General features: G+C 71.6%; 45 protein-coding genes and 2 pseudogenes. 22 read left to right on the top strand and 25 right to left on the bottom strand.

The genetic code is table 11. The features are described from left to right. The first annotated feature begins 34 nt into the window (after positions 1-34). The 11 genes from AB0D04_RS18820 (at position 35) to AB0D04_RS18770 (ending at position 11439) form a co-directional block, all read left to right on the top strand. Positions 35-772 carry a FadR/GntR family transcriptional regulator gene (locus AB0D04_RS18820; protein ID WP_362704288.1) on the top strand — a complete coding sequence of 246 codons (738 nt, stop codon included), beginning with the start codon at positions 35-37 and terminating at the stop codon, positions 770-772. After that, positions 769-2328, top strand: coding sequence for an amino acid permease (locus AB0D04_RS18815; protein ID WP_362704286.1), 1560 nt, complete (start codon positions 769-771; stop codon positions 2326-2328). Before AB0D04_RS18820 ends, AB0D04_RS18815 begins: the two co-directional genes overlap by 4 nt. A gap of 68 nt (positions 2329-2396) precedes the next feature. Continuing rightward, the gene (locus tag AB0D04_RS18810; RefSeq protein WP_362704284.1) at positions 2397-3476 is read left to right on the top strand and encodes an asparaginase; all 1080 of its coding nucleotides are present in this window, start codon (positions 2397-2399) and stop codon (positions 3474-3476) included. 46 nt (positions 3477-3522) lie between these two features. Next, positions 3523-4926: an aspartate ammonia-lyase gene (aspA, locus tag AB0D04_RS18805; protein WP_362704281.1), complete on the top strand. Its 1404-nt coding sequence runs from the start codon at positions 3523-3525 to the stop codon at positions 4924-4926. A gap of 320 nt (positions 4927-5246) precedes the next feature. Further along, the gene (locus AB0D04_RS18800) at positions 5247-6131 is read left to right on the top strand and encodes a serine hydrolase (RefSeq protein ID WP_362704279.1); all 885 of its coding nucleotides are present in this window, start codon (positions 5247-5249) and stop codon (positions 6129-6131) included. A 292-nt stretch (positions 6132-6423) separates the two neighbouring features. Continuing rightward, positions 6424-6993, top strand: a complete 570-nt coding sequence (locus AB0D04_RS18795) for a PadR family transcriptional regulator (protein ID WP_362704278.1) — start codon at positions 6424-6426, stop codon at positions 6991-6993. Beyond that, positions 6980-7801: an SGNH/GDSL hydrolase family protein gene (locus AB0D04_RS18790; RefSeq protein WP_362704276.1), complete on the top strand. Its 822-nt coding sequence runs from the start codon at positions 6980-6982 to the stop codon at positions 7799-7801. The genes AB0D04_RS18795 and AB0D04_RS18790 overlap by 14 nt, the downstream gene beginning before the upstream one ends. 167 nt (positions 7802-7968) lie before the next feature. Next, entirely contained in the window at positions 7969-8544 is a 576-nt protein-coding gene (locus AB0D04_RS18785) for a hypothetical protein (protein WP_362704274.1), read from the top strand. A 65-nt stretch (positions 8545-8609) separates the two neighbouring features. Beyond that, positions 8610-9455, top strand: coding sequence for a DUF692 domain-containing protein (locus tag AB0D04_RS18780; RefSeq protein ID WP_362704272.1), 846 nt, complete (start codon positions 8610-8612; stop codon positions 9453-9455). Further along, positions 9448-10146: a DNA-binding domain-containing protein gene (locus AB0D04_RS18775; RefSeq protein ID WP_362704269.1), complete on the top strand. Its 699-nt coding sequence runs from the start codon at positions 9448-9450 to the stop codon at positions 10144-10146. Before AB0D04_RS18780 ends, AB0D04_RS18775 begins: the two co-directional genes overlap by 8 nt. Positions 10147-10194: 48 nt before the next feature. Then, positions 10195-11439 (top strand): ferritin-like protein, encoded by a 1245-nt coding sequence (locus tag AB0D04_RS18770; protein ID WP_362704266.1) that lies wholly within the window; start codon positions 10195-10197, stop codon positions 11437-11439. A gap of 88 nt (positions 11440-11527) precedes the next feature. On the opposite strand, the gene AB0D04_RS18765 is transcribed toward AB0D04_RS18770, so the two are convergent. Next, entirely contained in the window at positions 11528-12274 is a 747-nt protein-coding gene (locus AB0D04_RS18765; protein ID WP_362704263.1) for a Clp protease N-terminal domain-containing protein, read from the bottom strand. A 186-nt stretch (positions 12275-12460) separates the two neighbouring features. Here AB0D04_RS18765 and AB0D04_RS18760 point away from each other — a divergent pair, with 186 nt between their 5' ends. Continuing rightward, entirely contained in the window at positions 12461-13741 is a 1281-nt protein-coding gene (locus AB0D04_RS18760; RefSeq protein ID WP_362704260.1) for an extracellular solute-binding protein, read from the top strand. 81 nt (positions 13742-13822) lie between these two features. Next, positions 13823-14584 carry a PE-PGRS family protein gene (locus AB0D04_RS18755; protein ID WP_362704259.1) on the top strand — a complete coding sequence of 254 codons (762 nt, stop codon included), beginning with the start codon at positions 13823-13825 and terminating at the stop codon, positions 14582-14584. Positions 14585-14741: 157 nt separating this feature from the next. Here AB0D04_RS18755 and AB0D04_RS18750 read toward each other — a convergent pair whose 3' ends face one another. Beyond that, positions 14742-14984 (bottom strand): zf-HC2 domain-containing protein, encoded by a 243-nt coding sequence (locus tag AB0D04_RS18750; protein WP_362704257.1) that lies wholly within the window; start codon positions 14982-14984, stop codon positions 14742-14744. A 49-nt stretch (positions 14985-15033) separates the two neighbouring features. On the opposite strand from AB0D04_RS18750, the gene AB0D04_RS18745 reads away from it, so the two are divergent. Beyond that, a complete protein-coding gene (locus AB0D04_RS18745; protein WP_362704254.1) occupies positions 15034-15633 on the top strand; it encodes a sigma-70 family RNA polymerase sigma factor in 600 nt (199 codons plus the stop codon). Positions 15634-15723: 90 nt separating this feature from the next. On the opposite strand, the gene AB0D04_RS18740 is transcribed toward AB0D04_RS18745, so the two are convergent. The 4 genes from AB0D04_RS18740 to AB0D04_RS18725 all read right to left on the bottom strand — a co-directional run bounded on the left by AB0D04_RS18740 (position 15724) and on the right by AB0D04_RS18725 (position 21264). Next, positions 15724-17991: an MMPL family transporter gene (locus tag AB0D04_RS18740; protein ID WP_362704253.1), complete on the bottom strand. Its 2268-nt coding sequence runs from the start codon at positions 17989-17991 to the stop codon at positions 15724-15726. A 116-nt stretch (positions 17992-18107) separates the two neighbouring features. Beyond that, positions 18108-18587, bottom strand: coding sequence for a copper chaperone PCu(A)C (locus tag AB0D04_RS18735; protein ID WP_362704251.1), 480 nt, complete (start codon positions 18585-18587; stop codon positions 18108-18110). After that, positions 18584-21016: a heavy metal translocating P-type ATPase gene (locus AB0D04_RS18730; RefSeq protein WP_362704248.1), complete on the bottom strand. Its 2433-nt coding sequence runs from the start codon at positions 21014-21016 to the stop codon at positions 18584-18586. The genes AB0D04_RS18735 and AB0D04_RS18730 overlap by 4 nt, the downstream gene beginning before the upstream one ends. Continuing rightward, on the bottom strand, positions 21013-21264 hold the full coding sequence (locus AB0D04_RS18725) for a hypothetical protein (protein WP_362704245.1): 252 nt from the start codon (positions 21262-21264) through the stop codon (positions 21013-21015). Before AB0D04_RS18725 ends, AB0D04_RS18730 begins: the two co-directional genes overlap by 4 nt. Positions 21265-21553: 289 nt before the next feature. Between AB0D04_RS18725 and AB0D04_RS18720 the strand changes: the two genes are divergently transcribed. Both AB0D04_RS18720 and AB0D04_RS18715 read left to right on the top strand, forming a co-directional pair. Continuing rightward, on the top strand, positions 21554-22945 hold the full coding sequence (locus tag AB0D04_RS18720) for a cytochrome P450 (RefSeq protein WP_362704243.1): 1392 nt from the start codon (positions 21554-21556) through the stop codon (positions 22943-22945). Beyond that, positions 22939-23889 carry an isocyanide synthase family protein gene (locus AB0D04_RS18715; RefSeq protein WP_362704241.1) on the top strand — a complete coding sequence of 317 codons (951 nt, stop codon included), beginning with the start codon at positions 22939-22941 and terminating at the stop codon, positions 23887-23889. Before AB0D04_RS18720 ends, AB0D04_RS18715 begins: the two co-directional genes overlap by 7 nt. An 18-nt stretch (positions 23890-23907) precedes the next feature. On the opposite strand, the gene AB0D04_RS18710 is transcribed toward AB0D04_RS18715, so the two are convergent. From AB0D04_RS18710 to AB0D04_RS18665, 10 genes are all read right to left on the bottom strand, one after another. Next, the gene (locus tag AB0D04_RS18710; RefSeq protein ID WP_362704238.1) at positions 23908-24678 is read right to left on the bottom strand and encodes an SDR family oxidoreductase; all 771 of its coding nucleotides are present in this window, start codon (positions 24676-24678) and stop codon (positions 23908-23910) included. A 34-nt stretch (positions 24679-24712) separates the two neighbouring features. Further along, on the bottom strand, positions 24713-25543 hold the full coding sequence (locus AB0D04_RS18705) for an ABC transporter ATP-binding protein (protein ID WP_362704235.1): 831 nt from the start codon (positions 25541-25543) through the stop codon (positions 24713-24715). Positions 25544-25622: 79 nt separating this feature from the next. Continuing rightward, complete coding sequence (locus AB0D04_RS18700) at positions 25623-26687, bottom strand: iron ABC transporter permease (protein ID WP_362704232.1); 1065 nt, start codon at positions 26685-26687, stop codon at positions 25623-25625. Continuing rightward, complete coding sequence (locus AB0D04_RS18695; protein WP_362704311.1) at positions 26687-27739, bottom strand: ABC transporter substrate-binding protein; 1053 nt, start codon at positions 27737-27739, stop codon at positions 26687-26689. The genes AB0D04_RS18700 and AB0D04_RS18695 overlap by 1 nt, the downstream gene beginning before the upstream one ends. A 120-nt stretch (positions 27740-27859) precedes the next feature. After that, entirely contained in the window at positions 27860-28318 is a 459-nt protein-coding gene (locus AB0D04_RS18690) for a cyclic nucleotide-binding domain-containing protein (protein ID WP_362704229.1), read from the bottom strand. An 86-nt stretch (positions 28319-28404) separates the two neighbouring features. Continuing rightward, complete coding sequence (locus AB0D04_RS18685) at positions 28405-31278, bottom strand: NHLP bacteriocin export ABC transporter permease/ATPase subunit (RefSeq protein WP_362704309.1); 2874 nt, start codon at positions 31276-31278, stop codon at positions 28405-28407. A gap of 10 nt (positions 31279-31288) precedes the next feature. Beyond that, the gene (locus tag AB0D04_RS18680) at positions 31289-33619 is read right to left on the bottom strand and encodes an NHLP family bacteriocin export ABC transporter peptidase/permease/ATPase subunit (protein WP_362704227.1); all 2331 of its coding nucleotides are present in this window, start codon (positions 33617-33619) and stop codon (positions 31289-31291) included. After that, positions 33616-34425: an HlyD family efflux transporter periplasmic adaptor subunit gene (locus tag AB0D04_RS18675; RefSeq protein WP_362704224.1), complete on the bottom strand. Its 810-nt coding sequence runs from the start codon at positions 34423-34425 to the stop codon at positions 33616-33618. The genes AB0D04_RS18680 and AB0D04_RS18675 overlap by 4 nt, the downstream gene beginning before the upstream one ends. Positions 34426-34624: 199 nt before the next feature. After that, positions 34625-34837 (bottom strand): type A2 lantipeptide, encoded by a 213-nt coding sequence (locus AB0D04_RS18670; protein ID WP_362704222.1) that lies wholly within the window; start codon positions 34835-34837, stop codon positions 34625-34627. A gap of 683 nt (positions 34838-35520) precedes the next feature. After that, the gene (locus AB0D04_RS18665; protein WP_362704220.1) at positions 35521-36045 is read right to left on the bottom strand and encodes a hypothetical protein; all 525 of its coding nucleotides are present in this window, start codon (positions 36043-36045) and stop codon (positions 35521-35523) included. Between the two features lie 246 nt (positions 36046-36291). On the opposite strand from AB0D04_RS18665, the gene AB0D04_RS18660 reads away from it, so the two are divergent. Then, complete coding sequence (locus AB0D04_RS18660) at positions 36292-37317, top strand: PHP domain-containing protein (RefSeq protein ID WP_362704218.1); 1026 nt, start codon at positions 36292-36294, stop codon at positions 37315-37317. 147 nt (positions 37318-37464) lie between these two features. On the opposite strand, the gene AB0D04_RS18655 is transcribed toward AB0D04_RS18660, so the two are convergent. The 7 genes from AB0D04_RS18655 to AB0D04_RS18625 form a co-directional block, all read right to left on the bottom strand. After that, positions 37465-37833 carry a hypothetical protein gene (locus tag AB0D04_RS18655; RefSeq protein ID WP_362704216.1) on the bottom strand — a complete coding sequence of 123 codons (369 nt, stop codon included), beginning with the start codon at positions 37831-37833 and terminating at the stop codon, positions 37465-37467. 236 nt (positions 37834-38069) lie between these two features. Next, the gene (locus AB0D04_RS18650; protein WP_362704215.1) at positions 38070-38231 is read right to left on the bottom strand and encodes a hypothetical protein; all 162 of its coding nucleotides are present in this window, start codon (positions 38229-38231) and stop codon (positions 38070-38072) included. Positions 38232-38358: 127 nt separating this feature from the next. Beyond that, entirely contained in the window at positions 38359-39711 is a 1353-nt protein-coding gene (locus AB0D04_RS18645; RefSeq protein ID WP_362704213.1) for a chloride channel protein, read from the bottom strand. A gap of 216 nt (positions 39712-39927) precedes the next feature. Continuing rightward, positions 39928-40836: a LysR substrate-binding domain-containing protein gene (locus tag AB0D04_RS18640; RefSeq protein WP_362704212.1), complete on the bottom strand. Its 909-nt coding sequence runs from the start codon at positions 40834-40836 to the stop codon at positions 39928-39930. Between the two features lie 27 nt (positions 40837-40863). Further along, a complete protein-coding gene (locus AB0D04_RS18635; RefSeq protein WP_362704209.1) occupies positions 40864-42102 on the bottom strand; it encodes a glycine C-acetyltransferase in 1239 nt (412 codons plus the stop codon). Between the two features lie 61 nt (positions 42103-42163). Next, complete coding sequence (gene tdh / locus AB0D04_RS18630; RefSeq protein WP_362704207.1) at positions 42164-43192, bottom strand: L-threonine 3-dehydrogenase; 1029 nt, start codon at positions 43190-43192, stop codon at positions 42164-42166. Between the two features lie 260 nt (positions 43193-43452). Continuing rightward, positions 43453-48141, bottom strand: coding sequence for a hypothetical protein (locus tag AB0D04_RS18625; RefSeq protein ID WP_362704204.1), 4689 nt, complete (start codon positions 48139-48141; stop codon positions 43453-43455). A 178-nt stretch (positions 48142-48319) separates the two neighbouring features. Here AB0D04_RS18625 and AB0D04_RS18620 point away from each other — a divergent pair. Together AB0D04_RS18620 and AB0D04_RS18615 are read left to right on the top strand one after the other, a co-directional pair. Beyond that, positions 48320-48799, top strand: a pseudogene (locus AB0D04_RS18620) (S1 family peptidase); the annotation flags it as partial. A gap of 420 nt (positions 48800-49219) precedes the next feature. Further along, a pseudogene (locus AB0D04_RS18615) lies at positions 49220-49801 on the top strand (S1 family peptidase); the annotation flags it as partial. A 63-nt stretch (positions 49802-49864) separates the two neighbouring features. On the opposite strand, the gene hemC reads toward AB0D04_RS18615, so the two are convergent. Next, positions 49865-50800, bottom strand: coding sequence for a hydroxymethylbilane synthase (gene hemC / locus AB0D04_RS18610; protein ID WP_362704201.1), 936 nt, complete (start codon positions 50798-50800; stop codon positions 49865-49867). 127 nt (positions 50801-50927) lie between these two features. On the opposite strand from hemC, the gene AB0D04_RS18605 reads away from it, so the two are divergent. Beyond that, on the top strand, positions 50928-53732 hold the full coding sequence (locus AB0D04_RS18605; protein WP_362704199.1) for a hypothetical protein: 2805 nt from the start codon (positions 50928-50930) through the stop codon (positions 53730-53732). A gap of 59 nt (positions 53733-53791) precedes the next feature. Here the strand turns inward: AB0D04_RS18605 and AB0D04_RS18600 are convergent, their stop codons facing one another. Beyond that, positions 53792-54514: a VOC family protein gene (locus tag AB0D04_RS18600; RefSeq protein WP_362704307.1), complete on the bottom strand. Its 723-nt coding sequence runs from the start codon at positions 54512-54514 to the stop codon at positions 53792-53794. Between the two features lie 370 nt (positions 54515-54884). Between AB0D04_RS18600 and AB0D04_RS18595 the strand changes: the two genes are divergently transcribed. Together AB0D04_RS18595 and AB0D04_RS18590 are read left to right on the top strand one after the other, a co-directional pair. Further along, a complete protein-coding gene (locus AB0D04_RS18595; RefSeq protein ID WP_362704197.1) occupies positions 54885-57293 on the top strand; it encodes a SpoIIE family protein phosphatase in 2409 nt (802 codons plus the stop codon). A gap of 148 nt (positions 57294-57441) precedes the next feature. Beyond that, on the top strand, positions 57442-57636 hold the full coding sequence (locus AB0D04_RS18590) for a hypothetical protein (RefSeq protein WP_362704194.1): 195 nt from the start codon (positions 57442-57444) through the stop codon (positions 57634-57636). Positions 57637-57671 lie beyond the last annotated feature (35 nt).

Here is a 57671-nt window from a genome sequence, read left to right as displayed (position 1 = left end):
GACACCCCGCCCCCGCACGGCCGACGATCCCGGGGTGAACCTGTCAGACAGCCAGACAGCTGGCGATATGCCCAGGCGGATCACCGCGATGGAAGCGGTGCTGACGCATCTCCGCAGCGCCATCGAGCGCGGTGACTACGCGGTCGGCGACAAGCTGCCCTCGGAGGCGGAGCTGTGCCGACGCCTGGAAGTGAGCCGGCCCGTTCTCCGGGAGGCGCTGCGGGCGCTGCAGACGATGGGGCTGACGGTCTCGCGTACCGGCAAGGGCACCTTCGTCGTATCCGCCGGGGCGGTGGAGGATCCGACCTTCGGTGACTACACGGCCAGCGACCTCCTGGAAGTGCGTCGGCATGTGGAGATCCCGGTGGCCGGGTACGCGGCGGTGCGCCGTACGGCCGAGGATCTCGATCACCTCACCCATCTGCTGGAGCGGATGGAGCGGGAGACCGACACCACCGCCTGGGTGGCGATGGACACCCTCTTCCACCTGGCCGTCGCCCAGGCAGCGCGGAATCCGGTCTTCCGGCGGGTCATCGAGGAAATCCGCGATGCGCTGGCCCGCCAGTCGGCCTTCCTCAACGAGCTCGGCGGACGGCGCGAGCAGTCGAACCGCGAGCACCGGGCGATCGTCGAGGCGCTGGTCGACCAATCCGAGCACGACGCGGTGGAAGCCATGGCCCACCACCTCGCCCGCGTCGAGACGACGCTGACCACCATCGTGCGGCCGCCACACCGTACGGACCCCTCCCCCGACCCAGAGGACCCAACGTGAGCGAGCAATTCCTCCGGCAGGCAGAACGGGACCAAGAGCAAGAGCGGGAACACAAGAGGCAGAGCCAGGCGCAGGCGCCCGGGCACGGGCCCGGGCAGAATCCGAGTGGCGGGCATGTTGATGCCGGCGATGCGGGATATCAGAAGTCCCTTACCTCGCGGCACATCAATATGATCGCCATCGGCGGGGCCATCGGCACCGGACTGTTTCTCGGTGCGGGCGGCCGGCTCGCGGACGCCGGGCCGTCCCTGGCGGTGGCCTACGCGGTCTGCGGAATCTTCGCCTTTCTCGTGGTACGGGCCCTGGGCGAACTGGTGCTGCACCGGCCGTCGTCCGGCGCCTTCGTCTCGTACGCCCGTGAGTTCCTCGGCGAGAAAGGGGCGTACGTCGCGGGCTGGATGTACTTTCTGAACTGGGCGACCACCGGAATCGCTGATATCACGGCAGTGGCGACATATACCCACTACTGGGGCATGTTCTCCAACGTCCCCCAGTGGGTGATCGCGCTCATCGCACTCGCGGTCGTACTGACCGTGAACCTCATCTCCGTGAAGATATTCGGCGAATTGGAATTCTGGTTCGCGATCATCAAGGTCGGCGCGCTGGTCCTCTTCATGCTGATCGGCATCTTCCTGCTGGTCACCCAGCAGCCGGTCGGCGGCCACTCCCCCGGCCCGGCGCTGATCACGGACCACGGCGGCATCTTCCCGACCGGCACGCTCGCGATGCTGCTGGTGGTCCAGGGTGTGGTCTTCGCCTATGCGTCGGTCGAGCTGGTCGGCGTCACGGCGGGCGAGACCGCGGAGCCGCGCAAGGTCATGCCGCGGGCGATCAACTCCATCATGTGGCGGGTGGCACTGTTCTACGTCGGCTCGGTGGTGCTGCTGACGATGCTGATGCCGTGGAGCTCGTACTCGGCCGACGAGAGCCCGTTCGTCACCGTGCTGTCCAACGTCGGGGTGCCGGCGGCGGGCGGGGTCATGAACCTCGTCGTCATGACCGCCGCCCTGTCCAGCCTCAACTCCGGCCTCTACTCCACCGGCCGGATCCTGCGCTCCATGGCGGTGTCCGGGTCCGCGCCGCGGTTCACCGGCGTGATGAGCCGCAGTCAGGTCCCGTACGGCGGCATCCTCCTCACCTCCGGCATCTGCGTACTGGGCGTGGGCCTCAACTACGTCGTGCCGAGCGAGGCGTTCGAGATCGTGCTGAACTTCGCGGCGATCGGCATCCTCAGCACCTGGGCCATGATCATGGTCTGCCATCTGCTCTTCTGGCGAAAGACGCGGGCCGGACAGCTCGTCCGCCCCGACTACCGCCTCCCCGGCTCGCCATGGACCGAGTTCGTGACGCTCGGCTTCCTTGCGACGGTGCTGGTGCTGATGTGGGCCGACGGCGGGGCCGGCCGGACGACGATCGCCTCACTGCCCGTGATCGTGGCCGCGCTGGTCGGCGGCTGGTTCCTGGTACGGCGCCGGGTCGGGGCCGTACGGGATGCGGCGGCGCGGGAGAACGCCGACAGCATGGCATCCAGGAGCGCGGGAGCCGGCGAGGAGTAGCGAGCGAGGGGGGCTGGACAGAAGCGGCGAGAAACAGCGAAAAGCAGCGGAAGCAACGAGAAGTGATCATGAGTCAGAACAGCGGCCGTCGGCCCTTTGGCCGTCAGACCGTCGACCCACCGCCCCGCCGTACCCCAGGTGCCCCGCCCGATGTCCGGGAGCCGGGCCATGTGCCCCTCGCCCATGTGGTACGCGGGGGTCTGGTCGAGGGGGTCCACCACGGTTCGGTCGTCGTGCTGGCGGCGGACGGCAGCGTGGAGTTCCAGGCGGGCGATATCGAGGCAGCGTTCTTTCCGCGCTCGGCGCTCAAGCCCGTCCAGGCGGTGGGCCTGCTGCGCGCGGGGCTGCCGCCGCTGGACGCCCCGTCGCTGGCTCTCACCGCGGCCAGCCACTCCGGCGAGGAACGCCATCTGGCCACCGCCCGGCGCATGCTGCACTCGGCCGGGCTGACCGAGGACGACCTGCGCAATGTGCCGGATCTCCCCTACGGGGCCGCGGTACGCGATGCCTGGCTGCGGCGGGGCCTGGCGCCCTCCCGGCTCGCGCAGAACTGCTCGGGCAAGCACGCCGCCATGCTCATGACGGCCCATGCGCAGGGCTGGCGCCTCGAGAGCTACCTCGATCCCGGGCATCCGCTCCAGTGGGAGATCGCCGCGGCGGTGGAGGACCTGACCGGGCAGGGCATCGCCCGGGTCACGGTCGACGGCTGCGGGGCGCCGCTGTTCTCCGTATCGCTGCACGGTCTCACCAGAGCCGTTGCCCGGCTGGCGACGGCCGCGCCCGATACGGACGAAGGGCGGGTCGCGTACGCCCTGCGCGAGCACCCGGAGATGGTCGCGGGGGACGGGCGCGACGTCACCCAGCTGATGCGCGCGGTGCCCGGACTGATCGCCAAGGACGGGTTCGAGGGAGTGCAGATCGCGGCGCTGCCGGACGGCCGCGCGGTCGGCGTGAAGATCGCCGACGGCGCCGACCGCGCCCGGATGCCGGTGACGGCCGCCGCCCTCGAGCGCTGCGGCGTCGATCCCCGCGTCCTCTCCGCCTTCGCCGCCACACCGGTCATCGGAGGCGGCGAGACGGTCGGCTCCCTACGGGCGGCGGGGGCGATGGCCGCCTGCTCCCCCGAACCCTTCGCACCCGCCCCATAAGCCCTCTCCACAGCCCCTCCCCCTCCCACCCAAGGACTTCTCCACCATGACTGCCGCCGTCGGCCACCGCCGCGAACACGACCTCCTCGGCGACCGCGAGATACCCGCCGACGCCTACTGGGGCGTCCATACCCTGCGCGCCAGGGAGAACTTTCCGATCACCGGTACGGCCATCTCCGCCTACCCGCATCTGATCAACGCCCTCGCCGCCGTCAAAGAAGCCGCGGCGCGGGCCAACCAGGATCTGGGGCTGCTCGCCCCGAAGAAGGCCGATGCCATTGCGGCCGCCTGCCGGGAAATCCGTGAACAGGGGCTGCTGCACGACCAGTTCGTCGTCGATGTCATCCAGGGCGGTGCCGGAACGTCGACAAACATGAACGCCAACGAGGTGATCGCGAACCGGGCGCTGGAAATCCTGGGCCACACCAAGGGCGACTACGGCCAGCTGCACCCCAACGAGGACGTCAACCTCGGCCAGTCGACCAATGACGTCTACCCGACCGCCGTGAAGGTGGCCACCGTGATCGCCGTACACGAACTGCTCGCGGCAATGACGGTGCTGCGCGAGGCATTCGCCGCCAAGGCCGCGGAATTCCGCGACGTCCTCAAGATGGGGCGTACCCAGCTGCAGGATGCCGTGCCGATGACGCTGGGGCAGGAGTTCTCCGCGTATGCCGTGATGCTCGAGGAGGACGAGAGCCGGCTCGCCGAGGCCGCCCTTCTCATTCATGAGATCAACCTTGGCGCCACCGCGATCGGCACCGGGCTCAATGCCCCCGAGGGTTACGCGGAAGCGGCGCGCCGTCACCTCGCCGCGATCACCGGGCTGCCGCTGGTCACCGCGGCCAACCTGGTGGAGGCCACCCAGGACTGCGGTGCCTTTGTGCATCTGTCCGGCGTCCTCAAGCGCATCGCCGTCAAGCTCTCCAAGAGCTGCAACGATCTGCGACTGCTCTCCTCCGGCCCGCGCGCGGGGCTCGCGGAGATCAATCTGCCGCCGGTGCAGGCGGGTTCGAGCATCATGCCCGGCAAGGTCAACCCGGTGATCCCCGAGGTCGTCAACCAGGTCGCCTTCGAGGTGATCGGCAATGACGTCACCATCACCATGGCCGCCGAGGCGGGCCAACTCCAGCTCAATGCGTTCGAGCCGGTCATCCTGCACTCGCTCTCGGAGAGCATCACCCATCTTGGGGCCGCCTGCCGCACCCTCGCCGAACGCTGTGTCTCCGGCATCACCGCGAACACCGAGGCCCTGCGCGCGACCGTGGAGAACTCCATCGGCCTGGTCACGGCGCTCAACCCGCACATCGGCTACACCGCCGCAACCGCCATCGCCAAGGAGGCACTGGCCACCGGTCGCGGCGTGGCGGAACTGGTGCTGGAACAGGGACTGCTGCCGGCCGACCGCCTCGCGGCACTCCTACGGCCGGAGGTACTGGCGGGACGGTAGGGGGCGGTAGGCGCGGTAGGGGCGGGGACAGCGGCAGTGCCGTAGTCGGAGCGCGGGGGCCGACCGGAAGGCAGGTCCGGCAGTCGTCTCCCGCACCGCTTCCGACCTGCCCTTTCGCCGTAGCGCGTGGCGCGCGGCCGGACACCCTCGATTTGGTGAACGTCACATACCGATGACATGGGACAAATTCGGACAAATAGCCCTACTCGTTCGAGGTGATCACCACCGGGCCACGTATCGTCACCGTGGCCCATGAACCCTGGCCCCTGAACGGAACTGAGCCGCAACCCCGAATCCTGGCGGCCGGAACGGAATTCCTTATGCACGCATCGCGCATCTCTCGCTGCGCACGCCGCGGGCTGGTCGCGGTGGTGGCCGGCGGATCGCTGCTGACGGCCCTCGGCGCGGCGAGCCCGGCCGCGGCGAGCACCGCCAGCGCCCCGGCGGGCGGCTCGAAGGTCGTCTGCACCTCGAAGGAGCCCGGCCTGGCACCCAAGCTGTCGCACGACATCGCCGGTGCCCTCGACGGGCGCAAGGGCCGTTCGGCGCTGGCCGTCTATGACCGGCCCACCGGGACCACCTGCTGGTACCGGGCCGGTGCGCATTTCGATTCCGCGAGCGTGGTGAAGGTCACCGTGCTCGGGGCACTGCTCCGCCAGGCAGGCGAGGCACACCGCCACCTCACGCCGCAGGAGGCCCGCTGGGCCACCGCGATGATCACCAAGTCGGACAATGCCTCGACCGACGCCCTCTGGCACCGGATCGGGCCCGCCGGGATCAAGCGGTTCCTGGACCTGGCGGACATGCACCAGACGGTGCCGGGCAAGCGTGGGTCGTGGGGGCTCACCCAGATCACCGCGGGCGACCAGCTCAAGCTGATGCAGCTGCTCACGTCGCAGAATGCGGTGCTCAGCCCGTCCGACCGCGCCTACGCGCTCAACCTGATGAACCGGGTCGAGGCGGACCAGCAGTGGGGCGTGCCCGCCGGTGCCCCCGCCTCGGCGACGGTGCACGTCAAGAACGGCTGGCTGCCCCGGGCAACCAACGGCTGGCGGGTACACAGCGCCGGCGCCTTCACCGGAAGCGGTCACGACTACGGCATGGCCGTCCTCTCCCACGGAAACCGCACCATGGATTACGGCGTGGGCACCATCGAGGGAGCCGCGCGGGTCATCCAGCGCGACCTGACCGCGACCGGGACGTAGTCCGCGGACCGGTACACCGCCGCGTCCGCCCCCCGCGCGACAACAGCATCAGCAACGGCCCGTCGAATTTGCCGCCGATCCCGACGGGCCGTTGTCATGCCGTCCGGACGCGAGGGGCACCCTTCCACCCCGCTGGGTCAGGCGGTCGACGGCCGCACAGAGGCGGTCCGCGGTGTCATGGCCCCTCCTCGACAGCCGCCCAAATAGTCATGGGTGTGATTAGTCATTTTCTTGACTATGATCGGGAGGAGTCCGTGAGCGGAGACACAGAGGGTGGAGAGGAGGGCGTCCGATGGCTTTGCGTCATGCAGTGCTGGCGGCGCTGCTCGACGAGGAGTTGAGCGGCTACCAGCTGGCCAAGGTGTTCGACCTGGGTGTGGCGAACTTCTGGCACGCGCTGCCGCAGCAGTTGTACGCCGAGCTGACCAAGCTGGAGAAGGAGGGGCTGATCGCGGGCCGGGAGGTGGTCCAGGACACCCGGCCCAACAAGCGCCTGTTCCAGGTCACCGACGCCGGACTGGCCGAGCTGGAACGCTTCACGGCGACCGCCACCAAGCCCTCCGTCATCCGTGACGACCTGCTCGTGAAGGTCCAGGCCGCCGACCACGTCGACAGCGAGGCGCTGGTTGCCCAGCTCACCGAGCGGGCCGGCTTCGCCGAGGCCAAGATCGGGCTGCTGGACGCGCTGTTGCGGAAGATGCGAGGTGACCGCAGCGAGGAGGAATTCCTGCGCGACGGCGAACGGATCGGCCCGTATCTGACCTGCCTGCGCGGCCTCGCCTTCGAGCGGGGCAACCGGGACTGGTGCGAGCGCACCGTGGCGGTCCTTCGGGAGAGGCGGGCGGCTCATGCCCGGAGATGACCACCTGCGCTTCGTCGCCCTGGGCGACAGCCAGACCGAGGGGGTCGGCGACGGCGACGACACCGTGGGCCTGCGGGGGTGCGCCGACCGGCTCGCCGAAAGGCTCGCGCTGCACCACCCCGGCGTCCAGTACGCCAACCTGGCCGTACGCGGCCGCCTCGCCGGGCAGGTCCGCGAGGAACAGCTCGCGCCCGCCCTCGCCCTGCGCCCGGACCTGGCCACCGTCATCGCCGGGGTCAACGACCTGCTGCGGCCCCGGTTCGACGCCGATGAGGTGGCCGGCCACCTGGAGGCGATGTTCGCGGCACTCACCGGCCAAGGTGTCCGCGTCGCGACCGTCACCTTTCCCGACGTCGCACGGATCACCCCGCTCGCCCGCCCGCTCAGCTCCCGCGTCACCGCGCTGAACCACCGCATCCGGCAGGCGGCGCACCGACACCGCGTCGCCGTCGCCGAGACCTCCCACCACCCTGTGGTCACCGACGCGCGCCTGTGGAGCCCGGACCGGCTCCACGCCGGCCCACTCGGCCACGACCGGATCGCCGCGGCTCTCGCCCACGCCCTCGACCTGCCCGGCAGCGACGACTCCTGGACCCACCCGCTGCCCGCCCAAGCAGCCGTCCCCTCCGGATGGCGCACCCTCGGGGGCGAACTCCGGTGGGTCGCCTCCTTCGTCGGTCCCTGGCTGGGCAGACGGCTGCGCGGCCACTCCTCCGGCGACGGACGCACCGCCAAACGCCCGGACCTCCTTCCCGTACGGACCGCCCCCGCCGGCGGCGAGACGGCGGAGGACGGCACATCGGTGTAGGCCCCTCCCCCTCGCCCCTCCCTCCGGCTCAACCAAGCGCCTGAAATATGCCGGTTTCACCCTTGTAGCCGGTTTCCTGCTCGGTACTCGCTGGAAGTCAACCCCGGGTATCCAGCTCCGGCAGATCCCGCGCACGAGGCCGGAGACCGAGAAGGAGGAGAGCGGATATGGGCGCACCGCAGCACAACGGCCACAAGCGCTTGAGCGCCAAGGAAGTCTCCCTGCTCATCGAGGGCGGCGAGCTCGGCGCAAGCAAGCGGGCGGGGGCCAGAGGGGCCACTCCGGTGTTCATCGAGCCGGAGAAGTTGCAGAAGGAGATCGAGCTCCATGTGTGCATGGGGCTGAACTCCTGCAAGGGCCACGGTGTCAACGGGACCGGCGACATGGCCGGCATGGGGGAATGCGCGACCGTCTTCCACGTCTGTCACGGCGACAACGAGTGCCGGGGGCAAGGTGGTTGCGGCTACAGCGGCAGCGACGCGGAGCAGGCCAAACCCGGCAATCAGGAGTGCCGCTGGAACGGCAGCTGCGCCAGTCCCGTCAACGAGGGCAGGGTGCATGCCGCCGGGCCCTATCGCGGCACGAGCGTATGGAAGCGGGCCCGCAAGATCTTCGAGGAGCGGATGTATACGGCCGGGAGACCCTTCGGCCCGTCTCCCGGCGAGGGTTTCCCCGACAACCTGGTACCTCCGTACGAAGAGAAGCGGAAGATCCCCCACGTTCCCAAGGGTTCCGGCGTATGACCGTTGGCAATGCCCCGGCGGCCGGGTCCGCGACGCGACGGAGGCGTGCCCATGCCCCGTATCCCTTGCCGGAGAGCGACTTGGGGTTCGGCGTCGGGCTGCGCACCCCGCATCTGGGATATGTGCTGGCGCACTGGCCGCAGGTGGACTGGTTCGAGATCATCTCCGAGAACTTCATGGACTCGGGCGGATATCCACGCCATGCGCTCGACCGGATCGCGGAGCGCTATCCGGTGGTCATGCACGGGGTCTCGCTGTCGATCGGCAGCACCGACCCGCTCGACCTCGCCTACCTGGGCCGGCTGCGCCGCCTGGCCGACGCGACCGGGGCGCACTGGGTCTCCGACCACATCTGCTGGACGGGAGTGGCCGGCCTCAACACCCACGATCTGCTGCCGGTCCCGTTCACCGAGGAGTCCCTGGCCCATATGGCCCGCCGGGTACGGGCCGTACAGGACGTCCTGGAACGTCCGCTCGTACTGGAGAACCCCAGCAGCTACGCGGAGTTCACCGGATCGGCGATGAGCGAGTGGGAGTTCGTCTCCCGGCTGGCCGCCGAGTCCGGCTGCGGACTGCTGCTGGACGTCAACAACGTCTATGTCTCCTCCGTCAACCACGGTTTCGACCCCGAGGAGTACGTACGGGCACTGCCGCACGAGCGCGTGGTGCAGATCCATCTCGCCGGCCACACCGACCTCGGCACCCATATCGTCGACACCCACGACCGTCCGGTGGCCGACCCGGTGTGGCAGCTGTACCGGCTGGCGACCTCCCTGACCGGGCCGGTCGCCACCCTGCTCGAGTGGGACGACGACATCCCCGCCTTCCCCGAACTGCTCGACGAGCTGGCCAAGGCACGCCAGTACGCCGGCGCGGCCGGCGACGCGGGCGCGCGGGTGCTCTGTGGCTAGTCCGGCCGGCCCGCCCGTCACCCTGGCCGACACCCAGCGCTGGCTCCAGCACGCCATCCTCGACCCGGCCGGGCCGCCCGGCACCGTCGACGAAGTGCTCACCCGCTCCCGCGAGTTGAGCTCTCGGCAGCGGCTCGATGTCTACCGGCGCGGCTACCGTCTGCGCCTGCTGGAGGTGATGCGCGGGCTGCACCCCGGCCTGCGGGCCCTGCTGGGTCCCGAGCTCTTCGACGACTTCGCGCTCGACTACCTCGAGGCCTGCCCGTCCCGCTCGTACACCCTCTTCCAGCTGGACGCACGCTTCGTCGATCATCTCCGCGCCCATCGGCCCGACCGTAATCTGCCCAGCGGCCGGCGCGAGGGCTGGGTGGACCTGATCGTCGATCTCGCACGCTACGAGCGGGCCTTCGCCGAGGTCTATGACGGCCCCGGCACCGAGGGCGGGCCGTCGCCGCACTCCGGCCCCGCTCCGGCACCGGCCGCGTGCCTGCGAGTGCTGCGGGTCTGCGCGCCCGTACACACCTACCACGCGACGGTCCGCCGCGGGCTGCCCGCCGAACCGCCCGCGCCGGGGCCCGTACACCTGGCCCTGTCGCGGCGTGACTACGTGGTCAAGGTGACCGAACTGGAGCCGGACGGCTACCGGTTGCTGTCCGCGCGGCTCGCCGGGGACCGTGCGCCCCGGTCATGACCTTTCGTCAGATCCCCGTGAGTGAACGTGAGTGAAGGAGCATCCACGATGGCGACCGCAACCCTGACCAAGGCGCACGTACCACCCGTCATGGCCCTCTGGCCGGTGGACCCCACCAGCAAGAAGGAGGATCTGACGCAGCTGCAGAACCACCTGCTGCAGGCTGCCTATCTGGAGATGTCGACGGTCCCGATGTATCTGTACGCCATGCTCTCGATCGAGACGCGCGGCTCTTCGCAGTGGGATCCGGGAATGGGCGCCTTTCGGCTGATCCGCAGCATCGTGGTCGAGGAGATGCTGCATCTGTCCCTGGTCCGGAACATGCTGGTGGCGCTCGGCGGCCGGAAGAAGATCAAGTTCTACGACAAGAAATTCATGCCGAGCTATCCGTCGCTCATGCTGCACCGCTGGCCCGAGCTGACCCTGCATCTGGGTCCCTGCACCAAGGAGCTGGTCCGGGGCGTCTTCATGGAGTTCGAACTCCCGAAGCAGGATCAGACCACCGACGAGGCGATCCCCGATGGCTGGTACCGGACCATCGGGGAGTTCTACCAGTCCGTCGGGGAACGTCTCGCCGCCCTCGACAAGAAGACCAAGGGCAAGGTCTGGAAGGGCAACGAACCGGAGTTCCAGTACGTGGACGCGTACTGGAACAAGGACGGCGGTGGCGCGCCGCTCATCGTGAGCGACCTGAAGAGCGCGCAGGACGCCATGAAAATCATCGTGGAGCAGGGGGAAGGGATCGACCCCAAGAGCCCGTCGGTGCCGATCAACCCGCTCAAGCCGGTCCCCGGGCTCGACGAGTTGCCCCACTACACGAAGTTCAAGCGGATCGCCGACGGGGTCGAGCCGCTGGGGTTCGTCCACAACCTGCCCACCGACCCGAAGTCCGCGGACTACGGCAAGAAGGAAGAGCCCGCGGCGCACAGCATCAACACCCTGTTCAACGCGGCGTACTGCTACACGATGCACATGCTGGACGTCATCTACGACACGTCGTGGAAGGATCTCGCGCCGGGCAAGGAGAACCAGCGCTATCACCTGGAGCGTACGTTCATCTCGCTGATGCAGGGTGTGCTGGTGACCGTGGCCGAGACCATGGTCGCCAGCCGGCTCCACGGCCCGGTCTCGATGATCCAGAACCCGGGTCCGACGTTCGAGTTCTACCAGCTGCCCGAGCAGGGCAAGAAGGCCCACCTCATCAAGCTGTGCGAGCAGACCATGCACTACTTCCCCGAGCTCGGTGGGGACAACAGCGTGCTCTGGCTGCTGAACAAGATGCCGGACGTCTGATCCGCGGGCAGGCGGCGGGCCTGCCCCGCGCGCGCGAACAGGCGGCGCCGCTCGGGCAGCGCCGCCTGCGTCGGCCATGGGCCCCGGGTCAGGAGTCCTTCTGCTCCGTCCCCGCGATGATCGCGGCCACGGCGGCGGCGATGCTGGCCTCGGCGGCCTTCTTGTCGATGCCGAGGTCGGCGAGGACGCCCGTACCGGCCTCGAGTTCCAGCAGGGCGAGCAGGATGTGCTCGGTGCCGATGTAGTTGTGCCCCAGGCGCAGGGCCTCCCGGAAGGTGAGCTCCAGCGCCTTCTTCGCCCGGGCGTCGAAGGGGATGAGCGCCGGCAGCTCGTCGGCCGCGGGCGGCAGGACCGCGGTGACGGCCTCCCGTGCGGACTCCGCGGACACACCCTGCTCGAAGATCGCGCGCGCCCCGAGACCCTCCGGCTCGGACAGGAGCCCCAGCACCAGGTGCTCGGGGCGGATTTCGTTGCTGGACGCCGCGCGGGCTTCCTCCTGCGCCACCACCACGACCTTGCGCGCCCGCGGGGTGTACCGGCCGAACCCCTGTTGCGGGTCGAGATCCGACGGTTCGCCGGGCCCCTTCGCCACAAAGCGCTTCTGCGCCGCCTGCTTGGTGACCCCCATGCTCGTGCCGATGTCCGTCCAGGACGCGCCCGAGCGCCGCGCCTGGTCCACGAAGTGGCCGATCAGATGGTCGGCCACATCGCCGAGGTGCTCGGCGGCGATCACCGCGTCGGAGAGCTGGTCGAGCGTGTCGGAGTGGACCTTCTTGATGGCCTCGATCAAGTCGTCGAGGCGGACCGGATTCGTTGTGCGGTCTGAATTCCCCATGCGTCAACCGTAGATTGACGATGCCCTGACCGTCAACCCCGAGTTGACGATGGGATGGGCAACGGCATTGACAAGTCATGCCTGCTTGGCACGTCCTGCCACCCACCGCGTACCGTTGGACCTTCATCCATACGGTCGGTCGCCCACCCCATGGGCACGGGCAGCGCAGCAGAGGTGGCAACAGCAGTGCGTCGACGGCTCTTTCTTTCTCGTACGGCAGGTATGGCGGGTGCGGCGGCATGGGGACTCACCGGCTGCGGCTCGGGGGACGCGGCCGGCAAGAACGTGACCCTGAAGGTGATGGCGGCGAGTTACGGGAAGAGCGTCGGCTCGTCCCTCGTCGGCCGGTGGCGCCAGACCATCGCCGCCTTCGAGAAGCAGCACCCGAAGATCAAGGTCGACCTGGAACTCGTCCCCATCGGCCAGATCGACCAGACGCTCGCCCGCCGGGTCGAGAGCGGGAAGGCACCCGACATCGCGCAGTCGTACGTGTTCGCCGACTACGCCGAGGCCGAGCAGCTCTACAAGGTCGAGGAACTCTTCAACATCGCCACACAGGCCGACTTCATCACCTCCTTCGCCCGCGCCGGGGAGATCAGCTACATCCAGTACGGGATTCCGTTCCTGGCCAGTACGCCGCGGCTCTTCTACAACAAGAGCCTCTTCACACGGGCGGGGGTCGGCGGCCCGCCCACCTCCTGGGCCGAGTTGCGCAACGCGGCCCGCGCGCTCAAGTCGGCCGGGGTCAAGACGCCGTACGGACTCCAGCTCGGCCCGGAGGCGGCCGAGGACGAGGCGCTGGCGTGGATGCTGGCGGCCGGCGGCGGCTATTCGGGGACATCCGGGTACGACTTCGCGAGGCAGGAGAACGTCGAGGCGCTGACCTGGCTGAAGAACGAGCTGGTGGCGCCGGGGCTGGCCGGTGCCGATCCGGCGCAGTTCAGCCGGACGCCCGCATACGCCGCGTTCCTCAAGGGCGAGGTCGGCATGATGCTGGCCCACCCGGTGCTGATCAAGGCGGCCGAACAGGCCCGGATCCCGTTCGGGAACGCCGCCTTCCCCATGCAGAGCGGCAGCACGGCGGCGCCCCCGGTCGGGCTCAGCGACTGGCTGATGGCGTTCAAGCGGAACGGGCACCGCAACGAATGCGGCGCATTCCTCAGCTTCCTCTTCGGCAAGAAGGCGGCCACCGGGTTCGCGGCGGGCCAGGGGACCCTCCCGGTCACCGCTTCCGGCTCGGCTGCGCTGCGGGCCCAGCCGTCACAGCGGCCCCTGTGGAAATTCATCGACCAGATGCCGAAAGCCGAATTCCATCCGGTGAACCGGAGTTCCTGGCCCAAGGTCCGCGATGCCGTACGGGACCGGATCGGCGGTGCGGTCATCTCGGGCGGCACCGCGCGCTCGACGCTCGATTCGCTTCAGCTGACCGCCAATGCCGCCGAGGCGAGGGCCGCGCGTCAGACCTGACACCTGGCCCGATCTCGGGTGCACCCCCACGCGCCCCCTCGCGTTCCGCCTGGCGGGCGGGGTGCGACGATGGGGCCCGTCATGGATGCGGGGCACATTCTCAGGGGGCTGCGCGCCGCGGTGTTCGCGGCGGTCTGCGTGCTGCTCGCTGCGCTGGGGCACGTCGCGATGTCGGATACCGCGGTGCCCGGGTGGATGCTGCTCGCGGCCGGCACGGGAACCGCGGCCGGCGCCTGGTGCCTGGCCGGGCGCGAACGCGGTCCGCTGCTGGTGGGATTGCTGACGGTGGGCACCCAGGCCGCCCTGCACAGCGCCTTCTCCCTCGGGCAGGCCCTCGCCGACGGCGGTGGTGAACGGGTGTCCCTGGCGCGCCAATGGGCCGACACCTGGCTGTGCGGCGCCCAGGGGATGTCGCTTGCGGACATTGATGCCGCGCAGCGGATGCACCAGGTGCAGCAGGCGCAGCATCAGATGTCTGCGGCGCACGGACTCCATGACGGCATGCCGGGGATGGCCGGCATGAGCGGTGCGCAGGGCATGAGCGATATGGGCGGCATGCATGCCATGGGCGGCGGCGCGGGCGGGATGCTCGCCGTCCACCTGCTCGTCGCGCTGTTGAGCGCGTGGTGGCTGTGGGGCGGGGAGCGGGCGGCGTTCCGGCTCGTACGGGCCGTGTCGGCGCGGGTGTTCGCGCCGCTGGTGCTCATCCTGCGGATCCTGCTGCCCGAGGCGCCGCCCGCCGTGCGCGCCGCACGGCAGGAGCCGCGGCGTGCGGTGCGGAAGCTGCTGCTGGCCCATGCGATGTCGCTGCGGGGTCCGCCGCGTGAGCCGGCTGTCGGCTGACAGCACGGTCGAACACCCGGGCCGTACGGGGCAGGTGCCGACGGCGGTCCCGGGCTCTACTTCGCCGGTCCCGCTGCGCGCGGCGACCGGATCACGCCAAGGACTCCAAGGACTCCAGATGTTGATTCCTGTCCGGACGGGGCGCTCCGGCGTCCCCTCAACCGGGTACCGAACCCGAACGCAAGCGTCCCAGCAGCGCCTCGACGGACGCCGTTCCGCCGTCGGTGTGCGCCGCGGCGCGGCCGGTCTCCGCCTTCAGCGCCCGCGCCCGCGCCTGCCACTGGCGGCAGTCCGCGCAGCCCGAGAGGTGGCCGTCGAGCCGGCGGTCGGTCAGGTCCGGCGGCAGCTCCTCGCCGTCGAGGCGGGCGGAGAGTGCCGTACGGATGCGCATGCAGTGCATGGCTCCATCCTCCCCGAAGCGTGGGCGCACGGCGAGGGGCGGTCGCGGAATGCGGGATGACGAGGCGGTGACGGAGTGGGCGCTGGCCGCCCGTACCGGCGACGAGCGGGCCGTCGAGCAGTTCGTCAGGGCCACTCAGCGCGATGTACGGCGCTATGTGACGCATCTCAGCGGCGATCCGCAGGCCACCGACGACCTGGTGCAGGACACCTATGTCCGGGCGCTGCGCAGCCTGCCGGGGTTCGAGGGGCGGTCGTCGGCGCGGACCTGGCTGCTGACCATTGCCCGGCGGGTGGTGGCGGACCGGATCCGTTCGCTGTCCGTACGGCCCCGGCTGGCGGCCACCGACGACTGGCAGTCGGCGGCGGAACGGGTGCAGCCGCGCGGGGTGCCGGGGTTCGACGAGGGCGTCGCCCTGGCGGAGCTGCTGTCGGCGCTGGGCCCGGGGCGGCGCGAGGCGTTTGTGCTGACGCAGGTGCTGGGGCTGCCCTATGCGGCGGCCGCCGGGGTGATGGGCTGCCCCGTGGGGACGGTCCGGTCCCGGGTGGCCCGCGCGCGGGAGACGCTGATCGCGCGGCTGGCCGAGGCGGAGGCCCGGGAGCCGGTGCCGGGTGACGCGCCGCGCGATCTCGCGGGGGCGGTCGCCTGACGGTACGTCAGGCCGCGGCAGGCAGTGAGGCGGTCGGCCCCCGCACCGGCATCGGTCCGGTGCGGGGGCCGGCCCCCTGGGGCCGGGTGGTTATGCGCGTACCTGGGGCCTGGTGGCGGGCACAGAGGCCGACGGCGGACGGGCCGGGTCCCGGCGCCTCGGGGAGCGCCAGGCGCGGTGGCCGAGCAGGCCGAGGACGGCGGGCAGCAGGAGGGCCCGGACGACCAGGACGTCGAGGGCGATGGCCAGGATGAGTCCGATGCCGATCATCTTCAGGAAGGTGATCGAGGAGAAGGCGAATCCGCCGACCACGACGGCGAGCAGGAGACCGGCGCTGGTGATGGTGCCGGCGGTGCGCTGCAGGGCGCCGGCCGTGGACTCGGCCGGGTCGCCGGTCTCCGCATAGCGTTCGCGGACCCGGGAGAGCAGGAAGACCTGGTAGTCCATGGCGAGCCCGAAGGCGATGGCGACGATCAGGACGGGGAAGTTCGCGTCGACGGCGCCGACGGTCTCGAAGCCCAGCAGGCCGGCCCCGATGCCGTACTGGAAGATCACGGTGATCACGCCGAAGGCGGCGAGGAGGGACAGGGCGCTCATGGCCACCGTGATCAGCGGGATGGCGAGGGAGCGGAAGGCCAGGAACAGGACCAGGGCGGAGACCGCGGCGACGAACAGGCCCATCCACAGGGCGCGTTGGCCGATCATGTCGACGATGTCGACACGGGAGGCGGGCATGCCGGTGAAGAGGGTCCGCGCCCCCTTGGGCGGTGCCGCCGCACGCAGGTCGCCGACCATGGTGCGGGCCGCGCGGGACATCGGGTCGGGGGTGTAGTGGAGGGTGATCCGGGCCGTGTTGCCGCGGGAGGCGGTGACGGCGGTGTCCTTGATGCCGGGGACGGTGGCGAGGCGGTCCGCGTAGGTGTCCAGTCGGGCGGGGCCGCCGGCACCGGTGACGACGGCGGTGACCGTCTTGGTGGGGTCGTGGTCGAAGCGCTCGCCGAGCTGTCGGCCGACCTGACGGGCGTCGGCGTCGGCGGGCAGCACCCAGTCGGCAGGACGCGCCCAGTTGACGCCGAGGGTGGGTCCGGCGAGGCCCAGCAGGGTGACGACGAGGAGGCCGGTGGTGAGCAGCGGGCGGCGCATCACCGCGTGCGCCAGCCGGTACCAGCGGCCCTGTTCGTCAGCGGTGCGGGCCGCGTCCGTACGGCTTGTACGGCCGGTGCGGCTCGTTCGGCCCGTACGACGGCTCAGGAACGGCACCCGTCCCGCGTCGATGCGATGCCCGGCGAACCGCAGCAGCGCGGGCAGCAGCGTCAGGGATCCGATGACGGCGAAGATCACCACGGCGACCGCCGCGTACCCCATCGAGCTGAGGAAGCGGGAGGGGAAGAGGGCGAGGCCCGCGAAGGAGATCGCCACGGCCAGGCCGGAGAAGGCGACCGTGCGCCCGGCGGTGGCGGTGGTGCGCTCGACCGCCTCGTCCACGGCGGCCCCGGCGGCCAGCTCCTCGCGGAACCGGCCGACCATGAACAGCGCGTAGTCGATGGCGAGTCCGAGGCCGAGGATGGTGATCACGTTGATGACCGAGCTGGACAGGTCCGTGAACAGGGACACCGTCCGCAGGACGACCAGCGAGCCGAGCGCCACCAGGATGCCCACGGCCAGCGGCAGCGAGGCCGCGACCAGGCTGCCGAAGACCACCAGCAAAAGGATCAGCAGGACCGGCATCGACAGCATTTCGGCGCGTCCGATGTCGGCGCCGGTACGCGCGTTGACCTGCTCGGTCATGGCCGCGGTGCCGCCGAACCGGACGGTGACGCCGGACGCGGACGGCACCGCGAACCGGTCCTTGATCCTGGCGAGGGCGGCCACCTGGTCCTGATCGCCGTCGGCGGTGAACTGGACGGTGGCGTAGGCGGAGTGGTGGTCACGGGAGGCGAAGTCGGCGGCCCGGCGAGGGCCGTTGCCGACCTGGCTCCCCTTGCTGTTCTTGCCGTCCTTGGCGTCCTTGCTGTTCTTGCCGTCCTTGGCCGACCAGTACGACTCGAAGCGGGCGATGTCCTGACGCGGCACCTCGCGCAGCGCCGCCCGTACCGGGTCCGCGAACGCCGCATCGTCCACGGTGTGCTTCCTGCTGCTGTAGAGGACGACCACATCGGCCGCCTGACGGCCCAGCGGCCCGGCGAGTATCCGGTCGGCCCGTACGGACTCGCTGCCCGGATCGTCGAATCCCGCGCCGCCGGTCAGCGTCCCGAAGGTGCCGGTCCCCCAGACTCCGCCCAGTACGGACAGCAGGACCGTCGCGACCACGACCCACCAGCGATGACGTGCCGTGAGCCGTCCCAATGACGACAGCATGAACCAACCCCCAGATACATGGATGCACAGGGATAGTGGATAGCTCCACTTCCGATAGTGCGACTATCCATTATGAAGGGGTGGGAGTGCAACCGGAGTTCGGCGCTGCGTTCCGCTCACGGCCCGGAGAGCGTCGCCACCGCGCGCGTCCTGACCGCGAGCGGTGGACTGTCGCGGAAGTGGAGGGTGAAGGTGAGCCGGTCCCCCACCTCCAGCCGGGGCGGCGGGCTGACCATGACGTCCAGGCCGGCCGCCGTCATCCGCAGCGAGCCGCCGGCCGGGACGGTGGCCGTGCGGACCATCTCCATCCGACGGGCGTTGCGGCCGATGTCGACGGTGCGGCTCAGCATGGCGCGGTATCCCGGCGGTGCGGTGACACCGGTCAACGTGTCATCCGCGGTGCCGGTGTTGCGGACGGTGAAGAACGCCGCGGTGGACTCCTTGCCGTACGGGATCAGCACGCGGCCCTCGGCGGCGCTGAGGCGTGCGGGGGTGCCGGCGTTGCCCGTAGCCGTCCAGGCAACGAGCATGGCCAGCGTTGCCAGACAGACGAGCAGAGGTACGGCGGCAGCCGCGCGCAGCGGGCTTCGGCTCATGAGGTCTCCCAAGTGGCATACGGGCGGCCCGAGTTGGCTCGTCGAGCGCCCTGTGTATCGCGCGCCGGCTGCCAGGCCCGCAGGCGGAGGCTGTTGCCCACCACCAGCACGGAGCTGGCGGACATGGCGGCGGCCGCGAGCATCGGATTGAGCAGGCCAATGGCGGCGAGCGGCACGGTGACGAGGTTGTAGCCGAAGGCCCAGACGAGGTTGGCGCGGATGGTGCCGAGGGTGCGGCGGGCCAGGCGTACCGCGTCGGCGATGGCCTGGAGGTCCTCGCGTACGAGCGTGACATCCGCGGCGCCGATCGCGGCGTCGGTGCCGCTGCCCATGGCGATGCCGAGGTCGGCCAGCGCGAGGGCCGCGGCGTCATTGACGCCATCGCCCACGACGGCGACCCGGCCGCCCTGTTCCTTCAGCGTGGTGACGAGTGCGGCCTTGTCCTGTGGGGTGGCCTGGGCATGGATCTCGGTGACGGCGAGATGCCCGGCGACGGCGCGGGCGGTGGCCTCGCGGTCCCCGGTGGCCAGGACGGGCCGCAGTCCCAGGCGGCGCAGGTGGTCGACGGCCCGGTAGGAGTCGGGGCGGAGCGCGTCGCCGATGGCGAGGACGGCCTCGGGGGTGTCATCGACGGTGACCAGGACCGCGGTGTGGCCTGCGGTTTCGGCGGCGCGTACGGCGTCCGGGAGGGGAGCCGGAAGGCCGGTGAGGTCATCGGGCGGCCGGACGACCGTCACCTGGCGGCCGTCCACGGTGCCACGTACGCCGTATCCGGGTGTGGCGAGGAAGTCGCCTACAGGAGGCAGGAGTTGGCCCTCACCGTGACCCTTTTCGCGGGCGTACCCGGCAACGGCTCGCGCCAACGGGTGCTCGGAGCCCTGCTCCAGGGCGGCGGCCAGGCCGAGGACCTCGGCCGGTTCGAGACCGTCGGCGCGCGGCGTCAGGGCCCTCACGCTCATCCTGCCGCTGGTGAGGGTGCCGGTCTTGTCCAGGACGATGGTGTCGATACGGCGCAGTCGCTCCAGTGCCTGCGGTCCGCTGACGAGGATCCCGAGCTGGGCGCCACGGCCGGTGGCGGCCAGCAGCGCGGTCGGGGTGGCGAGCCCCAGGGCACAGGGGCAGGCGACGACGAGGACGGCGACCGCGGCGGTGACGGCCGCCTGCGCATCGGCCCCGGCGCCGAGCCAGAAGCCCAGGACGGTGACCGAGACGGTCAGTACGGCGGGGACGAACACGGCCGCCACCGCGTCGGCGAGCCGCTGCGCCGCGGTCTTGCCGGTCTGGGCGTCCTCCACGAGCCGGGTGATCCGGGCGAGTTGGGTGTCCGCGCCCACCGCGTCGGCCCGGACCACCAGCAGCCCGCCGGAGTTGACCGCACCCCCGACCACCGCCGCGCCCGGCCCGGCCTCGACCGGCCGGCTCTCCCCGCTGATCAGCGACAGGTCCAGGGCGGAGGTGCCCTCGGTGACGGTGCCGTCGGTGGCGACCCGCTCCCCGGGCCGTACGAGGAAGAGGTCGCCGACCCGCAGCCGGTCCACCGGGATGCGGACTTCCGTGCCGTCGCGGCGTACGGCGACGTCCTTGGCGGCGAGTTCGGCCAGCGAGCGCAGCGCGGAGCCGGTGCCACGCCGGGCCCTGGCCTCCATACGGCGGCCGGCCAGCACGAACAGCGGTACGCCGACGGCGGCTTCGAGGTAGAGATGCGCGGTGCCGTCGCCGGCCGTGGGCAGCAGGGAGAACGGCATGGTCATACCGGGCGCGCCGGCGCCGCCGAGGAACAGCGCGTACAGGGACCAGCCGAATGACGCGGCCACGCCGAGCGAGACGAGGGTGTCCATCGTGGCCGCGCCGTGCCGCAGGCCGCGCAGGGCACGGGTGTGGAAGGGGGCCGCGCCCCAGACGGCGACCGGCGCGGCCAGCGCGAAGCACAGCCACTGCCAGTGCGGGAACTGCCAGCCGGGGACCATGGAGAGGGTCAGGACGGGGAGGGAGAGCAGGGCGGTCAGCAGCAGGCGGTGGCGTTCCGCGCGGGCGGCGGTGGCGTCCGCATCGGTGTGGCTGCCGGTGTTGGTGCCAGTGCTGGTGTTGGTGCTGGTGCTGGTGCCGGTGTTGGTGCCGGTGTTGGTGCCGCTGTTGGTGTTGTCCTGAGGGGCGAGGCGTGCGTCGTCCGGCTCCGGGGCGACGGGCTCGGGGAGGTGTGCCGTGAAACCGGCCGCCTCCACAGTGGCGATGAGGTCGTCGATGGGCAGTGCCGCGGGATGGCTGATCCGGGCGCGGCCGGTGGCCAGGTTCACGGAGGCCGTGACGCCCGCCAGCCGACCGAGCTTCTTCTCGACCCGGCCCACGCAGGCGGCGCAGGTCATCCCGCCGACCGTGAGGGTGGTGGTCCGGGGCGGGGCCGTGGCATCGCGCGGGGGCGTGGTCGTCATCGCATGCCGCCCATCCCGTGCATCCCGCCCATGTCGCCGTGAGGGCCGGGTTCGGGGCCCCCGGTACGGGCGCCGCCCGCGGGGTGCAGGCCCGGCGCGACCGGTCCGGCGACGGCGCCGACCCCGTACGACAGCGCGAAGAGCACCGCCAGCAGGGCGACAAAGCCGATGACCGGCCGGGCGGGCAGGAGGCGTTGGGCGACCTGGGGAAGAGCGGGCCGACTGCGGTCGGCCGGAGTGGAGGACATCGCCGCTCCAGGGTTGGTGGTGGGAAGGTGCATCGTGGCAGCCGGGAGGGGGCTCGAGGGCTCGGATATGCCTGGTCGGAGCAGTGAGGTTTATCCCTTGCATCCGGCGGAACTCCGGCGCGCGCAGGGCCGACTAACTGGGTTTGCGGACCTGGGTGGAGGGCGGCCTGCCGGCTCCTGTGTGAGGGAAATCCCCGGTCTTGGCGGGAACTTCCCGCCCCCTGCGCCCGACCTCTCCCACGCCGTGCCGTCCGGGCGCGGCGTTGAGGAGACCGAGGAGACCACCGCCATGTCCGCAGCGCCGGAACCCGTAGCACCGGAACGCACCACACCGGAGCTCGCAGCGCCGGAAACTGTCGAGCTGTACGGGACGGACTACAAGCGCGACCCCTACCCCCTGTACGCCGAGCTGCGTGCGCGCGGGCCACTCCACCGGGTCCGCTTTCCCAGCGGGGTGTGCGCCTGGCTCGTCACCGGCTACGAGGCCGCCCACCAGGCGCTGACCGACCCGCGGCTGGGCAAGCACCACTCGCGGGGCAACGCCGCCTGGCGGGCCCGTGCCTCGATCATGCCCGAGCCGCAGCACTCGCAGCTGCAGGTGCATCTGCTGCATCAGGACCCGCCGAAGCACACCGAGATGCGCCGGCTGATCACCGACGCGTTCGCCCCGCAGCGCGTCGAGGAACTGCGCCCCCGCTTCCAGGCCATGGCCGACGCCCTGCTCGATGCCCTCCCCGGCACCGGCCGCGCCGGGCACACCGACCTCGTCGACGCCTTCGCCGCCCGCTTCCCCTTCCAGGTACTGGCCGAAGTCATCGGCCTGCCAAGGGAGTTCGCGGACCGCTTCGACCGCGACTGGGGGAAGGTCGTGGCGCCCGTCGGCCCCGAGGACCCCGGCCGCCCGGCGTACGAGGCGCGGCTGCGCGGGCTCCAGCAGTACATCGCCGATCTGGTCGGCCACAAGCGGCAGGCGCGCGGCGGGGACCTGCTCTCCCGTCTGGTGGCGGCGTGCGACGACGGCCGGCTCCGGCAGGCGGAGCTCGATTCCATGATCTTCCAGCTGCTGGTCGCCGGGCAGGAGCCGGTCACCAACCAGATCACCACCGCCCTGGTCACGTTGCTGCGCCACCCCGAGCAGCTGGCGGAGCTGGCCGCACGTCCGGAGCTGCTGCCCCGGGCCGTCGACGAACTGCTCCGCCACGACAGCGCCTTCGAGCTGACGACCTGGCGCTTCTTCGCCGAGGATGCCGATCTGCACGGGACCCGGATACCGGCGGGCGACTCGGTGATCGTCTCGCTGTGCGCGGCCAACCGGGACCCCCGCCGGTTCGCCGACGCCGACACCCTCGACCTCGACCGCTCCCCCAACCCCCATCTCGCCTTCGGTCACGGCATCCACTTCTGCCCCGGCGCCGCGCTCGCCCGCACCGAACTCCAGATCGCCCTGGGTACGCTGCTCCGCCGGCTGCCGGACCTCCGGCTCGCCGTACCGGAGGCCGAACTGACCTGGATTCCGGCGGTACTTGCCCGTGGGGTGGACCGGCTGCCGGTGGCGTACGGGCCCGGCGGGGACCCTGCTGAAGGCGGGTCGGACCCTGTTGGAGGCGGACCCGGCCCCGTCGGCGGCGGGCCGACCGCCGCGCGCTGCCCCGTCACGCAGGGGCCGGCTGCCGCATGCTGACCCACCCGACACTGCCGCGCCCCGGCAGAGCCACCGGCCACCGGACGACCGCGGAGGCGGTCCTCGCCGCTCTCCTCCCCTACCGCCGCACCCTGGACGGCCCCCAGGAAGCCACCCCCGACGACTTCGTCCCCCAACTGCGCCAGCTCGCCCCGGCCCTCGCCGCCGGGCGGCCGATCGTCTTCACCCTCCCCGGCTTCCCCTGCAAGTCCCCCAACCCGGCCAAGGTCCTCGGCCACCTCCCCGACGAGGGCGAACGGCTCGCCCTGCGCTTCCTCGACGGCCTCTGCGCCCGGATCGCCGCCGTCCACCCGCCCGGTGCACGGGTCGTCATCTGCTCGGACGGGCATGTCTTCAGCGACCTCGTCCAGGTCCCCGACCCACACATCGACGCGTACGGCGATGCCCTGCGCGCGCTGATCGAGGAGGAAGGCCTGGAGCATCTGGAGACCTTCGACCTGCGCCATGCCTTCGGCGATCTGTCGTACGACGCGAAGCGCGCCCGCGTCCACGCCCGCTACGCACCGGACCTCGAGACGCTGCGGTCGCAGACGCGCAGCGACGACGAGACCCGGCGGCTGTATCAGGGCATCACCCGCTTCCTCTTCGAGGACACCGCCTCGTTCACCGGTACGCGGTCGGCGCTCCAGCGGGACTGCCGGGCCCGCGCGTACGGCGTTATGCAGCGCAGCCGCGCCTGGGGCGAGCTGATCGCCGAGCACCATCCGGGGGCGGTGCGGCTTTCCATCCATCCGCAGCCGCGCGGCTCCGCCAAGTTCGGTATACGGCTGCTTGCCGCGCCGGATGTGTGGATGACGCCCTGGCATGCGTGTGTGCTCCAACATGCCGATGGACGGCGGGAGTTGATGCGACGTGCGGACGCCGAGCGGCTCGGCCGCCTGGTGCTGCGCGAGGGGCGGCCGAGCCATTTTCGCCGCCCTTGATCCGTAGGCCGGGTGGCCCTAGCGCAGGGTGTAGCCGCCGTCGGTGTACAGCGTGGAGCCCGTGGTGAAGCCGTTGGTGAAGAGAAAGACCACGGCCTGGGCTATCTCGTCCTCGGCGCCCGGGCGGCCCAGGAGCGTATTGCGGCGGTACTGGGCGAAGGCGGCCTCGCGGTCGGCGGCCGGGCGGTTCGACCACAGGTGGCCGTCCACGGTGCCGGGCGCCACCGTGTTGACCCGGACCGGGGCGAGTTCCACCGCAAGGCCCCGGCCCAGGCCCTCGATCGCGGCGTTGCAGGCGACGTAAGCGGGGGCGGGCCCGGCGGGGCGGGCCGAGGCCGCGCCCGACATCAGCACCACGGAGCCGTCCTCGGCGAGCTTGGGAGCGGCCAGGCGCACCGCGTGGTACTGGCCCCAGAACTTGGAGTCGAAGGGCGACGCGGCGTCCTCGTCGCTCAGTTCGCGCATCGGGCCGAGCCGGTAGGAGGCCGCCGAGGTGAAGAGGTGGTCGATGCGTTCGGTCCTGTCGAAGAAGGCGGCGAGCGACGCGGGGTCGCCGGTGTCCACGGTGCGCCAGGTGGCGGCCGCGCCCAGTTCGGCGGCGGCGGCCTCCAGGCGGGCCGCGGTGCGGCCGCCGAGCACGACATGGGCGCCGGCGGCCGCCACCCGGTGTGCAACCCGCAGTCCGATACCGGAGCCACCGCCGATCAGGACGACGGTACGGCCCCGGAGATCCTCGGCGCCGCCTTGGGCGGCGGGGCGTGTGGCGGTGCCGGCTGCGGCCTGAGTCATGGTGTTTCCTCGCTCACATAAGCAGTTACGGTGATCAACTCACCTCAACCGCCGGGCCGTTTGCAACATTCCCGTGGCCGGACCCGGCGGCGGGCAGGGGCGCCCGGTGGTCGAAGGCGATCAACGGATCACCGGTGAGCGGGTGTGCGGTCACCGCGGCGCGCACCCCGAAGACGTCGGCGAGCAGCTCCGAAGTGAGCACCTCGCGGGGCGGGCCGGAGGCCACCACCTTGCCCTCGTGCAGCACATGCAGCCGGTCGCACAGGGACGCCGCGGCGTTCAGGTCGTGCAGCGAGATCAGCGTCGTACGGCGCTGCGCGCGCAGCAGGGCGAGCAGCTCCACCTGGTGCCGTACATCGAGGTGGTTGGTGGGCTCGTCCAGCACCAGCACCTGCGGTTCCTGTGCGAACGCCCTGGCCAGCAGCACCCGTTGGCGCTCGCCGCCGGACAGCGCGGAGAACCGCCGGGCGGCGTGCCCGGCCATCCCGACGGCGGCCAGGGAGCGGGCCACGCACTCCCGGTCGCCGTCGTCGTCCCCCGCGAAGGCCCGCTTGTACGGCGTGCGGCCCATGGCCACCACTTCGCGCACGGTCAGTTCGAAGTCGCTGCCGCGTTCCTGTGGGAGCGCGGCGACCTGCCGGGCGGTCTGGGCCGGGGTGAGGGCGCGGATGTCGGCGCCGGCCAGCAGCACCCGCCCGGCGGTGGGCCGCAGATGGCGGTAGACGGTGCGCAACACGGTGGATTTTCCGCTGCCGTTGGGGCCGACCAGCCCTACGATCTCCCCCTCGGCCGCCACCAGGTGCACCCCCGCGACCACGTCCCGGCCCGCGTAGCCGACCCGCAGATCCTCGATCTCGACCCTCATCGGTCCGTCTCCGGCCTCTTCCGACCTGTCAACGCCCTTCATCGGTCCGTATCCGGCGCGCACCGGCCCCCTCCGCCCTTCATCGGTCCGTCTCCATCCGCCGGTCCAGGATGAACAGCAGGGCGGGCGCCCCGATCATCGCCGTGACCACGCCCACCGGCAGCTCCTGGGTGTCCATGGCCGTACGGCACACGACGTCGACGACCACCAGCAACAGCGCCCCGGTGAGCGCCGAGAGCGGCAGCAGGCGACGGTGGTCGCCGCCGACGATCAGGCGGCACAGATGCGGCACCATCAGCCCCACGAAGGCGATCGCCCCGGAGACGGATACGAGGACGCCGGTCAGCAGGCTGGTCACCACGAACAGCTCGCGGCGCAGCCGGGTGACGTCCACGCCCAGGCCGGCCGCGGTCTCGTCGCCCATGATCAGCGCGTTCAGGGAGCGGGCGCGGGCCTGGAGCACCAGCAGCCCGGCGGCCACCGCGAGCGCCGGCCGCCACAGCACGTCCCAGGTCGCCCCGCTCAGGCTCCCCATCAGCCAGAACAGCACGCTGCGGGTCTGCTCCTCGTCCCCGGCCTGCAGCACCAGATAGCTGGTGAACCCGGACAGGAACTGCCCGATGCCCACGCCCGCCAGCACCAGCCGCAGCGGCGAGAAACCCTCTCGGGAAGCACCGCCGCGCCGGGCCATGCACCACACCAGCGCAAACGCGCCGAGCGCCCCCACGAAGGCGGCCGCGGACAGCCCGAGCCCCAGCAGGCCGCCGGTGCTCGCACCCAGCACGATCGCGGCGACCGCGCCGAGGGAGGCGCCGTTGGAGATGCCCAGCAGATACGGGTCCGCCAGCGGATTGCGCACCAGCGCCTGGGTCGCCGTACCCACCAGGCCCAGCCCGGCACCGACCAGCGCGGCCAACAGGGCTCTGGGGACACGGAGTTGCCACACGATCAGGTCGCTGGTGCCCGGCCGGGGCGCCGCGCCGCCCAGGCGGCGGAGGACCACGGACCACACCTCGCCGGGTGCCAGGTCCGTGGAACCGAGCGCGACGGCGGCGGTCAGCGCCACCGCCAGTGCGACGCCCAGCCCCAGGGCGAGCGGCGCCGGGCGCACCGGGCGCCGGCCCGCGTCGGAGACCGCCGCCACTACCGCCCCGCCTTGAACGCCGCGGGGTGGATCGTGCGCGCGATCTGCTCCACCGCGTCCGCATTGCCGACCCCGGCGATCGTCGTCCGCTGCGACCCGATCCGCAGGAATTTCCCGTCCCGCACCGCCCGCAGCCCCTTGGTCGCCGGGAAGCTCTTCAGGAACGCCTCGGCCTGGTCGTATGCCTTCTCGGTGGCGGCCGCATCGCCGCGGTTGCGTACCCCGAGCTGGATCCACTCGGGGTCCTTGGCGACCACGTCCTCCCAGGAGACGGGCCGGAAGTCGCCGTCACACCCGGCAAAGATGTTGCGGGCCCCGGCCTGGGTGATCACGGCATTGGCGACCTGCTTGCCGCACACCGCCATCGGCTGCTTGGTGCCCGCATCGAAGTCGAAGAGGAAGTATCGGGGCTTCTTTCCTTCGGGCACCTTCCCCACGGCCCTGTGCACCGCGGCGACCTTCGCCCGCATTCCGGCGACGATTTCCCGCGCCCGCCCGGGGGTGCCGGTCACCGCGCCCAGCCGGGTGATGTCGCCCTCGACCCCGGACAGATCCGTCTGCGGCTTCTTGGCCATCGATGCGCATGCCGTGGAGGCGAGAGGGACGTGCTTGATTCCCGCCGCCTTGAACTCCTCCTCGGTCGGCCCGCTGCCCGCTGCGCCCATGTTCCGCATCGAGGAGAAGGTGTCGATATAGAGATCGGCTCCCGAACCGAGCAGCTTCTCCTTGGCGATGACGGACTTCCCCAGCACCGGCACCTTCTGGGCCGCCGCGTCCAGCTTCCCGGTCAGGGTGCCCTTGCCGGGCGGGAATCCGGTGCCGATGACCCGGTCGCCCACGCCCAGCCGCAGCAGCATCTCCAGCGCGGAGCCATTGCTCGTGACGATCTTGCGGGGCGCGGAGGTGAAGGTGGTCTCGGCGCCCTGGCAGTCGGCCACCTTCACCGGAAATCCGGCGGCCCCGCGCCCCGCGGCAACCGCGTCCGTCCCCGTACCACCGCCGCCACCGCACGCGGTCGCGGCCAGCGCGACGACCACCGCCATCGCGCACATTTTCCCAGGACGCATCGGACCTTCTCCCCTACGACTACGACTCATTCGCCTACAGGCCACGGACGCGGCCCGGCACAGGTAGTCGGCGGGGTGGGGGTTACGGTTCCCGGCGGGCGGAACTCAGAGTTCGAGGCCGCTGCCCTGGGGGCCGTAGAGGTCGAGCAGGCGGGAGCGGGTGCCGTGCAGCCGGTTGGCGAGCGTCTCGGCGACGTAGTGGTACATGGCCCGGCCGAGGACCGGGTCGGACTCGCACATGTCGCGGACCACCGCAGCGTCGAACTCGACCGCCTCCACCGGGCCGGCGGTCTGCGCGCCCAGGTGCCAGAGGTGGGGCGGGAAGAGCCAGGACCAGCCGAGGAGTTCGCCGCGGCCGAGGGTCTCGACGACCGCCGCCTGGCGTCCGGGGACACGCTGGTCGAGCGTGACCTGGCCGCTGCGGATGATCCAGAACCGGTCCGCCCGTTGGCCCTCCTCGAAGAGGCGGGTGGCGCGGGGCAGCGACACCTCATGGGAGATATCGGTCAGGTGGCGGCGCCGGTCGGGTGGCATCGCCTCGAACAGGTCTTTCGCTGGGGCCATCTCATCCTCCGTCTACTGCCCTGCACGATATGCCGGGATTTACGGGGATGTGGGGAATGGTGCCGCCGGGGCGGGGCGGCGCCGGGTCACGTCAGCTGACGGCGGACCAGTTCGTGGAGATGACCGCCGGTGTCGGCCAGCAGGTCGGCGGGGGCGCCCTGCTCGACGACGCGGCCGTCCGCCATGACGATGACGCGGTCGGCGTCCATGACGGTGGACAGGCGGTGGGCGATCACCAGGCGGCTGGCGCTGAGTTTGCGGGTGCTGTCGATGACGATGCGCTGGGTCTCGTTGTCCAGGGCGCTGGTGGCCTCGTCGAAGAAGAGGATGCGCGGGCGGCGGATCAGCGCCTGGGCGATCATCAGGCGCTGGCGCTGGCCGCCGGAGATCGCGCCGCCGCCGGAGATCATGGTGTGCAGGCCCATCGGCATCCGCTTGATGTCCTCGGCCAGGCCCGCCATCTCGGCCGCCGCCATGGCCTCTTCCTGGGTGAAGGCCTCGGCGCCGCAGATGCAGTCCAGGATGGAACCGGTGAGCGGCTGGGCGTTCTGCAGCACCACCCCGCACTGGCGGCGCACCGCCGCCTGGTCGAGGGCGGACAGGTCCTGGCCGTCGTACAGCACGCTGCCCGAGGTCGGCTTGTCGAAGCCGATGAGGAGCCGGAGCAGGGTGGATTTGCCGCAGCCGCTGGGGCCGACGACGGCCACGAACTCGCCGGGCCCGACCTGGAGGGAAACGTCGTCGAGGACCAGCGGGCCGTCGTCCGTGTAGCGGAAGGAGAGCTTCTTGGCCTCGATGCCGCCGGTCAGGGTGCCGGGCTGGGCGCTGGCGCCGCGCACCTCGGGAGTCTCGTCCAGGACCGGCTTGATCTGCTCGAACATCGGCAGCGCGGCGGCCGCCGAGACGAACGCGCCGGTGATCTGGGTGACCGAGGTCAGCAGCATGGTCATAGCGGTGTTGAAGGTCAGGAACGATGCGGCCGACATGCTGCCGCGGGCCGGCCCGGCCAGCAGCATGAACATGGTGAGCGCGCAGAGCGGCAGATAGACGGCGTTGAGGACGGTGGTCAGATTCTTGATCCGGCCGGCCTTCTGCTGGAGTTCGCGGGAGCGGGCGAACTCGCGGGCCCAGGCGGCGTACGCAAAGCTCTCGGCCGCGGCCACCCGCAGCTTGGGCAGGCCGCGCAGGGTCTGGAAGGCCTGGTTGTTGAGCTTGTTGCTGAGTTTGATCAGCCGTCGCTGCCAGCGCAGCTCCCACAGGCCCATGGCCAGGAACACCGCGCCGATGACGATCAGCATGCCGATCGCCGCCAGCGCCAGCGGCACGCTGAACAGGAGCAGCAGGACGAGGTTCATCACGCCGACGGTGACCGACTGCACGGCCACCGGGCCGACGCCGGACAGCACCCGCCGGATGGCGCTGATGCCCATCGCGGCGCTGGCCAGCTCTCCGGTGGAGCGTTCGGTGAAGAACTTGGTGGGCAGGCGCAGCAGCCGGTCCCAGACGGCGGGCTGGAGGGCGCTTTCGATCCGGCCTTCCATCCGCAGCACGGTGAGGTTCTGCAGCAGCATGAAGGCGGCGGAGACGATGCCGGTGATGATGACGGCGAGGGAGACCTGGACGATCAGGCTCCGTTCGGCGGCGGGGACATATTCGCCGAGCACCTTGCCGGTCGCGAGCGGGACCAGCGCGCCGATGCCGACCGTCACCAGGCCGCTGAGGGCGAGGTTGCGGACGTCCATCCGGGTGTCGCGCAGGCTGAAGCGCATCAGCCGCCACATGGTCATCGGCCGCTCGGGCAGCGGCCGGTAGAACATCACGGCGCGCGGCTCGAATTCGCCGGCGTTGTCCTTGTCGATCCGCTGGCGCAGGCCGGACGCGGGGTTGACCGCCTCGTACCGGCCGCGGCGCCACAGCAGCGCGACCGGGGCGCCGGACTTGGCGCGGTGGCCCACCAGGGGGCCGCTGTTCGTCCGCCACCAGCGGTGGTCGAGCCGGACCGCGCGGGTGCGGATGCGGGAGCTGACGGCGATCCGCTCGACGGGGCTGATGCGGTCGTTGACCGCGCCGCCCTTCGGGGGCTCGGTCAGCGTGATCCCGGCGGCCTCGGCGACGGTGCGGCAGACCGCGAAGGTGGCGTCGTCGGCGGCGCGGTCCGCCTGGGTGCCCCGGCCGCCGCGGCCCTGGCGGCCGATGGAGGCCAGCAGTGCCTGGTCCGCCCCCTCGCGGACCGCCTCGCCCGCCTTGATGCCGGCGGCCGTACGGTCCTCGTGCGCCCGCTCCAGCTGCTCGATCCACCGGTCGACGGCGGACAGCAGCCGGTACTGCTGATTGACCATCTGCTGCCACATCGCGGCGTCGACCAGCAGATCGCCCGCCGCCTCCGCGCTGTAGGAGGCGCCGTACTGCACGCTGCCACGCGGCACCGGCATCCACAGGATGTCGTCGTCGGCCACCGCGTCGTCGCCGGGCCGGCCGTCCAGCGGGGCCTCGAAGAGCACGCCCAGGCTGCGGCCGGTGCCGAGTGCGAAGGCGTGTTCCAGGGGCGTCGGCCCGCCGTCCTGGCCCCCGTAGGTGTCGCCGTAGCCGGTGTCGTACGTGCCGTACTCGCCGCCGTATTCACCGTATTCGCCGTACTCGGGGCGAGCCAGCTCGCGCAGCGGAATGCGGCGCAGCCGACAGTCCTGCGAGGGCCTGCCGAGGAGGGTGTGCTGCGGGCCCTCGACGGGGCCGAGCAGCAGGGTCCCGGTCTCGAGGCGGCCGAGGAAGTGCCAGTGGCCCTCCTGGACGGCGTCGACCGCGAAGAGGTCGAGACAGCCGCCGGTGACGAGCCACAGGACGTGCGGGCCCTCGAGCGGGACGCTGCGCAGTCCGGTGCAGTCGACGGGGGTGCCGAGGGCGCCCATCGCCTGCGTCACCGCGTCGGTCTCGCCCGGTCCCACGACCGCGGACGGGTGCATGGATGACACGTCAGTGCTCCTTGACCAGCTCGGCGTACGCGCCTCCGGCGGCGACGAGGTCCTCGTGCCGGCCGCGTTCGACGACCTCTCCGTGGTCGAGGACCACGATTTCGTCGCTGTCGCGGACCGTGCTCAGCCGGTGGGCGATGACCACGCAGGCGCAGCCGCGCCGCCGCAGGTTGTCGATGATGATCTGTTCGGTGCGGGCGTCCAGGGCGCTGGTGACCTCGTCGAGGACGAGGATGCTGGGGCGCCGGACCAGGGCGCGGGCGACCTCCAGCCGCTGCCGCTGCCCGCCGGAGAAGTTGCGGCCGTCCTGTTCGACGCGGCTGTGGATGCCGTCGGGGCGCCGGGCGATCACGTCGTCGTAGAGGGCGGCGTCGCGCAGTGCGGCGATGACGGCGTCGTCGGGGATCGAGGGGTCCCAGAGGGCGACGTTGTCGCGGACGGTGCCTTCGAAGAGGAAGACGTCCTGGTCGACGAAGGAGACGGAGGCGGCCAGCGCGCTGCGCGAGATGTCCTCCAGGCGCTGTCCGTCGATGCGGATGGTGCCTTCCCAGGGGCTGTAGAGGCCGGAGATCAGCCGCGAGACGGTGGACTTGCCGCTGCCGGAGCCGCCGACGAGGGCGACCTGGCGGCCGGGGCCGACGGCGAGGGAGAAGCCGGTGAGCAGCGGTTTGTCCAGCGGGCTGTAGCCGAAGGTGATGTTCTCCAGCGTCACATGGCCCTTGAGGCGGCGGGTGGCGCCGTCCGCGCCGGGGCGCGAGTAGAGGCTGTCGGCGGGGAAGCTTTCGACGTCCTTGAGGCGGGCCACGTCGGCGGCGAAGTCCTGGATGCGGCCGGCCACGCCGTTGAGCCGGGTGATCGGCGCGGTGAAGCGGGTGACCAGCGCCTGGAAGGCGACGAGCAGGCCGATGGAGATATGGCCCTCGACCGCCCGCAGTCCGCCGATCCACAGGATCAGGGCGCTGTTGAGCGTGGCGAGGGTGGGCGCGGCGACGGCCAGCCAGGCGCTCGGGACGCCGAGGCGCTGCTGCTCCTCAAGGGTGGCCGCGTGCTGGCCCGCCCAGCGGCGGAAGAAGCCGTTCTCGCCGCCGGTGGCCTTCATCGTCTCGATGAGCTGGAGGCCGGTGTAGGAGGTGTTGGTCAGCCGGGCGGTGTCCGCACGGAGCTTTTGGGTGTGGGTGGCCCGGATGCGGACCACGATGCGCATCGCGACGACGTTGAGCAGGGCGATGCCGATGCCGATGACGGTCAGCTGGGGGTCGTAGGTCCACAGCAGGAACGCGTACAGGACGACGACGATGCCGTCCACGCCGGCCGCGGCGAGGTCGCGGGCCAGGGTTTCGGCGACCGCGTCGTTGGACTGGAGGCGCTGGACGAGGTCGGCGGGGCTGCGCTGGGCGAAGAAGGTGACCGGGAGTCTGAGCAGATGCCGCAGGAAGCGGGCGCTGCTGAGGGTGGAGGAGATGATCCGGCCGCGCAGCAGGTTGGCCTGTTGCAGGCCGGTCAGTACGGCGGTGAGCACGACCATCGCCGCCATCGATGCAAAGAGCGGCCCCAGCAGCGAGGTCTGGTTGCCGATCAGGAACATGTCGATGTACGTACGGCTGAGCGCGGGCACCGCGGCGCCGACCGCGACCAGCAGCAGGCTGGCGAGCAGCGAGGCGAGCAGGGTGCCCTTGGTGCCGCGCAGCCGGGCGGGCACGGCGCCCATGATGCCCGGTTTGCGGCCGCCCTTTTCAAAGGACTCCGACGGCTCGAAGACCAGGGCGACGCCGGTGAAGCTGGTGTCGAAGTCCTCCATCGGCACAAAGCGGCGGCCCTTGTCGGGGTCGTTGATGTGGACGCCGCGGCGGCCGAGCTTGCGGCCCATGCCGTCGTAGACGACGTAGTGGTTGAACTCCCAGAAGAGGATGGCGGGCGCCTGGACCTCGGCGAGCGCGGCCGTTTCCATCTGCATGCCCTTGGCCGTCAGGCCGTAACTGCGGGCGGCCTTGAGCAGATTGCTGGCGCGGGAGCCGTCGCGGGAGACGCCGCAGGCGATCCGCAGCTCCTCGAGCGGCACATGGCGGCCGTAGTGCGCGAGCACCATGGCCAGCGAGGCGGCGCCGCATTCCACGGCCTCCATCTGGAGGACGGTGGGGGTGCGGACCGACCTGGGCTTCTTGGTCTTCTGGGTCTTGCGGGGCCGCTGGCTCTTCCGGGTCGGCGCCGGGGCGCCGCGGTGTGCCCGGCGGCCGCTGGGCGCGGGCTCGGGGCGGTGTCGGCGGCGGCCCGGCGGCGGCAGTTGCTGCGGAGTGGACGCGGGGGCGGCAGTGGAGTCGTTCGGTGCGCTCACGGAAGCAGCCAATCGATCGGATGCTGCTCGGCCAGGTGGACGGCGCCGCCGGCCATGGTCATGGAGTCGACCGCGAAGGGCGGTCCGTCGGAGGAGGACCAGGCGTAGCCGGACTTGGTACGGGGCGAGCGGTCCAGCTTCACCAGGACGGCGACGGGCTGGCCGTGCCGGGAGAACTGCTCGCCCAGCTGGCTGCTGCCCAGGTAGGCGCCGATCCGCTGGCGGGTCTGCGCGGTCCGGCCGACGGCCTGCACCCGGCCGCGCAGTACGCCGTACTGCTGGGTCGGCACGGACTGGACGCTGAGGTCGACCGGGGCGCCCACGGGGACCGTCGCCGCGCTCTCGGCCGGGACGTACAGCGTCGCGGTCAGGGGATCGCCGGGGCGCGCGATCCGTTCCACGGAGGCGACGTCCGCGCCGGTGGTGACGACGGAGCCGATGGTGGCGACCATGGTGGTCAGCCGGCCCGCGGCGATCGCGCGGACGATGACGGTGGTGCCGCGTGCGGTACGGACCTTGAGCACGGGCGTGTTGGCGGCGACCCGCTTGCCCTCTTCGGCGAGGACGGCGGTCACCTGGCCCGCGACGGGGCTCTGCAGGATGTAGCTGCCCTGGCCGTGGGTGAGGATGCCGGAGGCGTCGAGCGTGGAGGAGACGGTGCCGGTCACCGCCCAGAAGGCGGCGCCGATCACCACGGCGACCGTGATGATCAGTACAAGCCAGCCCTGGGGCCGGGCGAAGCGCACCGGGAGATCGATTTCCTCCGGTGACTGCAGCTTGGAAAGGGCCTGTTGGCGGAACTGCACGACACTCTTCCCTCAACTGCAAAGGTCTGTCAGGACGCCACGGACGCGGCAGTCGGCCCGGCCGCTGTGGTGGAGCCCAGCGTACGGCGCCTGTCCAGGGCACGGCAGCCGGGTGCCCCGGAACCCGGCGAAGGCCTGGCGGTTCCGGGGCAGCCGGCCGGCATGTCGGCAAGGAGGGGACGCCGACCTGCCGTTGGTCTCAGAGACCGGCGACGAGGCCCGTGATCTGGGCGGTGTTGACACCGGTCACGCCCTCGAGGGTGCCGGTGGCGGTGCCGAGGGTGCCGCCGACGTTGAGGCCCGTGGCGCCGTCAAGGGTGGAGGTGGCGGTGTCGGCCAGGTTGCCGACGAGGCCACCGGCCACGTTGTCGAGCTCGAAGTCAGCGATTTCCTGGGTCTGAATCTCGCGCATGATGATTCCTTTCGGATACGTATCTCAAATAGCTGCGACCGAGCCGTCCGGCTGAGCGGTCCGGCCGCGGCAGCAGTCGCCGGGACCTCGAAATCGAGAACCCTGTGCGACTTCCGCGGTGCGAAGGATCAAAGCATGCAGGCACGTTGGTCTGCTAATCCGACAACCGCCGATCCGGACTCCACAGCTCCGCAGAATTACCTGACGTGGACACACGTTCATAACTTGGTGGCAGCTTCTTCACATGCTCCACGGTTTCGATCTTCACAACGTGACGACGCCTTGCCCTCGAACAGGACATTCCCGCATCAACTCGCTGACGTGCAGGTCAGGGCGGGGATGATCAACAGGGGCGAGTGCGCCACCCCTGTATGCGATGTGTAGATCTTCTGAAGGTCCGCAATTTTTACGTGACCCCAGGGCGGCACACCCGGAGAACCCCAACGGAACCGCAATGGTTGCCCTCGGCGTCTATCAGGAGATGTTGCGCGCACATTGCCCGCACATGTATCGGCCGACGCTCCCGGGCGATATCACCGGGAATACACAACGTAATTCCCACGGCATGACGACAGAAACCGACGGGATATGACGGGATATCCAGAGAACGGACATAACCACATAACGGCGCTACACGTGGACGGGGCGGAAATGGGCGGTTTAAGGGGGGACGCCCGCGTCCGTCAACTCGGCCGGGCGGGCGGGGCGCCGGCCGCGGCCCGGACGTGATCCGGGTACCAGGCCGTCACCTTGACGGCCACGACGAGGAGTCCGATGGGGATGATCCAGTTGAACCAGTCCGCACCGGCATCGGTCTGCATCCCCACCAGGTAACTGACCGCACTGAGTGCGAAGACGCCGCCCCACAAGGCCGTCAGCCGCACATTGACCTTGCGGAAGAGCGGGTGGCCCCATACCTCCCGCGGGGTCTGTTCGCGCGCGTACTGCTCCGTGAACGGGACGAACGCCAGCGAACCCAACGCCACCACGGCGATGAACCCACTGGAGATGACCCGGCTGTATCGCTCCAGATCGGCGAGATCATCGGTGTCGAGAACGAGCGCCAGCACGCTCACGACGGCGAAGAAGACCAGTCCGGCCACGTTCAGCATCTTCGGAGCGCCGTGTTTGAGGTCCGGCAGAATCAGGACGACCGACGCCAGCAGCGCGGCCAGCGCGGCGTACTGCCAGGTGCTGGGAGAACTCACGACGCCGAAGATGATCCATGGCAAGAACGAGTACAGCGCCCCGCCCACGCGCCGCGTCCCGGCCGCAGCCCCCGCGGAATCCCGCTGACCGGCTGCTTGTCCGTGTGCCGAAATCGACCGGTTCACCCCTCAATTATCGGCTGGGAGGCCCGCCCGCGCATGTCCGCGCGGCACCCGCCGATGGCAGCCGGTGCCGGAGTGCGGCACCGTGGGAAGAGGCCGCAACAGGCCGGGAAGGAGCCGTACGTGGAGCCGGTCGAGGCGCTGGAACGGATCGCCTTCCTGCTGGAGCGGCAGGGGGCGGTGACCTACCGCGTACGGGCCTTCCGTACGGCCTCGGAGGTGATCGGCGGGCTGTCCGGCGAAGAGGTACGCCGGCGCGCGGCGAACGGTTCGCTGGCCCGGCTCAAAGGGCTGGGGCCCAAGACGACCCGGGTGATCGAGAAGGCGCTGTCGGGCGAGGTCCCCGACTATCTGGCGCGGCTGGAGGAGGAGGCGGGCGGGCCGCTGGTCGACGGAGAACGGGGGCAGCGGCTGCGGCGGGCGCTGCGCGGCGACTGCCATCTGCACTCGGACTGGTCGGACGGCGGCAGCCCCGTCGAGGCGATGGCCGCAACGGCCCGCGACCTCGGGCACGACTGGTGTGTGCTCACCGACCACTCCCCCCGGCTCACCGTCGCCCGCGGGCTGAGCCCGGAGCGGCTGCGCGCGCAGCTGGCGCTGGTGGCCGAGGTGAACGAGCGGCTGGCGCCGTTCCGGCTGCTGACCGGCATCGAGTGCGACATCCTCGACGACGGCGAGCTGGACCAGGAGCCGGAACTGCTGGCGGAGCTGGATGTGGTGGTGGCCTCGGTGCACTCCAAACTGCGGATGGAGGCCCGGCCGATGACCCGCCGGATGCTGGCCGCGGTCCGTAATCCGCTGGTCGATGTGCTGGGCCACTGCACCGGACGGCAGATCACCGGCAAGCTGCGCCCCGAGTCGCAGTTCGACGCCGGCGAGGTGTTCGTGGCCTGCGCCGAGCACCACACGGCCGTGGAGATCAATTGCCGGCCCGACCGCTTCGACCCACCGCGCCGGCTGCTGCGCCAGGCCGTGGACGCGGGATGCCTCTTCTCCATCGACACCGATGCCCATGCACCGGGCCAACTGGACTGGCAGATCTACGGCTGCGCCCGCGCGGAGGAGTGTGCGGTGCCCGCCGAACGGGTCATCAATACCTGGACGGCACGGCAGCTGGCCGCCTGGACGGGGAGGAGGCCGGGGCGCTGAGGCCTGTCCGATGGGTCATGGCCGGGCCCTGAGCAGACGGACTCGGGGGATCCGGCCGGGTCTCCGGACGTCGGCATGGACCGGTTCGCCGGGGCGGTCGGCTGCCGGGGCGCGGTGGACAAGCCGCCCCGGCAGCCGACTTCCTCATCAGGTCGGTGTGCCGTCGGCGGGTGTGCCGTCGGTCAAGGTGCCGTCCCATTTGACGACCGGGTGACGTGCCGCCAGTTTCCCGACGATGCCGACCATTTCCCTGGCACGCACACCTGGCAGCGAAAGCGATTTCCACGGGCTGACATCGAGGGACATCCACACCACATCATTCTTCCGCCCCATCAGGACCACCGCGCAGCGAAGGTGACCAGAGCGCAGTCGGTGCCCGTGCAGCGGCACCAAGTAGACGTCCGCGAACTCCTGCGAGTTCTTGCGCATCCAGTCGGCGTTCCCCTGGTGATTCAAGCGGGCATCGCCGGCGGCCTCCATCAGCGCGATCGCCGCCTCCGGGCGCAGTGTCTTCACCCGTCGTTCCACGGTACGAGCTGCGATCCTACGAGCCATGTGCCGCATTCGGTCACCCCCAGCCTCGGATAGAGATGGGGGTATCCCATGTGATGGAGCTCCGAGGATCTTGAGCTCGAGCGATGAGCTGCGCCATCCGACGGTTGCCTTCCATCAAGTGACCGTCATCGTGGTAGGTCATGAAGCTTCGGACTTCGTCGTCGGGGTCGAACACGGCTCGGAGTATCGCATCGTCATCAGATCGCGGTGTGCGCCGCGTTCGCACCCTCGCCGATGTCGTCGGCGAACTCCCGCATGGTGTTCGCCATTTCGCGGTAGTCGTCCTCATCCACGTTCGGCCATGACACACCGATCAGGTCGAGCAGCTCATCCGCCCTGCCCGGCAGTACGACACCCACGCGAAACGCTCCCCCGTTGATCATTTCCCGGATGATCACAGCATTCCACTGGGCCGAAGGCTGCCGAAATGCACCACGAGCCGTCCATGATCCGGGCGATGGCCAAGACCACCGGTCACCACGTCCGTCAGGCAGGGACCTGGGCCGGTACGCCGTTCCGAGGCGCAGATGTGAGGCGAGCCGTCAGGACGTACGCGGTCACCACGGCCACGATCACCAGCGGCATCACGGTGAGCCCGGAGCGTCCCAGCAGCAGAGTGGCCATCAGGACGGAGGACATCGGCAGCCGGAGCATCGCGACCATCATCGCACCGACGCCCATGGCGAAGGCGGCGGTCAGCGTCAGCCCGGCAAGGTGGGACAGCGCGACGCCGCCCACGGCACCGATGAACATCGCCGGGAAGATGGGGCCGCCGCGGAAGGCGCTCAGCGACACGCAGAACGCGAGGCTCTTGCCGGCGGCCAGCAGTACCAGCGTCGCCACCGAATGGCCGGCGGTGTCGCTGAACAGCGAGCCCAGCGCCGACTGGCCCGAATACAGCAGCTCGGACGCCGGTTCGCCGGTGGCCTCGGCGAAGGCGATCGCCAGGGCGCCGACCACGAGGCCCATCGCCACCGTGGCCGGGAGCCGGTGCCGGGCGACGCGGCCCTTGAGGAAGCGGGCGAGCCGACGGATGCCGAACCCGGCCAGAGCGCTCAGCACGCCGGTGACCAGGGCCCAGCCGAACTCCGGGAGGGTCGGTCCGGTGGCCTCGGGGACGTGGTGCAGGGTCAGCGAGTACGTACCGAGACCGGTCCAGTCCCCCAGGCCCGTGAAGATGAGCGCGCCGATCCCGGCCGCGAGCAGACCGGGCACCAGCACCACGCCGAGCAGCGCACCGCCCAGCCCCGAGGCCTCCATCAGCAGGAACGCGCCCAGGAGCGGGGAGCCGAGCAGTGCGCTGACCGCCGCGAAGCTGCCGGCGGCGCCCACCACGGAGGCGGTCTGTTCCGGTACGTCCCGCCGCAGCAGGCGTACGGCGCCGACGGCCAGCCCGCCGCCGAGCGCGATGAGCGGCGCCTCGGGGCCGAGCACCGCACCGAAGCTGAGGGTGGCCAGCGCCGCCAGCGCGATTCCGGGGAGCGCGGAGACGGCGGGGGCGGCGCCGACCGCGAATCCGTCGGCCGGTTCGTGGCCGCCGTTGCCCGGGAGGTAGCGGACGGTCAGGGCGACCAGCAGTCCGCCGACCGCGAGCATGGGCAGCGGCCACCATGCCGGGGTGCCGTCGAAGCCCAGCGCATGCGGCAGGTCGTGGAAGATCAGCGGTTCCAGCTCATGCACCAGCGCGAGAAAGCCGAACGCCACGGCACAGATCGGCAGGCCCAGCAGCGCGGCCAGCACCAGGAGCTTGAGATAGCCGCGGGTGCGCAGCAGCGCGAGCGGGTCCCGGGGCGTGGTGGGCGCCGCCCCGCCGACCGGTCCGGACGGGCCGACCGACATCCGAATCGCCTCCTCGGAGCCGGGGATTGCGCCGGGCGCCCCCTGGCCGCGGCCGTGCCGAGCCTGCCATGCGCACCCCACCACGGCGCGGAGGACGCGGCCGGGCGGCCGGGCAACCGCCTGATCCGCCGTCACCCCGAATCCGCCGTCACCCCTGATCCACTGCGGCCCCTAAGGCCCCGTCACCCCTGATCCACTGCCACCCCTGAGGCGCTGTCACCCCTGCGGCGCCGCCGCCTCCTGGAGGGCCGCCAGCACCGGGCGCAGCAGCGGATGCTGCTCGGCCCCGCGGCGGACGGCGGCGAAGACCCGCCGGGTGGGCGCCACACCGTCGACGGGGCGGACCACCACCCCCTTCAGGTCCAGATCGGCCAGCGCCGACCGCGGTACGAGGGCCACCCCGGCCGCGGCCGACGCCAGCGAGACCACGGCGCGGAAGTCGTCGGAGGAATGCTCCAGCCGCGGCTCGAATCCGGCGTACTCGCAGGCCAGGACGACCACGTCATGGCAGGGATTGCCGGGGTACGGGCCGATCCAGGGGTCGCCCGCGAGGTCGGCCACGGCCACCTGTGCCGCGTCCGCGAGGCGATGGCCGAGCGGGAGGACCGCGTCGAACGGCTCGGCGTACAAGGGGACGCGGGTCAGCCGGGGGTCGTCCGCGCGCGGCGCGCCCCGGTACTCGACGGCGACCGCCACATCGACCTGCCGGTCGAGGACCATCACCAGGCTGGCGTCGCCCTCGGCGTCCCGGACGCGGACCCGGATACCCGGTGTGGACGCGGCGAGCCCGGTGATCGCGGGCGCGACAACCAGGGAGATGCCGGTGGCGAAGGCCGCGACGGTCACCACGCCCGCCTCGCCCGAGCCGTATGCGGCCAGTTCCGACTCGGCGCGCTCCAGCTGGGCGAGGACGGCGTTGGCGTGGGTGAGCAGAATCTCGCCCGCGGCGGTCAGCGTGACACCGCGGGCGCTGCGCTCCACCAGGCGGTGGCCGGTCTCCTGCTCCAGGGCGGCCAGCTGCTGGGAGACCGCGGAGGGGGTGAGGTAGAGCGCGGCGGCCGCGGCAGTGACCGTACGGTGGTCCGCCACCGCGCGCAGGATGTGCAGCCGCCGTGCTTCGATCATGTTTCCAGTTTCCCAGGACCCGCGGGATCAGGCCTCCAGCACGGACCGGGCCGCCACAAAGGCGTCCACGGCACGGTGGACGTCGTCGGTGGAGTGCCCCGCGGACAGCTGGACGCGGATCCGCGCCTGGCCCTGCGGGACGACCGGGTACGAGAAGCCGATGACGTACACACCTCGCTCCAGCAGCAGCTCCGCCATCCGGGCCGCCTCGGCCGCGTCGCCGATCATGACCGGGGCGATGGCGTGCTCGCCGGGCAGGATCTCAAAACCCTCCTCGGTCATCCGCGAGCGGAACAGCGCGGTGTTCGCGTTGAGCCGTTCGCGCAGGTCACCGGCCGTTTCCAGCAGGTCGAGCACCTTCAGCGAGGCGGCCGCGATCACCGGGGCGAGCGAGTTGGAGAAGAGATACGGGCGCGAGCGCTGGCGCAGCAGGGCGACGATCTCGGCGCGGGCGGCGACATAGCCGCCGGAGGCGCCGCCGAGGGCCTTGCCGAGGGTGCCGGTGATGATGTCGACGCGGTCCATCACGTCGTGCAGCTCGGGGGTGCCGCGGCCGCCGGGGCCGACGAAGCCGACCGCGTGCGAGTCGTCGACCATGACCATGGCGCCGTGGCGGTCGGCCAGGTCGCAGATCTCGCGCAGCGGCGCGAGGTAGCCGTCCATGGAGAACACACCGTCGGTGACGATGAGCTTACGGCCCGCGCCCCCTTCGGCGGCCTCCTTCAACTGGCGTTCCAGGTCGGCCATGTCGCGGTTGGCGTAGCGGAAGCGGCGGGCCTTGGAGAGCCGGATGCCGTCGATGATGGAGGCGTGGTTGAGGGCGTCGGAGATGACGGCGTCGTCCGGGCCGAGCAGGGTCTCGAAGACGCCGCCGTTGGCGTCGAAGCAGGAGGAGTAGAGGATGGTGTCCTCCTGGCCGAGGAAGCCGGAGATCCGCTGCTCCAGTTCCTTGTGGACCTCCTGGGTGCCGCAGATGAAGCGGACCGAGGCCAGGCCGTACCCCCAGCGGTCGAGCGCTTCGTGGGCGGCCGCGACGACCTCGGGGTGGTCGGCGAGGCCGAGGTAGTTGTTGGCGCAGAAGTTGAGCACCTCGCCGGGGCGGCCTTCCCCAAGTTCTCGGCTTCGCTCGAGCAGGGGAGACCCCATTGCGGTGACCTCGACGGTGGCGGACTGCGGGGTGCCGATGACGCGCTCGGGCTTGTGCAGTCCGGCGGCGCGGATCTCGTCGAGGGTGGTGCGCAGGTCGTCGCGTACGGAGTCGAACATGCCGGTTTTCTCCAGGAGTTGAGAGGAGTGGAGGGGTGACGGTGCAGGGGGCTCCGGTCGGTCAGGCAGTCCAGTCGAGGATGACCTTGCCGCCGAGGCCGCTCGCCGCATCGTCGAAGGCGGCGTCGAAGTCCTGGTAGGGGTAGCGGCCGGTGATCACGGGCGCGAGGTCGAGGCCGCCTTCGAGCAGGACGGACATCGCGTACCAGGTCTCGAACATCTCCCGGCCGTAGATCCCCTTGATGGTGATCATGGAGGTGACGATCCGGGACCAGTCGACGGGGAATTCCTCGGACGGCAGGCCAAGTACGGCGATCCGGCCGCCGTGCGTCATATTGCCGATCATGCCGCGCAGCGCCTCGGGCCGGCCGGACATCTCCAGGCCGATGTCGAAGCCCTCGCGCAGTCCCAACGCGTGCTGACCCTCGGCGATCGAGGTCTCGGCGACATTGAGGGCGAGGCTCGCGCCGACCTTCCTCGCCAGCTCCAGGCGCGGCTCGCTGACGTCCGTGATCACCACATTGCGGGCGCCCGCATGCCGGGCGACGGCCGCCGCCATGATCCCGATCGGTCCGGCACCCGTGATCAGTACGTCCTCGCCGACCAGCGGAAACGACAGCGCGGTGTGCACGGCGTTGCCGAAGGGGTCGAAGACGGCCGCGATATCGAGGTCGACCGGGACCCGGTGCACCCACACATTGGCCGCGGGCAGCGCCACGTACTCGGCGAACGCGCCGTCCCGGCCGACGCCGAGGCCGACCGTGGCGCGGCACAGATGACGCCGTCCGGCCAGACAGTTACGGCACTTGCCGCAGACGAGATGGCCCTCGCCGCTGACCAGATCGCCCGGCGTGATGTCGGCGACATCGCGCCCCGTTTCGACGACCTCGCCGACGAATTCATGGCCGACGGTCAGCGGGGCGCTGATGGACTGCTGGGCCCAGCCGTCCCACGAGCGAATGTGCAGGTCGGTGCCGCAGATCCCGGTGCGCAGCACCTTGATCAGTACATCGCCCGCGCCGACGGCCGGCTCCGGCACGTCCGTGAGCCACAGTCCGGGCTCCGCCTTCTCCTTGACCAGTGCCTTCACCGCAACGGCTCCCGTACGTGCAGATATCCCGCCGGGGGCACATTTCGGCCGCCCGATCTCCGTCAGGAAATCTTCCGTACGCCGGGCGCCCGGTCCATCGAGGATTTCTTAAGCGCGGTCACAGCTGCCCTTTACGCCGGGCGGCGCGCACAGCACGCCGAGCACCGGCGCGGCCGGGGCCTGCCCCCCCCGGACAGGCCCTTGGCTCATCGTTCGGCCGTCCGCGGCCGGTCAGGGTTTCGGGCTCCCCCGCCCTCGGGTCAGCGGCCGGCCCAGGCCTCGGCGAACATTTCGTGCAGCGGTCGTGGTGGCAGCAGGCGGGTGAGCGGGCCCTCCAGTTCGCGCTTTTCGGTAGCGGTGGACAGGTAAGCGGCGAGCTTGGCGGTTTCCAGGGGGAGGTGGGGGGCCTTGAGGTCGGTCCAGCCGCCGGGGAGGAACGCCGTACGGCCCGCGCGACTGCGCTTCTCGGTCACCACGGCGCCGGTGGCGGCGAGTTCGGCCTGTACGGTGCGGTGCCGGGCGGGGGTCCAGCCGTTCCAGCGGCGGACGTTGCGGTCGGTGGGGCGGGCGAGGGTGAGCAGCTGGAGGTGGAGCGCGGCGGCGTCCCGGCCGACGCCCAGCGTCCCGGCCACCTCGTCGACCAGTTCGGGCGCGCTGAGCAGCGGGTTCGCCTCGTAGCCGCCGGGCGGTACGGGGGTGTCGGCGGCGCGGGCGGCGAGCGCCGCGATGCCGTCGCGCAGCACCCGTATCCGTTCGATCTCGGTGACCAGTTCGGTCATGTCCAGGTCCGCACAGAGCCGCTTCATCGCTTCGTACTTGCCGCGCCGGCCGAAGCCCGCGGGGCGCAGGAATACCGAACTCCAGCCGCCGGCCGCCTCCACGAGGAGCAGGCCCTGGTCGTAGAACATCGGTGGGCGGGCCCGGTCGCTGATGGGCGGCTCGAGGGCGGCCACCGGGTACCTCTCGGGGCCGAACAGGGCGGTCATCCGGGCCTGGTCGAGCGAAAAGCGGTGGCGCCGCAGCCTGATGAGAAGGTCCGGGGCGTCGAGGCGCTCGGTCAGGCGCGCGCAGAGGGCCTGCACCCCGGTGGTGGCGGGGTCGCCGACGGGGCGCTCGGTCAGCGCCCAGGACAGCACGGAGGCGATGTCGACGTACGGCGTGTCATAGCTCGGCCGCTCGCCCGGGGAGCCGTCGGCCGCCGCCGGGTGGACGTAGAGCGAGCCGTACTTGTTGGCGACAATGACCCGCCGCAGGTCCTCGGTCAGGATGTGGCCGCCCCGGGGGTCGCCGAGTGCCGCGGCGGTGGGCGTGCCGAGGTCCAGTTCTTTCTCCAGTTCGGCTGTCAACTCTTCGTCCACCGGGGTCTGTTGGCCGAGAATTGCGGTCCATTCCGCGGCCATGCGTTCGGCGGCCGCCACGAGGCCGGGGGCCGTCCAGAGTTCCGCGGGGTCGTCGGGCAGTCCGGCCGCCAGGACGCGTATCCGGCCGGGGATGTTGAGGCGATCGACCAGCGATTCGGCCTCGCGCGCGACCGCGGGGGTGGCCTGGAACGGCTTGGCCCGCAGCATCCTCCGGGTGTCGTCGTACCCCGGCTTCGTGGGGAGCCCGGCCAGGGCGTGCACGGCCACCGCCCGGCGCACCCCGCTGCGTGCGACAAACGCCGCGACGGCCTCGGGGGTGAGGCGCAACGGGCCGTGCTCGGCGAGCAGTTCCAGCAGGCGTGGGAGGCGGGCCGCGTCGTCGTGGGTGAGGGTGACCGTACGGACCTCGGTGGCGCCCTCGGGCACGGGGGCCGACTCGGGCTGGACGAAGCGGTAGGTGCCCGTGGGCTTGAGCGCTGCGGTGGGCTCCGGGGCGACGCCCTGGCGGCCGTCGCCCATCCCGGTGGCCACCGCCCGGCCGGTCTCGCACAGCGGGCGCAGCGCCTCGGCCGAGGCACGGCCGAGCCGCCAGGCGCCGGATTCGGCGAACGGGGACGCGGCCCAGGTGGCCAGCAGGGCGCGCAGCGCGGCCCGGTCCTCGTCCGTCGTGGTCTCGGTGACGCACCGCCAGGCGGCGGCCTCGATCCCGCCGCCCAGCAGCACCGCCCAGTCGCGCGGCCGGGCCGGCGGGCTGATCCGCCGGGCGGCGTCGTCGATCCGGCCACGCAGGAACTCGCCGTCGGCGGCGATCGCGCCGACGGTGGCGGGCCGATCGGCAGCCTTGGGGGCGTTATAGCCGACGGGAAGCGTCATCAGGCCGCGCAGGGCGGTGACCAGCGCGGTGTCGGTGGTCACCCCGGCGGGGCGGACGCGGGCGCCGGAGATGATCAGCGCCGCTCGTGCCGAGATGGCGCGGCGCCGGTCCCGGATGCGGGCGGCGGTGCGGACGGCGCGCACCACGCCGTCCAGGACGTCGGGGTCGGTCACCCCGGACAGCACTTGGGCGGCCTCGGCGCGCACCGCTGCGTCATGGGCCGCTTCGTCGTCGCCGGTGCCGGTGGTACCCGCCGCCGCCAGCAATGCCGTTACCGCGTCCGCTTCGACCGTCCGCAGCGCCTTGGAGGACCCGGCGTCCCGCGGGGTCAAAAAGTGCCAGAAGGCGGGCGGCGGGAACATCGGCCCGTCGTCGGCCGCGGCGGCCCCCGCACCGGCCCGCCGGGGGTGCGCGAAGGCGCGCGCCTCCCACAGCAGGGAGTTGTCGTCCGCGGCGTAGCAGCGCATCGGGCGGTGGTCCGTCAGCACGGCCTCGGCGCCGCCCTCGGGCAGCCGGATGAGGCCCCAGGGGTCCTCTCCGGGGTGTGTGACCCGGAATTCCGCGCGCCGCCCGTCGTTGCCCTCCAGCAGATAGCGCACCGGGGCGTTGCCGCCGTACTCCCAGTGCAGGACACGGCAGCCGGAGACGCCGTCGACCTGGCCCAGCGGGGAGGCGGTGGCGCCGGGCGGCAGCGGGGCCAGGGTCTGCAGGTCGTGGGTGCGGGACAGTCCCCTGGGCGGGTCGGCGGCGAGGAAGGGCGGCAGGGTGGCGGTGTCGGTGCGCTGCCCCGTCGCCGGGTCGAGCTCGCGCCAGCCGTCCTCTCTGCCGTACCGGCCCCCGAACAGTCGGGAACTCCACAGCCGGACGCCGTCGCCGAGCTGCTGCTCATGGTCGGTGATGCCTTCGCGGCCGCCCGGCCGGAGCACCTGGACGCCGTCGTACCGGCCGCCGCCGTCCGCGGTGGCGAACTGATAGCCGAGCGCGCCGTCCGTGCTGCCGCTGTAGGGGAGCAGGCCGGACGCGTGCTCGGGCACGAAGACGTCCTCGGGCCGGTCGGTCCAGAACGCCTTCTCCGCCGACCGGCCGTAGCGCTTGCCGGTGTTCCAGCCGACCAAAAAGCTGCCGCCGACGAAGAACACCGAGTGGGAGGAGGCCTCTTCGGGGAGGGCGAACGAGCAGGAGCCACGCTCGCCGCTGTGGTCGACGGCGATCGCCCCGTCCCGGGTGAAGACGGTCAGCACCGGCCAGGTGCAGGTGACGCCGGCGACCGCCGCGCCGCCGCCCAGCCGCCCTACGGCGTCCTCCAGGGCGGGCCAGCACAGCTCCTCCGGCAGGCCCGCGCGCAGCGTACGCAGCAGGGGCCCGACTCCGTCGAGGGCGTCCAGCGCGGTGTCGATGCCGTCGAGCGCGGCGAGGGCCGGCGGGTCGAGGGCCGCGTCCAGCCGGGTCACGGCCTCGGCCGCCGCGCCCAGTCCGCCGTCCGCGACGACATCCATCAGCCGGGTCACCCGCTCGTGCAGCGCCGCGTCGCCGCCGTCGCCGAGCGGCAGCCGTGGGGCACCGGCGCGCGGATCGCGCGGCGCGTAGGCCGTGCCCGCCACTCGTGTCCCCAGCACCGGATCGGCGGCCAGGGCCCGGTAGTCACGCCGGGTCTCCTTGCCCCAGAACGTCAGCCCCACCCGCGGTCCGGGGTCGGCCACCGCGATTCCGTTTGCCAGACACAGGTCGACGAGATCGGCGTCGAAGAGGGTGTGCCGAAAGCGTGACCTGTGCAGGCTGACGGGGGTGTTCTCGGCCCTGATACGCGCGGCGATACGGGGCACCAGGGCGTACAGCTCGTCGGGCATCGGCTGCCGGCTGACCCCGGCCCTGGAGCCTCGCCAGGAGTAGTGGAACGCGAACCGGCCCAGCCAGTCGCTCAGTCCGCCGGCCGGGACGATCCGGCCCTCGGCCATGGCGTCGTCGACTCCGGTGGCCGCCAACAGCCGCAGCCACGCGCCGCCGTCGGTGACCGCGGTCGGGAACAGCTCGGCCAGGGCCTGGCGTACCGGTGCCGGGGGCGGCACCTTGGTGAAGACCGGCCCGAGCCCGTCCAGCAGACCGTCCGGGAGGGCCCGGCCCTGGGATGCCACGATGAGGTCGCCGAGCGCTTGTGCGCTCTCCGCGATCCCGAGCCCCGCCGCCTTGGCGGACGCCTGCACCCTGCGGTGCAGATCCTTCGCCGGCGCGGCGCCGCCGGCGGTGAAGGCCGTCAGGAACCGCAGGAACTCCTGGTGGGCGGTGGCCGCTTCGAGCGTGTCGTGCAGCCGCCGTTGCTGTACGACTATCTCCTTGGCGGGCATTGCGCCGAGGCGGGCGTACAGCAGGACGTTCGCGCGGTGGTAGGCCTCGTCGACGGGCAGTCCGTGCGCGTCCTCCGCCTGGCGGGCGAGTCCGTAGGCCGTACCGGCATGGCGGGGGATCCAGGGGCCGATCCGGTGGCCGACGGTGTCCCAGAACCACGGCAGGTGCGCCGCCGGGAGCCTGGCGGCGCGGTACTTCAACTCGTCGAGAAAGCGGCCCGGTTTGTTCACCGCGCGTCCCAGCCCGTCCTTCAACGCCGCGAGGAGGTCGTGCGCGCCGTCCTCCGCCTCCGGGGCGTGCAGACGCGTCCACTCCAGGTAGACGGCCGAATTCTTCGGGTCGGCGGGCGGCGTGACAGGCAGTGCAGACATGGAACGAATCTTGGCATGCGGCACTGACAATCGGCCGCCGAGCGGGCGATGGCCGGGAGTGTAGGCGCCTCGGCACCGAACTCGGCGGAATTCATCGCACCTTGAGTGGGCCTGAGACCGTGGCCGGCCCGCTGCGTAGGACTGGGTGGAACAGTGCACCCCAGCTGGAGGTCAGTGAATGAGTCCCCGACACGTCACCAGGCGACAGACGGGCCACCGTCATGTGAACAAGCGGACCGGCGCCATCGTGGGCGCCTCCGCGGTTGCCATCGCGGCGGCGGCGATCCTGCTCCCCAACGCCAATGCCAGTACGGATCAGCCACCCGTCCCCAGGACATTCTCCGCGCCGTCGGCCGCCCGGCTCGCGACATCCCTGAAGGAGGATCTCGGAGACAAGTCGGCCGGCTGGTACCTGGACGGTGCGACCGGTCACCTGGTGATGAATGTGCTGGAGGAGGACGACGCCGCGCGCGTCACCGCCAAGGGCGCGGTCGCCAAGGTCGTACGCAACAGCATGGCGTCGCTGAAGGAGGGCACCCGGACGCTGCGCTCGACGGCATCCGTCCCCGGCACGGCCTGGTCGATCGATCCCCGGACGAACAGAATCGTGGTGCTCGCCGACAAGACGGTCACCGGGCAGAAGATGGCCACTCTGGCCAAGGCCACGGGCGGGATGGACGGCATGGTCACCGTCAAACGGTCGGCCGGGGAGTTCCAGCGGTACGACGGCGGGGACAACGGCGCGGGCATGGGGGAAGGGCAGCAAGCGGCCGGAGGGATGGGCGGGGACGACAGTGCCGCAGCGGCCGGAGGAATGGGCGGGGACGACGGTACAGCAGCGGCCGGCGGGATGGGCGGGGACGACGGTGCGGCAGCGGCCGGCGGGATGGGCGGGGACGACAGTGCCGGAGGCGACGGCGGTGCCGCAGCGGCCGGTGGCGCAGGAGCGGATGGCGGTGCCGCAGCGGCGGGCGGCGCAGGAGCAGACGGCGGTGCCGCAGCGGCCGGCGGCGCAGGCGACGGCGGTGCCGGTGGCGATGACGGTGGCGCAGGCGACGGTGGCGCAGGCGACGCCGCCGCCATAGGCGGCAGCGCCATCTTCGGCGGCAACGCCCGCTGCTCGCTCGGCTTCAACGTCACCGTGCAGGGCGCCCCGGCCTTCCTCACCGCGGGCCACTGCGGCAACGACTCCAAGACCTGGTCCGCCGATCAGGGCGGCAGCCAGCCGCTCGGCACCGTGAAGGACTCCAAGTTCCCCAAGACCGACTTCGCGCTGGTCACTTACGACGACACGGCCGCTCAGCCGCAGAGCGCGGTCGATCTCGGTGACGGCAAGACGCAGCCGATCGCCAAGGCCGCGGAGGCCGCCGTGGGGATGAAGGTGCAGCGCTCCGGCAGCACCACCGGCGTCACCGACGGCACCGTCACCGGTCTCGACGCCACCGTGAACTACGGCAACGGGGACATCGTCAACGGGCTCATACAGACGGATGTGTGCGCCGAGCCGGGCGACAGCGGCGGCTCGATGTTCTCGGGCGACTCGGCCGTCGGGCTGACCTCGGGCGGCAGCGGCGACTGCACCCAGGGCGGCGAGACGTTCTTCCAGCCGGTCACCGCCGCGCTCGAGGCCACCGGCGCGGAGATCGGCGCCGGAAGCTGACACAGCGGCACGCGAAGGCCCCGCACCATCACCCGGTGCGGGGCCGTCGTGCGTCGCACGCCTTCAGTGCGCGATGCTGTCGATCAGCTCGCGCGCGCCCTGCCGCAGCAGGGCCACCGCCACCGACGTCCCCAGCGTCTCGGGATTGAGCGGCCCCGCCCACTCGTGGGCGTTGAGCACCGTCTTGCCGTCGGGTGTGAACACGCAGGCCCGCAGGGCGAGTTCGCCACGGCGGTCGGTCGTCGCATAGCCGGCGATCGGGCTGTTGCAGTGGCCCTGCAGCACATGCAGCAGCATCCGCTCGGCGGTGGTCTCGCGGAAGGTCGCGGGGTCGCCGAGGCCGCTGACGGCGTCGATGGTGGCGGTGTCGTCCTCGCGGCACTGGAGGGCCAGCACGCCCGCGCCGATGGGCGGGCACATCGTCTCCACGGACAGGATCTCGCTGATCACATCCGTACGGCCGATGCGCTCGAGCCCGGAGACCGCCAGCAGCAGGGCGTCCGCGTCGCCCGCGGCCAGCTTCTCCATCCGGCGGTTGGCGTTGCCGCGCATCGGCACGCAGGTCAACTGCGGGTGGGAGGCGGCGAGCTGGGCGATGCGCCGTACGGAGGAGGTGCCGATGCGGGTTCCGGCGGGGAGTTCGTCGAGGGTGAGTCCGCCGGGATGGATCAGCGCGTCGCGGACGTCGTCCCGCTTGAGGAATGCCGCGAAGACCGTACCGGCGGGCAGCGGCCGGTCGCCGGGGATGTCCTTGACGCAGTGCACCGCGAGATCCGCCTCACCGGCGAGCAGGGCGGCGTCGACCTCCTTGGTGAACGCGCCCTTCCCCTCCACCTGGGAGAGGGCGCCCATCCACCGGTCGCCGGTGGTCTTGACGGGGACCACCTCGGTGGCGGTGCCGGGGTGCAGCACGCGCAGTTCGGCGCGGACACGCTCCACCTGGGCCAGGGCCATGGGCGAGTCACGGGAGACGATACGGATCAGCTCTGGGGCGGACATGCCGACACGATAGACCGTCAGGCGGGGGGATATGTGACGGGTCCGTACCCGTGGCGCAGAGCCTTCCGGCAGCCGGTGGTGCGGTGTCAGAATGTCCGCCCTACTTCGACCAGCCCTCGGGGAATCCATGGCGTCGAACGATCTCGACTCCCATATACCGGTGTTCCGCGGAGCCGGGCATCTGCTGCGTCTGATAGCCGATCTGGTGCGTCGGCCGCGGCGCCGCGAGTGTCCCGAACCGGTACGGCACCGGGGTGTGGCGCAGGGGCGCGAAGGCCTTCCCGTGGTCTGCCTGGTCAGCGGCGACGACCACACCCAACTCGCCAAGGGCATCAGCTACTTCCTCAGCCACGCCGATCCGCGCCGGGTCCCGCACGTCCTGCACGATCTCGGCAACGGGACGGCGCCCGCGGACCCGGAGTCCGTCGAGGCGGCGCGGCACACCCTGGAGCGGCTGGCGCAGGGCTTCGCCCTCAGTGTCAACGGCAGCGACGGCCGGGTCCGCTTCCGCCGGTTCGGCCTGGTCAACTGGCTGATGCAGACCGGCGCGGGCGGCCGCCCCGACTACACCGGCGGCCTGGAGGGCAACGACCACACGCTGCTGCAGGGGCTGCGCGAGCGGGAGTTCCGGCGCCGGCGGCTGTTCGGGCTGCTGCGGTCCCCGGAGACCGAGCTGACGGTGGACGGCGCCGTGCCCTGGTGGGTGTGGCTGTTCGCGGTGCATGTCTTTCCGCTCGCATGGTTCCGGGTGCGCCGCGGGCTGGGCCGGGAGTACCGGTGGCTGCTGAACCAGCCGTATCTGGCGCCGCGCGACCCGGGCACGTTCATCGGGTTCGCGGAGCGGCTGACCGCTCCGCACCACCAGGTCGAAGACCCAGAGCAGTTACGCAAGCTGCTGGTCAACGCCTTCCTGGAAGACCTCCGGGTGGCGTTCCGGCGGCGGATCTGGCGGCCGCGGACGGCCCGGCGCACCGCGTACTGTGTGGCGCTGCTCGACGGTACGGAGGCCGGGAACTGCGGCTATGCGCTGATGCAGGCCGTCATCGACGTACGCAACGAGACCGGCGCCTTCGACCCGCTGCTGGTCATCAGCTGCGGCGCACAGGCTCCTCCGGCCGGCTCGCAGATCCGCGACGACTGGGGCCACAGCTCACTGTGGGAGCTGACCGACCGGCTGTACGGCGGCTGGCGCGACACCTTCCTGCACACCGGCCGGGCCCGCAACCGCGCGCCCTGGTATCTGCCGGTCGCCGTCCCGGAGCTGATGCCGCCGGCGGAGGACCGGGAGCTGCGCGCGCAGTACGAGCTGACGCGGCGGCTGGAGGTCGGCCAGGACGCCCGGCTGCGGATCCCGGAGCCCCCGCTGTGGGCGCGCCGTGCGGTGTCGGTGGCGGCGGCGTGCGGGGTGACGGTCGCGCTGCTGGGGGCGGGCGGGCTGGTGCTGCGCGGCGAGAGCGCGTACCGGCAGGCGCACTGCGGGCTGAGCCGGTTCGAGGACGACGCGCAGATGCTGCGTACGGCGGAGACCGGCGAGTGCATCGGGGTGTCCCGGCACGGCTTCACCTTCCACTCCCCCGACCCGGCGCTCAACGAGACCCTGCGGACGATCTCCGAGCAGAACACCCGCGCCGAGGCGGCGCACCGGGCGGCGCCGGAACGCCCCTTCGTCACGCTCGTCCATCTGTCCGCGCTGCTGAGCAGTACGGGAAAGACCACCGGCCAGCTCGCCTACGGGCGCGAGGCGCTGCAGGGCGCGGCGAGCGCCCAGTCCCGGCAGCTGCGCAGCACCGGCAGCGCGGAGCCGATTCTGCGGATCTTCCCCGCGAACGCCGGGTCCGGGATGCGCTTCGGCACCCGCGTGGTGGAGATGCTGGAGGGGCTCAAGGAGCAGGATCCCTCGATCGTCGGGATCACCGGGCTGGACCAGAGCCGGGCCGCGACCAACCGGACGATTCGGAAGCTGACCGAGGTGGGGCTGCCGATGGTGGCGACCACCTTGTCCGCGGACTCCCTGGTACGGCAGTCCCCGATGTACTTCCAGGTGTCGCCGCAGAACGCGCGGGAGGCGGAGGTGGCGGCCGCGTACGCCGCTCATGTCGCGCGGACCACGGGGAAGATCAAGAAGAAGCAGGTCCGGGTGATCGGCTCGGCCGACCCGAGTGACACCTACAGCAAGAGCCTCAGCGACGATGTCGCCACGCAGTTCCGGGAGCGCGGGTTCACGGTCGAGAAGGTCACCTATACGCCGCCCCCGGCGCCCGGCGGGGAGCCGGTCTCGGATGCGCCCGGTGCGGGGACGGTGGGCCGGCGGACCTGTTCGTATCCGGGGGTGGTGTTCTTCGCCGGCCGCTCGGAGGACTTCGAGACGCTGCTCAGCGGGATCAACGAGTCCTGCAATTCGGCTCCGCCCGCGCTCATCGGCGGCGACGACGTGGCCCGGCTCGCCGCCGACGCGGAGCGCCGTACGCACTATCCCGGTATCCCGTACGACTTCCTGGACTTCACGCTCGGCTCGGCCCGCTGTGACGGCACCAGCGAGCTGTACGCGGAGATGAGCCGGCTCTTCCCCAAGGAATGCGCGAAGGTCCCCAGTTCCTCGCTCGACGGCCATGCGGCGCTCGGTTTCGATGCCGTCAAGCTCTACATCAACGCGGTCAAGCAGCTGCGGGAGGAGGCCGCGGGCATGCCGCTGACGCCGCCCGCAGTGTGGCATGCGATCAGCGGGGTGCACGGGGACGAGGCGCTGGACGGCGAGAGCGGGATCATCAGCTTCGGCGGCGATGTGGACCGGCAGGTGCCGCTGGACAAGCTGCTGTCGGTACAGCACATCGACGGGGTGGGCAGGCCCGCCCAGGCCGGTTTCTGCGGCCGGGTCGGCGGGCGCCAGCAGGCGTCGTGGTGTCCGGAACTGGAGCCGGAGAAGGGCGGGTGAGTCGACAAGTCCGTTACGGGGAGCGGTAGTTGATGCGCTCGGTTGAGGGGCCCGGCCCGTTACGGGGCCGAGACGGTGAACAGACCGCCGTCGGGGTCGCGTATGACGGACTGGACGCCGGTGCCCTCCGGGCTCGGGGTGATGGGGGTGGCGGTGCCGCCCGCGGCCACCGCGGCCGCCGTCACCGCCTCTATGTCGCGGACCGGGAAGTAGACGTGCCACCGTGGGCGCACCCGCGGATCCGGCGCGGCCTCGACGCCGCCGCCGCGCAGGGCGGCGACCATGTGCGTACCGTCGCTCACGATCACCTGCTCGTGTTCGTAGGTCACCTCGCAGCCGCCCGGCTCGCCGGAGGCCCAGTCGAAGACCTCGGCGTAGAAGATGGCGGCGTCGAAAGCGTCGCGGGTGCGCAGTTCCAGGCAGGCCGGGGCGCTGCCGTGGCCGACCGACCAAGCCATGGTCTGGCCCTCCCAGAAGCCGAAGGTGGCGCCGTCGCGGTCGGCGGCGAGGGCGGCGCGGCCGGGGCCGAGTTTCAGCGGGCCGACGGCGACCGTCGCGCCGCGCTCACGGATGCGGGCCGCGGTGTCGTCCGCGTCGGCGACCGCGAAGTACGAGGTCCAGGCGACCGGGACCTGGAAGCTGGGGGCGAGCGCGCCGATGCCGGCGACCGGCGCGCCGTCGGCCACCGCGACGGAGAACTCGTCGCCGAGGCTGGCCGGCCGGAACCGCCAGCCCAGAACCGCCGAGTAGAACGCCTGGGCGGCCTTGAGGTCGCGGGCCATCAGGCTGACCCAGCACGGGGCGCCGCGCACGGGCACGCTGGGGGCTCGGCGGGACAGGGTCTGGGGGGACATGAAGATCTGCCTCCTCTACGCACCGCCCCTCTCCACTGTGACAGCGACTTTGGCGCCCCGCGACGTGGCGGGCCGGGGCGGAGCCGCGTTGGTGGTTGCGCCGGGTGGCGTGCCGGTTTGCGGGCATTGCCGGCGCCCCGCAGCCGGGCGCCAGCGGTTGTACCAGTTTTGATCAGGCTCGATCCTGTAGGTACACGAGCGGGTCGCTCCCCCACGGCGGCACGAGCCGTTGGCGCAACCACCAACGGCTCCTGCCTCGGGCCACCCCGCCGCGGGGTAAACGGGCTGGGTTGATGCCATGAACGCATGGAGTGCGGTGGAGAGCGCCGACTTCCGTGGTCCCCTCGACGTCACCAGGGCGGCCACAGTGGTGCTCGACGCCCACAACCTGGTCATCGGCTGGAGTCCGGCGGCCGAGCGGCTGCTCGGGTACCCGGCGGAGGAGATCGTCGGCCGTCCGCTGGAGAATCTGCTGGTGTCCCAGGGAGCGGGTACCACCGGGGAATCGCCGCTGGCGCAGATGCTCGGCAGCGTGTCCCGTACGGCGCGGCGCCGCGACGGGCGGCTGCTGTCGGTGGCCACGTCGATCTGCCCGTTGGCGGACACCGGCGGCGGTGCCGGCGCGGAGCCCGCCCGTGTGCTGGTGGCGGCCGAGCTGGACGGGCTGCGGGCGTGGGAGTCGCAGCAGGCGATGCTGCACGGGCTGGCCACCCAGTCGCCGGTGGGCCTGGCCATCTACGACACGGATCTGCGGCTGACCTGGTTCAACGCCACGTACGGGCGGGAGGTGGGACTGCCGCTGCGGGAGTTCATGGGCATGCAGGCCGAGGAGCTCTACCCGCGGGGCGAGTTCGTCACGGAGGGGTATCCGCGCAGCACCCAGTCGGTGATGGGCCAGGTCCTGGAGACCGGTGAGCCGGTCGTCGATCTGCACTTCGTCGGGTGGCTGCCGACCGATCCGGGGACCGATCATGTGTGGTCGTGCTCCTACTACCGGCTGCACGACGCCGACGGCCAGGTGCTGGGGGTGTGCGAGGACGCCTTCGACATCACCGACCGCTATCAGGCCCAGCGCCGGCTGAACCTCCTGGTGGACGCGGGCGGCCGGATCGGCACCACGCTCGACATGGCCGTCACTGCCCGCGAGATCGCCGAGGTGGCGGTGCCGAAGTTCGCCGCCCAGGTCACCGTCGATCTGGTGCAGGCGGTGCTGGAGGGCGAGGAGCTGGAGCAGGGCGTCGGGCTGCCGACCCTCGTACGGGTCGCGGCGCGGTCGGGCGGGGAGACGACGGGCGGGGTGCCGGGCAGCGCGCACCGAGTGGTCTATCCGCCGGGCTCGCCGCAGTACCGCAGCCTGTCCTCGGGCGGGATGGTGCTGGTGGAGAGCACCATGGTGGTCCCACTGCGGGCCGGGGGCAGGCCACTGGGGCTGGTGACCTTCGTGCGCGGCGAGCACCCCTCCGTCTTCGACCGCGGCGAGATCGAGCTGGCCGACGAGCTGGTCACCCGTACCGCGGTCTGGCTCGACAACGCCCGCCGCTTCGCCCGCGAGCACTCCGCGGCCCTGACCCTCCAGCGCAATCTGCTGCCGCAGCGGCTGGCCCCGCAGTCCGCGGTCGACCTGGCCTACCGCTATCGGCCCAGCGACAACCGGGCCGGGGTGGGCGGCGACTGGTTCGATGTCATCGCGCTGTCCGGGACGCGGGTCGGGCTGGTGGTCGGGGATGTGGTCGGCCATGGCCTGGAGGCGGCGGCCACGATGGGGCGGCTGCGGACGACCGTACGGGCGCTGGCCCGGATGGATCTGTCTCCCGACGAGCTCCTGAGCCGGCTGGACGACCTGGTGGGGCAGACGGCGAACGACGGGACCAGCACGCCGGGCACCGACGACGACGATGATGTGGCCACCGGTGTGACCTGCCTGTACGCCATCTACGACCCGGTCTCGCGGCACTGCACCATGGCGCGGGCCGGGCATCTGCCGCCGGCGATCGTCGATCCTGAGGGCGTGCTGTCGTTCCCGGATCTGCCGGCGGGTCCGCCGCTGGGGCTGGGGGGTCTGCCGTTCGAGTCGCTGGAGATCGAGCTGCCGGTGGGCAGCCTGCTGGCGCTGTTCACCGATGGTCTGGTCGAGGGCCGCGACCGGGACATCGAGGCGGGTCTGGAGACCCTGGGCCGGGTGCTGACCGACCACCACAGGCCGCTGGACGAGCTGTGCGACCGGGCGGTGGCCGAGCTGCTGCCCACCGGGACCGCGGCCGACGACTCGGCGCTGCTGCTGGTGCGCACCCGTGAGCTGGACACCGGGCAGGTCGCGGCCTGGGAGCTGCCCGCCGAGCCGGCGGCGGTGGGCCGGGCCCGTGAGCTGGCCACCGGGCAGCTGCGCGAGTGGGGCCTGGAGGAGCTGTCGTACGCCACCGAGCTGGCGGTCAGCGAGCTGGTCACCAACGCCGTACGGCACGCCTCGGGGCCGCTGCATCTGCGGCTGCTGCGCGATCTGACCCTGCTCACCGAGGTCTCGGACACCGGGCACACCTCGCCCCACCTGCGGCACAGCGCGAGCGACGACGAGGGCGGGCGTGGGCTGTTCATCGTCGCGCAGCTGGTCCAGCGCTGGGGGACGCGCTACACGCCGTACGGCAAAACGATCTGGACCGAGCAGGCCTTCCCGCCGGACTATCCGGGGGCGCCGCGCCCGGTGGGCTGAATTCCCGGCGTTCCCGGCGTTCCCGGCGTTCCCGGCGTTCCGGGTTGGCGTCCGCCCGCGGTACGCCGTGCGGGTGCTCGCAGGCGGGCCGATGATGGAGTGAAGCGCCCGCCCCAGGGACTCGGCGGGCGCGGAATAAGGAGGACCTGTGACGAGCAACGGGAGCCAGAACGCGGCCGAGCACCGGCGGCCGGCGCAGCTGTACACGGGTGGCGAGCGGCCCTTCGACCCGGAGGACCTGGTAAAGGCGTCCGGGCGGGAGCCGACGCCGGCGAGCCTGGAGTGGGCCAGGCGGCTGATCGATGAGGAGGGGCCGGCCGCCCTCGAGCGGTATCTGCCGTGATGTCCTGAGCAGCCGGGCCGGCGGCGGTGGCCGCC

The sequence above is a fragment of the Streptomyces sp. NPDC048483 genome, assembly GCF_040651455.1.
Taxonomy (GTDB): Bacteria; Actinomycetota; Actinomycetes; order Streptomycetales; family Streptomycetaceae; genus Streptomyces.
The sequence above is the reverse complement of the archived record's forward strand: the minus strand, read 5'-3'. Positions and strand labels throughout refer to the sequence as shown.

What these genes read in the sequence shown, in the direction of transcription:
- AB0D04_RS18595 (WP_362704197.1), top strand. Translation starts at nt 54,885, where the DNA reads ATGAACGCATGGAGTGCGGTGGAGAGCGCCGACTTCCGTGGTCCCCTC.
- AB0D04_RS18645 (WP_362704213.1), bottom strand. Translation starts at nt 39,711, where the DNA reads ATGTCGGTCGGCCCGTCCGGACCGGTCGGCGGGGCGGCGCCCACCACG.
- AB0D04_RS18670 (WP_362704222.1), bottom strand. Translation starts at nt 34,837, where the DNA reads ATGCGCGAGATTCAGACCCAGGAAATCGCTGACTTCGAGCTCGACAAC.
- AB0D04_RS18735 (WP_362704251.1), bottom strand. Translation starts at nt 18,587, where the DNA reads ATGAGCCGAAGCCCGCTGCGCGCGGCTGCCGCCGTACCTCTGCTCGTC.
- AB0D04_RS18705 (WP_362704235.1), bottom strand. Translation starts at nt 25,543, where the DNA reads ATGAGGGTCGAGATCGAGGATCTGCGGGTCGGCTACGCGGGCCGGGAC.
- AB0D04_RS18790 (WP_362704276.1), top strand. Translation starts at nt 6,980, where the DNA reads ATGCCCGGAGATGACCACCTGCGCTTCGTCGCCCTGGGCGACAGCCAG.
- AB0D04_RS18795 (WP_362704278.1), top strand. Translation starts at nt 6,424, where the DNA reads ATGGCTTTGCGTCATGCAGTGCTGGCGGCGCTGCTCGACGAGGAGTTG.
- AB0D04_RS18600 (WP_362704307.1), bottom strand. Translation starts at nt 54,514, where the DNA reads ATGGCCCGCGACCTCAAGGCCGCCCAGGCGTTCTACTCGGCGGTTCTG.
- AB0D04_RS18765 (WP_362704263.1), bottom strand. Translation starts at nt 12,274, where the DNA reads ATGGGGAATTCAGACCGCACAACGAATCCGGTCCGCCTCGACGACTTG.
- AB0D04_RS18685 (WP_362704309.1), bottom strand. Translation starts at nt 31,278, where the DNA reads ATGCACCCGTCCGCGGTCGTGGGACCGGGCGAGACCGACGCGGTGACG.
- AB0D04_RS18625 (WP_362704204.1), bottom strand. Translation starts at nt 48,141, where the DNA reads ATGTCTGCACTGCCTGTCACGCCGCCCGCCGACCCGAAGAATTCGGCC.
- aspA (WP_362704281.1), top strand. Translation starts at nt 3,523, where the DNA reads ATGACTGCCGCCGTCGGCCACCGCCGCGAACACGACCTCCTCGGCGAC.
- AB0D04_RS18785 (WP_362704274.1), top strand. Translation starts at nt 7,969, where the DNA reads ATGGGCGCACCGCAGCACAACGGCCACAAGCGCTTGAGCGCCAAGGAA.
- hemC (WP_362704201.1), bottom strand. Translation starts at nt 50,800, where the DNA reads ATGTCCGCCCCAGAGCTGATCCGTATCGTCTCCCGTGACTCGCCCATG.
- AB0D04_RS18730 (WP_362704248.1), bottom strand. Translation starts at nt 21,016, where the DNA reads ATGACGACCACGCCCCCGCGCGATGCCACGGCCCCGCCCCGGACCACC.
- AB0D04_RS18635 (WP_362704209.1), bottom strand. Translation starts at nt 42,102, where the DNA reads ATGTTCGACTCCGTACGCGACGACCTGCGCACCACCCTCGACGAGATC.
- AB0D04_RS18720 (WP_362704243.1), top strand. Translation starts at nt 21,554, where the DNA reads ATGTCCGCAGCGCCGGAACCCGTAGCACCGGAACGCACCACACCGGAG.
- AB0D04_RS18710 (WP_362704238.1), bottom strand. Translation starts at nt 24,678, where the DNA reads ATGACTCAGGCCGCAGCCGGCACCGCCACACGCCCCGCCGCCCAAGGC.
- AB0D04_RS18810 (WP_362704284.1), top strand. Translation starts at nt 2,397, where the DNA reads ATGAGTCAGAACAGCGGCCGTCGGCCCTTTGGCCGTCAGACCGTCGAC.
- AB0D04_RS18750 (WP_362704257.1), bottom strand. Translation starts at nt 14,984, where the DNA reads ATGCACTGCATGCGCATCCGTACGGCACTCTCCGCCCGCCTCGACGGC.
- AB0D04_RS18800 (WP_362704279.1), top strand. Translation starts at nt 5,247, where the DNA reads ATGCACGCATCGCGCATCTCTCGCTGCGCACGCCGCGGGCTGGTCGCG.
- AB0D04_RS18725 (WP_362704245.1), bottom strand. Translation starts at nt 21,264, where the DNA reads ATGTCCTCCACTCCGGCCGACCGCAGTCGGCCCGCTCTTCCCCAGGTC.
- AB0D04_RS18690 (WP_362704229.1), bottom strand. Translation starts at nt 28,318, where the DNA reads ATGGCCCCAGCGAAAGACCTGTTCGAGGCGATGCCACCCGACCGGCGC.
- AB0D04_RS18605 (WP_362704199.1), top strand. Translation starts at nt 50,928, where the DNA reads ATGGCGTCGAACGATCTCGACTCCCATATACCGGTGTTCCGCGGAGCC.
- AB0D04_RS18740 (WP_362704253.1), bottom strand. Translation starts at nt 17,991, where the DNA reads ATGCTGTCGTCATTGGGACGGCTCACGGCACGTCATCGCTGGTGGGTC.
- AB0D04_RS18770 (WP_362704266.1), top strand. Translation starts at nt 10,195, where the DNA reads ATGGCGACCGCAACCCTGACCAAGGCGCACGTACCACCCGTCATGGCC.
- AB0D04_RS18695 (WP_362704311.1), bottom strand. Translation starts at nt 27,739, where the DNA reads ATGTGCGCGATGGCGGTGGTCGTCGCGCTGGCCGCGACCGCGTGCGGT.
- AB0D04_RS18745 (WP_362704254.1), top strand. Translation starts at nt 15,034, where the DNA reads ATGCGGGATGACGAGGCGGTGACGGAGTGGGCGCTGGCCGCCCGTACC.
- AB0D04_RS18715 (WP_362704241.1), top strand. Translation starts at nt 22,939, where the DNA reads ATGCTGACCCACCCGACACTGCCGCGCCCCGGCAGAGCCACCGGCCAC.
- AB0D04_RS18755 (WP_362704259.1), top strand. Translation starts at nt 13,823, where the DNA reads ATGGATGCGGGGCACATTCTCAGGGGGCTGCGCGCCGCGGTGTTCGCG.
- AB0D04_RS18640 (WP_362704212.1), bottom strand. Translation starts at nt 40,836, where the DNA reads ATGATCGAAGCACGGCGGCTGCACATCCTGCGCGCGGTGGCGGACCAC.